The following is a 50,318-nucleotide window of genomic DNA, read 5'->3' as shown; positions in this document are numbered from 1 at the left end:
AGCAGCAAAGGGAAACTTCTAAGCCCTCGGCTCAGAGCCCATGGTGATTCAGGCTGCGCCGATGTCTGAATTTGATGTCACAGCGGCCATTGAATGCCGGAATGCGCGAGCGTCATCAGGTATCACCGTTCTCCATTCCGTACTGGCTTTATAGCCTGACCAGCATTCCATCTTTGGCCAACGCATAGATATGATCCGCACGTTTACGTAAAATCTCCTTGTCATGAGAGATCAGCAATACGGCGGCGTCATGTTCGGTCGCATAGTCGGTGATAATGTCGATGGCCAATCGCTGAATTGACATATCCAGACGTGATGAAGGTTCATCGCACACCAGAAAATGGGGCCGAGCCAGTATGGATCGGACAATGGCTAGCCTTTGCAACTCTCCACCGCTGACTTGGTCAGGCCTGCGATTGAGCAGCACATCTTCTAGTTTGAGGCGAGACATCAACTCGGACTTTAAGTGCCTTCCGTCGGCAACCGGGGTCAGCTTTTCAAACACATCGCCAAGGATCAAGTTGGGCGGGAACGAGCAGAGAGGGTTCTGGAATAGCTTTTGAAACTTGGGTCTGTGCTGGTGAATGAGTGCCCGTGTGACCGGAGCGCCAAACCATTCCACGGCCCCTTTTGTTGGCGAATGCAGGCCGAGGCACATGTCTGCCAATGTGGATTTACCCACTCCGCTAGGGCCGTAGAGCCCAACGATCTGGCCACCGCAGAAATCTATGCTGGCATTGTTGATTAGATCAGTATCTTTCGCGAACCTGAAACTTACGTCCTTTAGGCTTAGAATGGGTTTGGTTTTTTGCTCCCGTCTGTTGGGATGATCTGGCCAGTTTTCGGGTGCGTTTTGGATCAGCGTTTTAGCCTCCGCGTTTTGAGGTGTGCGAAGGATTTCATCAGGCATACCGCGCTCAACAACACTACCTTGATCAAAAACGATCACTTCATCTGCAAGTGCGCGCGCCACATCCAGATCATGGGTAATAACGATTAATCCACGTCCAGTTGCCTTGATCATTTTGAATAGATTGATGACGCGTGTTTTGTTATCGGTGTCGAGGCCTTTGGTCGGCTCATCTGCCACGACAAAGCTGGCCCGCGCCGCCAGAGCCATCGCAATCATCACCCGTTGTTGCATCCCGCCAGAAAGCTGTTCTGGGAATTTCGCAAGGTCTGGCTTGTTCAGACCAACCTGCTTGAAAAGGCAACCTGGGCTGGGACAAGAACAGGCTGGGTCACGCCGCCAGTACAGGATTTCATCCAATTGCTGTCCAACTTCCATCGTCGGATCAAGCGCAACGGCGGGTTCTTGCGGCAGAACGAAGACATGATCATGCCAAAGCGGCACTGGATGTCTTTGACCGTCCAAAAATATCTCTCCCGAGACGTTCAATTCGTGCATTTGCAGCCCTGACAAAGCCGCAGCAAACAGGGACTTTCCAGATCCAGATCGGCCAATGACACAACTGGTTTTGCCCTGCTCAAACTGCAGGTGGCTCACACTAACGGAAAGCTGCCCTGCCGTTCCGGTCAGGTTTTGAATTTCGATGCGATGGGTCATCCCAGCCCAACCTTCGCTTTGGGTATGGAGTGTGACAGGATAAGCAATGCCAGAACGATCCAGATGATCGCCAGAACAGGTGCTGCAAGCTGCACTGGGGCAAGTTGCCAATAGATGCGCAGGTCGTTGATCATCATGCCCCACTCGGCCTGCGGCGGGGAGATGCCGATGCCCAAAAAACCCAATGTAGCTATCGACAACACGATCCGCCCCACAGAGATAGCTCCCAACGACAGAAGATACGGCAACATGACAGGCAGGACCTGCAGTCGGAAAATCGTCAGGCCGCTGGCCCCGGCCAGCTTTGACGCGAGCACATGATCGCTGCGCATGAGTTGCGCACCGATCGCATAGGACAGACGAAAGTATTCAGGCCACGCAACCAGCCAAAGCAAAAAGACGATGACCAGCGCACCGCCGCCCAGCACATCGGCAAGCAGGATCGTCACCAGCAATCCGGGCAGCGCATAAACGGCGTCGGAAAACATCATCAGGCCTGTCGAAATCGCACCGCCAAACCACATGGCAATGCCCGCCAATGCGCAGCCCATCGTCAGGTTGAACAATATGACACTAATTGCGATCCCTGCCGAATATCGCGCGCCATGTAAAACCCGCGCAAGAACGTCCCGGCCCAATTGATCGGTTCCCAACCAGTGACCCTGAGAAGGTGCCTTGAGGGACATCAACAGGTTCTGAGCATCAGGATCGACAGTATACAGCAACGGCCCGAATGCCGCCGCCAGACAAAATGCCAACGTCAGCCCAATGCCCAATGGACATGCACCCGACCTTTGCATCAGTGTGCCTTTTGGCGATACACGCGCCACGTTATAAGATCGCTGAGCGTTGTGCAGCCCAGATAAAAAAGGACCAACGCAAGGACGAGCCCTTGCATAAGCGGAATATCCAGAGCTTTCACCGCGCTGATCAAAGCCCAGCCAAGGCCGTGATAGTTGAACACCGTTTCAATGACGATCACGTCGTAAATCAGAAACATAAAGACCACTGGCAGGTAATTTAGCATCGGTCTGAGCGCGTTTTTGACTCCGTGCCGCCAGAACAATTGGCGTTCGGGAACACCGCGCATCAAAGCGAATTGCATATAAGGCTGATTGCGTACATCAATGACAGCCGCGCGTATAACCCGGCTAAGTGATCCGGAGACTGATATAGATATGGTCAGGATCATCACCCAAAGGCGGGCCCAACCAGATGTGCCGCTGAGTGTTGCAAGCCCCAGCTCGACCACAAAAAACTGGATCATGACGATAGCCACGAGAAATGAAGGTATGGTGGTGACGGCAGCGCTAAAAATCGTCAGCGCCGTATCGAGCCTGCTGCCAGCAAAACGACCGCAGACATAGCCGATTGGAACCGCCAACCCAACACCCGCAATAAACCCCCAGAAGACAGTGCGCATGGAATTGATGCCGTGGTGGGCAATATCCTGAAGCACTTCGCGCCCCGTAGTAAGCGACCTGCCAAAATCGAAACGCAATGCACGCGCCAGCCAATCAACGTATTGTGCAATCACAGGCCGATCCAACCCATAAGATTGGCTGACTACATCGGCCAGTTGCTGATTGGGTTCTGCGCCGGAAAACCGAGCCGCCGCGATTTGCAGGGCAAGGTTTTCCGGCAAAAGATGCACTGCCCAAAACGAACAGGTTGCGACAAGCAACGTGATCGTCAAAATGAGCAGTGCTTTTCTTGCCAGGAGTTCAGCAAGGGTCATAGGGTGATTACTCGGCCCAGGTCAGACGGTTGAGGCCGAAATCGCGCTCGTAAACGTCGAACTTGAAGTTCGCCACCGCATCGGAAACCGCATAAACATCATCATACCATGTCACGGTCACCATTGGGTGTTCTTCGTGGATCATCCCAACCATATCGGTGCGAAGCTGCGCCAGTTGGTCTGGGTCAACGGCTCTTTGGTATGTTTCAACCAATGCGTCGAACTCAGCGTTGTTCCAGTTCATGGAGCCCCAGAAACCACCGCCCTGATAGAAGTTTTCAGCCAGCGCGCCGATCGGATCAGGGACATAAACGAAGCTGTCAGAGACCATACCGGCCTCCAACGTTCCATCTGTGTGGCCGTCTGAAATGAGCGTCCAGTCACCGGCGCGCATCGTGACTTCGATACCGACCACTTTTAGCATATCTTGAATCGCAACACCGATCACCGGCAGTTCTGGGCGTGAATCATAGGTGCGCATTTCAATCGAGAAACGCTCACCATTGCGGGTTAGAATGCCGTCTTCCCCTTTTTCGAAACCGGCTTCTGCCAGAAGCTCAGCCGCTCTCGCGGGGTCATAGGCAAACGGTGCGAGATCGGTATCGTGCCAAGCGGGCAAACTGGCTGGGAACAACTGGGTTGCGGCGGTATCAGGATTTCCAACAATGGATGCTGCAATCCCATTCCGATCAATCGCATAGCTGATAGCCTGACGCACGGCGACCTCATTCAGCGGCGCGATGCCGCCGTTCAGTTTCAGCGCACGCACCCGGGGGATGGCCTGAATATTCACATCCACATTCTCAGCCCCAGTAAGCATCTGGGTGGCTGTCACGGGCAGACTGAAAGCAAATTCGACCTCTCCCGCTTGTGCCATCGCCTGACGGGCCTGCGCATCTGGCACAAACAGGTATTCCACTTTGCTGATTGTGGCCTGAGTGCCCCAATAATCGGCATTGGCAGACAGTTTCAGCATTGTTGGGTCTGACGCATCTTTAACGGCAAAAGGCCCGGTGCCTGCTACGCTGTCTGACGGTTCATCGTTCAGGTTTTCAGCAGAAATGATGCCAGTATTCCAATCGGCAAGGATCGCAGGCAGGATGGAATATGGGCGCTCCAAAGTGATGATAACTTCGTCACCTTCTGACGCAATGCTCGCAACAGGCGCGATCCGCAAGGAACTCTGTTCGCGGAACTTTGTCAGGTTCGCGGCTACGGTTTCTGCCGTGAGTGGGCTGCCATCGTGGAAGGTGACGCCAGAGCGAATTTTGAAGCGCCACTCATCCAGGCTGTCGTTGGATGTCCAGCTTTCGGCAAGCAAGCCAACAATGTCGCCTTCCTCGGTGGGCATGGTCAGCGTTTCGACCACGCCGGTACGCGACAATGCGGTGCTTGCAGATGGGATCAGCGCGCCGATTTTCCACGGTGACGCGATGCGGATGGTATCATCCGCAGGGCTGGCAAGAACAGGTGCTGCGGACATTAGGGTCGTTCCGCTGGCCACGGCGGCAAGAATATGACGTTTCATCGAGTGATCTCCTCAGGCTTGTGTGACCAATTAACGAAACCGCCAAGCCTCAATCACCAGAACGGTGGCGTTGGCCAGCACGTACCTCGAGGGGAAGACGACGCATCGCGTCTTGATCGTTTTGTGATTGAGCTGGCACATCATCGAATGATAGCTGACGACACGCCATTACTTGATATTTTTAGTAAGGTAAATATGAATCCACCTATTACCACCTAAGCTGGCAACAGGGTCGAGACACTCTATGAAGGTCACCCAGACCCGGCATCGCTCAGCTCATCGTGCAATCCCTGCGATGATTGGGGCCGCAGCACTGATCGCAATGACATCTGTCACCGGCAAGTCTCTTGGCGTCGGAATTGGAGGAGCGAGTGCGCTGCATCCGTTACAAGTAAGCGCGGGTCGCTTCGTCTTTGCAGTGCTGGCTCTTGCCGCCTGTGTTGCTGTTGTGCCAAGAGCGCGCCCGGATTTTAAGGGAGCAAACTGGCGGCTACATTTCCTGCGTTCAGCCTGCGGCTGGTCCGGTGTAACGGCAACGTTTGCGGCGGTTGCCCAAATGCCCGTGGCAGAAGCAACAGCAATCAGTTTTCTCAGTCCAATTGTGGCTCTGGCCTTGGCTGCCTTGCTTTTGAACGAACATGTCGGGCTGCGTAAAATATTTGCGTCCTGTTTCGCACTGATCGTGCCTGCCTTGATCTTACGCACAGGCACAGAAGCCTTTCAGATCGCCGGTCTATTTGCACTTCTTGCTGCTGCCTTGATGGGGTTAGAAGCCATCTTTACCAAGAGTCTAACGGGCAGCGAACCTCCGATGCGCATCCTAATCGTAAATAATCTGCTCGGAAGCCTGATCGCTGTGACTGCCGCTGCGTTTGTCTGGGTGGCCCCTACAACTTTCAATGGGGGCTGCTGATCATACTTGGCGTCGTAATGGTTCTGGGCCAATCCCTATTCATTCAGGCGATGAAGCGAGGCGAGGCAAGCCTTGTCATGCCTGCATTCTACTTTGTTCTAGTGTTCGCCGCACTCTACGATTTCGCTCTCTTCGGGGTCTGGCCCAGCGATGATCATCTTCAGCGCAGTTTTTCTCAGCCGTGTGAAGCCATGACCCCCTAAGCAGACATTGGCGCAGCCGTAGCATTTTCAAAGTAGGGTGAAGATCCAGAAGCAGCCACCAGGACCTGCTTTAGAAGGCGATAGCGTGTCCCGATCAGAGATCTTAGATTGTGCAAGATACCAGACGATGTAGGGCAGGGGCCTTTGCAAAAACCCGCCTTGGTCTGAAATTTTCATTGGAAAGGTAAAGTAGTGGCCCAAAAGGCAACTTACTTGGCGATCAAAAGTAAGTGTGAGGCGACACATAGTTTTGCCATTCCGAGTTCCCTAAGTCCTTGATTGTGCGATATCGAGCTTTTGAGAAACGCACCAGATCCTCTTCCCGCAAGCGGACATTTGTGCCAGAGGCGCCTTTTTGTAATCTCGATTGTATGTTTCGCAGCCAGTGTTTTTCGCCGTGGTGAAAACTTGGCACTACCGCCCTGATTTCACCCTCTGCGCCCATTCAGAGACCGCGAGGGCCGCGACAATTATGACGCCCTTCACCATCAATTGCTGATCGACAGGAACATTCAGAATATTCAAACCATTGTTGATCACACCGAGCAGCAGAACGCCGAAGACCGTTCTTATAACCGAACCTTTGCCGCCCATCAGGCTGGTTCCGCCCAAAACCACCGCGGCAATGACATCAAGTTCGACGCCAAATTCTCCATAAGTTGCAGACGCCGTGTGGACCTGGCTTGACAACAACATACCAGCGACCGCCGCCCCCATGCCGCTTAGGACATAGACCATGCATACTGTTTTCGTGACCGACCGACCGGATAGGAAAACAGCACGCATGTTGTCACCGATCGAGGAGATCATAAGACCAAACGACGTTCGTTTTTCGACCGAAAACATCAATGCAGCCAAACCAAAGAAGATCCAGACGGACACCGGAAGCTCCAGTATTCGGCCATTGCCCAAGAATGTGTAAAATGGCTCATCGCGCACTTGGTGCAGGTCCGGCCCGCCCATCAGCAACGCAAACCCGCGCACGATCGATAACATTCCAAGTGTGACAATAATCGGGGGCAGCCCAAAGGCCGCAATCGCAAATCCATTGATCGTTCCGACAACCATACCGACACTGAGCCCGAACAAGATCGCAAAACCAACCGGAAGCCCTGTCCCGTAATACACCGCATAGGCCGCAAGCCCCGCCAACGCCATGACGGGTCCGACAGACAGGTCAATACCGCCCGTCATAATCACATAGGTCATGAAAATCGCCATAATCCCAGTCAGGGCGACTTGGCGTAAAATACCGCTGAGATTACCGAAGGACAGAAAGGCAGGCTCTGCGATTGTGAAAATGATACAAAGCAAAGCCATCGCAATCGGGAGCGCGAGGTCCGCAAGGTTTCTTTGAAGTTTAAGCATTATCATGCGCTTTCTCCCCCGCCAATCGCGTGAATGAGCAGGTCATTTGTGACCTCGCCCGCGTCGAATTCTGTCGTAATCTCCCCGTTGGAAAAGACCAGTATCCGGTCTGCGATTGTCATAACTTCCTCCAGATCGGACGAGACCACGATCACCGCGGCCCCCTCGTCGCGCAGCTTTCGGATGATGGCATAGATCTCGGCCTTGGCGCCCACGTCGACGCCCACTGTGGGCTCATCGAGGATCAGCACCTCGGGGTCTTTTTCGATCCATTTGCCCAGCAAAACCTTCTGCTGGTTGCCGCCGCTCATCTGGCCCACAACCTTGGCCGGATCCGGCGGCAGGATGTTGAGAGAGGTGATCTGCCGCGTGCACATGGCATCCATATCCTTGCGCATCAGAACACCACGATTGGTCACCTCGACAAGCGACGGGATGACGGTGTTTTCGAATGTTGTGTGCGACAGGCACAGCCCCTCGGTATGGCGGTCCTCGGGAACAAGGCAGATGCCATTGGCAATCGCCTCCGCGGGAGAGCCGAATGTCTTTACCCCGCCCTTGCTGATGATTGTACCCGACGTGGGTTTGTCATCTCCGAACAGGCATTTCACGACTTCGGACCGGCGTGACCCGATCAGCCCGGCAAAGCACAGGATCTCCCCTGCGTTCACCTCAAAGGTGACATCGTGGAAAACCCCCTGCTTGCTAAGCTTGTCGGTCGCTAGTTTGACTGTGCCGGTGCCGCGCGGGCGTCGCTCTGACGTGACCGCTGCGCGGCTCGCCTCGCCCAGTGCCTCACCGACCATCAGGTTCACCAGCTTGGGGCGGTCGATGTCGGCCTCGGGGCCGGTCCAAGCCATAGTGCCATCGCGCAAAATCGTGATGTCATCGCAAATCTGGAAAACCTCATCCAACACATGCGAGATATAGACCACACCCTTATTGGCCGCTGTTAGCTTGCGGATCGTGGTGTGCAAATTACTGACCTCAGACAGGCTCAGCCACGCGGTCGGCTCATCCATCAGGATTACATCGGCATTGGCGACCAGCGCCTTCAGGATCTCGACCTCTTTCTGTTTCACCGGCGTCAGGGTCGACACAAGCACGTCTGGGTCCACATGGATGCCAAAATCATCCATAATCTCTTGCAGCTGCACCCGCTGTGCCTTGTGGCTGACCAATCCCAACCGCCCGCGCATTTCGCGCCCCAAGAAGACGTTTTCGATCACCGACAAGGTCGCAACGAGGCTTGAGTGTTGGTAGATACACGCCACACCTAACGCGCGCATCAGCGCAGGATCGGCTTTGTGTACTTCTTTACCGCGCACATGCACCGATCCGCTCGACGGGGCGTGCGCACCGGTGATCACCTTGATCAACGTCGATTTCCCCGCACCGTTCGACCCAACAAAGCCGATGACCTTGCCGGCCGTCACGGCGATGGAGGCTGATTTCAGCGCAACAAAATTGCCGAATCTCTTGGAAACCTCGCGGGTTTCCAGCAAAATTTCACCGCTCATTGCCCTGCTCCCCTGCGAATCGCATCATAGCCGACCGCGGCCAATAGGATCGCTCCCGTCAGCATTTGTTGTACGAATTGCGAGATCCCCATCAGCGTCAATCCGATCAGGACCACACCAAGGAAGAACGCCCCAAGCACCGGGCCCAGCACATTCCCCTGCCCGCCCAAAAGGCGCGTGCCCCCGATGACGGCGGCCGCGATGGCCGTTAGCTCCATTCCGATGCCCAACGCCTCGGTCGAGGTCGTCAGTCGCGCCACCAAAAGCACCGCAGCAATCCCCGCCAGAAACCCTGACATGGCATAGGCCGACACTTCGATCATCCGCACCCGCAACCCGGCAAGGCGTGCGGCCTCTTTATTACCGCCCGTGGCCTTGAGGGCGGTGCCATAGGGCGTCTTGGCCAACAAAACATATAGGAACACCATCACCACCAGCAGGACCAAAAAGGATGCTGGTATCCACGGTGTGGTGATGAAGGCATCAAGGCCGAACCAAGCGCCTACGTCATAGTATTCGTTAAACCAGGCAAGGGACGGATCGCGCAGCGGCGTTGTCGCAAGTTCAGGGTACAACTGGCGCCCCGAAATCGCGTAAACCAACCCGCGATACCCCGCCAATGTCGCAAGCGTCGCCACGAATGGCTGTAAGCTGAGTATGACAATGAAAAGTCCGTTCAACGTCCCTGCAAGCGTTGCCGCAGCAATCGCCAGGATGATTGCAATCCAGCCCGGCAGTTCGAAAATCAAAATCGCGTCGAAAACGACCATGCCGGCCAGCGCTAGGATAGAGCCAATGCTCAGGTCGATCCCTCGCGCCATGATCGGGAACATCTGGCCCAATGCGACGATCGCAATAAAAGAATAACCGACGAGAATATTCTCAACATTTGTCGCCGTCGCAAAATTGCGCGCAAAGAAGCAAAAAAACAGTGTCATGACGACAAAGAAGGCGATCAGCCCACCGTTTGGAACACGCGCCGCAATTTTACTGATCATAGCCATTCACCCTTTTCATGCTTTTAGGACAGACAAGGTACAAAACCCCTGCCTGTCCAATTGTCTGCGCGCGCTTTACCAGCGCTGAGCTTCTTGGATACCGCCGACGTTCTCGGCTGTCGCAATGATGTATGGCATCAACAACGTCCCCTGCGACTGGAAGTCCCGTGCTGAGATACCGCCAGTGGCCATGACTGTCGCGGCAGAGGCAGCGAAGCGGCCCTGCTGATAGACGTCTGTGTACTGCGTGCCTGTCAGCTCGCCGGCTTCAATGGATTCAAGGGCGTCGCGTTCGCCATCGTTTCCGAAGATCGTCATCTGATCGAGGATGCCTTTTTGCTTGGCAACGTCCACAGCGCCCAAGGCCATGGAATCGTTTACGCCATAGACGCCCGTAACGTTCGGGTTAGAGGCAAGCACGGTATTCAACGCATCCTGCGCCTTTTGGCGGGACCATTCTGCGTTCACGTCTGCGACGATGCTGATCCCAGGGTGGTACTCCGCCATGCCCTCGACGAACCCATTTGTGCGCTGATCGCGAATGATGATGCCCGGAGGCGCGTTCATAATTGCGACCTCACCGGTTCCACCCATTTTCTCGCCCATGACACGTGCGATTTCTTTGGCACCGAAATAGTGGTTCATTTCCACGTGCGCGGCGTGTTCTTCGGTCGCGTCGATGTTCAAAGTGATCACCGAAATTCCGCGCCGCTTGGCGGATGCAATCGACGGTGCAAGAGCGACCGAGTCAATGGGCTGCAAGAAGATGACACTGGCCCCATCGTTGATCAATGTATCCATCAGGCTAACCTGCACCTCGACCTTGTTCTGACCGTCAAGCAGCTGGTAATCAAAGATTTCTTGTGCGTTCAAAACCTCCTCAATGCCTTTGCTCCACGCGTTTGGAACTGTGTGGGGCTGCCACTGGATAAAGGCCATCTTTTGTTTGGCGTGGCCATCGGCCTTCGCGGCGCCCGATGTTTTTGTCAACGGCAGCCCGGGCGCCACAGCGCTGGCTCCCATCACCGCACTTCCTAATGCCATCGATTTCAGAAAATGACGGCGGCTTTCGTCCGATTTGGTATCTTCAGTCATGTTGGTGTCCTCCCTAGGATCTTAGTTCATTTACGTGATATCAAGTAAATTCAGCCCCACGTACGGCTACATCGATCGCGTAAAGCGATGTTGTTGCGGTTATAAATAGACGTCGCCCATCGGGCCCGCCGAATGTCAGATTTGCGGTCACTTCAGGGACGGCGATATGCCCAAGATGTGTGCCGTCAGCTGCGATTATCTCAACACCGCGACCGGACGAGCACCAAAGGTTATCAAATTCATCGACACGCATTCCGTCAGGAACACGGTGTTCAATCACATGAAACACCCGTTGGTTTTCTAATCTCCGCCCATTCACAACATCGAAGGCGAGCACGTGATGATACCCGTCTTCAAAATGCGACTTGCTCGAATCTGCGACATAGAGCGTCTTCTCATCAACCGAAAAGGCCAGACCATTGGGCATCTTCATCGTGTCACAGACCATTTCACAGGCGCCGGTCACCGGATCAATCCGAAAGACATAGCAACCGTCCTGCTCTGACGGGCGGGCGCGCCCTTCATGATCGCTCAGAATGCCATAGGTCGGGTCGGTAAACCAAACCGCGCCGTCACTTGCGACAACGACATCATTGGGCGAATTCAACCGTTTGCCTTGGAACATCGACGCAAGAACCGTCTGCGTGCCGTCCTCTTCAACACGCACAACCGAATTGGTCAGATGCTGGCAAGAAACCCGCCGCCCATCAGGGGTGCGCGTATTGCCATTGGTATAGTTGCTGTCGGCGTCGATCACCGTGACCACCCCTTTGGCACCACAGGCAAGCAACCGGTGATTGGGGATGTCCGAGAAGATCAATGTGTCTGTCTTGGGGAAATAGACTGGGCCTTCGGTCCAGATCGCACCGGTGTAGAGCTGGCAAAGCTGCGCACCTTCAACGAACAGCTTCGCGACTGATGGGTGTGATGGCACACATGTTGATGCAACTAAACTCAAGATGCCCCTCCCAGAACATGTCCTTTCGACCTGTACGAGCGTAAAGAACATCCACTGCAGAGACATGTGACAAGTAACGTTCATTTTGCGGGAACCCGCAAAGTTTTTGCGCATACCTCTTTTTCGAAATCGCAAAAGGTATGCTACTGAGCTGTATGTCTGATCTCATTTCCAACTGTACGTTGACCGTAACCGAAATTTTAGGCGTTGCGACGGCCGTTGCTGGACGATGGGAGCTGGGTGAAGTCATTCAATCCGTGTCGGGTGATGTCGCGACGTTCCTCACCCACGATCATTTTGACGCGGCAATCTTGCTCGAGGATAAAAAATCTCTTTCGACTTATGAGACGGGCCTCGAAACCCAATGGGGCGGGACCACACGTTTGGTCGAGGCGAGCCCAATACGCGCGATTTTCAACAATGCCGCAGAGTACATCGTCTCTGAAGATGCGCAGACTGATCCTCAGTTTCAGCATCCCGGAATGTACACAGCCCCAATCTTTGAAGCGAACTTGCGCGCGCGCTTGCACGTCGCAATGGTTATTTCCGGAGAAGTGATCGGGGCCCTGTCATTTTCGCGGAACACCGCGACACCCTACACCAAGAACGACATCGCCAATTGCCTTGTCGTGAGCCGGATCATCAGCCCCTACGTGCACGGATTGCTGCAATCTGATCGTACTGACGACGCAAAACTGGATGCTGCGCGCCAAGCGGCCTTACGCGAAGGGCTACGCCGCGGCGCGCGCGAACTCACCGGCGAGCTGGAAAAAAGCCAGGCGCAAATGGGCATGAACCTACACGACCAAACGCTTGCAGACCTGTCCCGCATTTCGCGGACAATCGACGATCGGACGGAACTTAACGCGGAAGAATTGAACGTCCTACGGTCAGACGTATCATCCTGCCTGACGGAACTGCGCCGGATCGTGAACGAGCTGCGGCCGTCAGTGCTGGAACTTTTCGGCCTCGCCGAGGCCCTGCGCCAATTGGTTGAAAAGGAAAACGCCTTGCGCCCTGACATCGAAGTCACCTTCGTTGATCAACTGCCCGACAACGACGCGCACCATGATGAGGATGTTGAATTCGGATTCTTCCGGATCGCTCAAGAGGCCATTCACAACGCGTTCAAACACTCGAACGCAAGCCATATCGACGTCGAACTGACCTTCCATGATGACACGATGGTCGTATCCGTGCGCGACAACGGCTGTGGAATTGAAGAAATACATTCCAAAAATCGAGGAGGTATTTTCAACATGAAAACCCGTGCGGCGCTGTTCGGCGCGCAATTTGAAATCCGGCCGGTCAGCCCATCAGGCACGCTTATCTATCTCGCCTCGCCACTCAAAATCAGCGCTGATGAAAAGGTGTCCGCATGACCAGCCATATCTTAATCGTTGAAGATGACGAACTTCACCGTCGGTTCCTGCGCGACATGCTCCCTGAAAGTGACCTTGGCGAGGTGGATGTCACTGAAGCGCAATCTGGTGAAGAGGCGATCAATCTTATCAAAAGCCGACACTTCGATAACGTCGTACTTGATTTGCAGATGCCAGGGAAAAGCGGTGTTGATGTCGCGCGGGCTGTTTGGGCCAAGAACTCAACGACACCCATCCTATTCTGGTCAAACCACGCAGACGAAGCCTATGCACGCGGCATCTACCGTGTTGCACCAAAAGAAGCGAACTATGGCTACTTGCTGAAGTCGACCTCAAGTCAGCGGCTGAAAAGCACAATTTCCGGCGTCTTTCGTGACGGGCAAACAATCGTGGACCGCGCGGTCAACTTCACGCAGCATTACCCAGCCAACAGCGCAGAACTGACCATCGCGGAATATGAAACTCTCGTCGATATCGCGATCGGATTAACGGATCACGCTGTCGCCGAATACCGCAGTATGTCGGTACGTTCTGTGCAAGGACGGATCAAGGGGATCTACGAGAAACTGACGCTCTCGGATGTAAGTACGCTTGACGGAGGTGCCGCAGCTGTGAACCGGCGCACACGGGCCATCGCGCTTGCGCTGATCGGGCGCAAGATCAACTCAAAAATCCTTGAAATGGCCGAGAAAGACCTTCGGGCCCGCGGCAAGGGTCACTACCTTGATTAACACGGCCGCACTTGACCCTTAAATTAACTGATCACACGATCCGTCAGGGAGACACCAATGACCCAAATGGATGCCCACTCTGCCGGGCAACTTACATTTGGTGCCTAAGAACGGCCGAGCAAATCGGTCGACCTGTACGGATCAAAATCGGGCAAATCGGCATTTGCGGAATCGATTATCACATCTACGGTGGCCAGCAGCCGTTCCTGGCCTACCCGCGGGTGATGGGCCACGAACTGTCGGGGATTTGGTCGTGGTCAATCCGTATCTCTCATGCGGGACGTGTCATGCTTGCACGCAAGGAAAGCCCAACTGCTGTGAAAACATCGCAGTGCTGGGGGGCCATACGGATGGGGGTATGTGCGAAGAAATCTCTGTCCCTCAAGGCAATCTTTATCCGGCCGACGGCCTTTCAGAGACAGCGGCAGCAATGGTCGAATTTCTGGCGATTGGGGCCCATGGCGTGCGGAGGGCGAAACTGTGCAAGGGATCAGACGTGCTTGTGGTTGGGGCCGGACCTATCGGGATCGGCGCGGCGCTTTTTGCGTCTATCGACGGGGCGAACGTCACGTTGCGCGACAGCGCACAAGATCGTCTAGATCTGGCCAAAACCATTCTGTCAAACGCCCGCGTTGAGCTGCTGGGCTCAGAAGAACAACGCGGTTACGAAACGGCCTTTGACGCCACGGGCAACATCACTGCCATGAATGCGAGGCTGAATTGGTTGGCGCAGCGGCACCCACGTCTTGTTGTCCGTCGCCAAAGACGATTTGCGATTTGCCGATCCCGAATTTCACAAACGAGAAACCACATTGATCGCCAGTCGCAACGCATTGGTCGATGACTTCGAACATATCATGGCACAGATGCGCGCAGGGGCGGTGCCCATCGATGCTCTCATCACCCATGAAACCACACTGGCGGGCGCAGCAACCGATCTACCCAAATGGGCCGCGGACCGCGTAACACATTGATAAAGGCGATGATCCGAGTCTAATCCCCAACACCCATTTTACAGTTCGGCACCTCGCGGTCTCTTCAGACCCATGCGGATCTGTTATTCGCCCAAGCCGAGCCAGCGCGAAGCGTGACAGTAGTCCAGTCTTCCGGCGATCCGGTCCGCGCCTAACGGCTCCGCGCACTTGCAGACCCCGACGGCTATCCGGTGCGCTAGCGGCTTCAGGAGAGGCAAACCATCGACATCGAGCTGCGTTGCAAGTCCGGAAGACGCATGCTCTTCACGGCCACCGATTGGGACGAGATCGTGTGGACCGGCACCACCCAGGCCGAGATCATCCTGTCCAGCGCCGGTGACAGCGGCTTTGCCCCCAAACGGTGGACACGACCTTGCGCGCGCGCCATCGTGTCAGTTGATGGCAAGGCAATACAGGAGTATTTCAGTTCATTTTGTCATCCAGATTCCAACTGTCAAGTTGACTTGGCTCGCTGTAGTGCGCTTGCAGCGAATGGCCGCAAAGCGTGCTGCAGTCGCAGCATCTTGAAAGATCGATGAATGGCAGGTTTGGGCCGTCTGCCACGGACGGCGCAGCCCCCGGATACGAGATGCTGCGCTGCCTCCGAGGTCGGCAGTGAGTCCGTTTACCCGTTGCTGCACAACGTATGAACGGCCTGTTTAGAGATATCGCTTCAAGGCGCATTCAATCACCTTTATGGGTTATGGTTCGGTGGTCTTTGTGTTGGCAGAGGCTTGACTGGCAAGCCATTGGCTTGGATTTTTGCCTGAAACACGCAGGAATTCTCGGTTGAAGTTCGATTTAGTGTTGAAGCCAGACGACAACATCGCGTTGGTAATATTTTTCCCAGCCAGAAGGCGATCTTGGGCTGCTTTGATGCGTGCCACGTTGATGTAGCGTGAGACGTTTCCCCCAGTGCTCTGGTTGATCGCAGAGGACAATTGTTTAGCGGGAACAAGAAATCTACGTGATAGCAAAGGCAGGGTCAGATCTGGGTTTAGATAAAGTTGTTGGGTTGTCATCAAAGCATCTAGCTTACCTATGATTTCAATGTCCTGATCTGACACGGGCAACTCTGTTGTGTCGTCAGTTTGGGTTGTTTCATTCTCAAGTGCGGTGGGCAGGCTAAGCCGGCCTACAATCAATAGCATTGTGCTTGAATAGATACTGATAATCCATGGCTGCAGGTATGATGCATCCATCATTTGTGCCGCGACAATGAGAGCATCACTGAGTGCTGCAGCGATCAACGCAGCTCCGATGACTTTCCAGATATGGCTGGGAATATCCCCTGCACCCAAGCGCATGCGCGGCATCGCGTCCGTAGCTTGCAGGCTGACCAAAGCACAAACTGGGCCTAATATATTTAGGTAATCTACTTTGATAAAATACCGTACAGCGGTCGTTTGGAATGCGACCCACGCCATTGGGGGAACCAAGGTCGCCGTAACCGGCTGGATAACCATGAACCCTGGCGCGCGTTAATGTTGCGCGAGCGAAATGATGACCCCCTGAACCGCACGGATGCCCAAAAGCACAACCAAAGACCCATAGGCGCTGACGTCAGACACTGCAGCATTAGACTCCGTCTCTGGATGTCGGCTTTGGGCCGAAGTTTTCACAATCCACGCGATCTGTTTCCGGTCCAACTATGACGGTTGGGTCAGTTTCGTGTGACGTTCGACAATAAGGTGTGGAACGTCACAAACCTTTGTCTCTTTTGATAGCCATATCTTCAAGAAAGTAGAAAATCACGTCATGCAATTCTGGCCCAAACGTCAAGCATTTCTGACCCAAATTGAAAAGCGGCTGTTCGCAAAGGCTGTGGCGAAGTTCCGGAGCGAGCCCAAAGTGACGGATGTTGTGCGTTGCGCGGATGTCGCCTCTGGGCAAACGCCTCGTCAACTGACTGCTGCTCAAAACAACTTATTTGATTTTTCCCGCGCGATAAGAAATTGTAAACTTCAGGTAAGTTTGAGGTGCATTGGATGAGCGGTCGGAAGATTAGGAACATGGAAGAGTTTGCTGCGGTCAGTGGCATCTCGCGACCGACTGTATCGAAATACTTCAATGATCCCGAAAGCGTGCGAGCATCCACGCGTGAGAAAATCGAACGGGCCCTGAAAGAGCACGACTATCGCCCAAACATCTTTGCGATGAACCAAAATAGAAAGCTGACCAAAAATCTGGGGATCGTGGTGCCATATCTGGCCGATCCGTTTTTTGCCGAAATCGCCCGACGGATTGAGGATATGGTCATTTCGGCAGGTTTCCGTCCGATCCTTCTAAGCTCTCATGGTGACGCAAAGCTTGAGGTTGAGAATCTGGACTCGTTGTTGTCGATTAAACCGGCGGGCGTACTTCTGGCGCCTCTTGGGCGGATTTCTGATACCGCTGCAATCGAACGGTTTTGCCGCGAAGTGCCCACGGTAAACTTTGACGCAAATATCGACGGGGCAGGCGAAGCTTTTGTTGGACACAACAATACTCAGGCCACCGAGATGATGTTGAAGTACCTCACAAGAACAGGTGAACCCCCTGCGTTCTTCGAGATGAAGTCGCCACCAAACCCCAACGCCAACAAGCGGCGAACGGCATATTTGGAAACCATGGAGCGCATGGGCCACACACCGCATGTGATACAAGCTGCCGGCGAAGGGTGGGAAATCGAAGAAATCGGATATCGTGAAGGCACGCGCGTCTTGTCTGAAGGTTCGCTTCCGTCGCGTACTGTCTTCTGCAGCAACGACCGATTGGCCATAGGGTTCCTCGCGGCGGCTTACGAAGCGGGGTTCAAGGTTGGCTTAGGAGATGATTGCACCCTGCGTGTGGCGGGCCATGATAACCACCCGTTTTCCAGATACACCTGCCCGACACTGACGACGGTTTCCCATAACTATTCGGCGATCGCGACAAAAAGCGTCGAGACAATACTGGCGATGATCGAATCGGGCGTGCGTGCGCCGGAGCGCAAATCGACGCTGTTTGACGGAGAACTGATAATGCGTGCGTCGGCATAAGTAATTGTTTTTGCGCGATACCAACAATAAAATTTACGCGCGTAAAATTTAAGATTGACGAAGCGGAAGTCTGGACTCTATGCTCGTGGCATAATTTACATTCCGTGGGAGGAACCAATGAAACTTTCTAACGCACTGCGTGCGGCTACGGCGTTGTCTGTGATGACCACAGGTGCCGCCTTTGCTGACACGATTACGATCGCCACAGTTAATAACGGCGATATGATCCGAATGCAGGGTTATACCGACGATTTCACCGCCAAGACCGGTCACGACGTTGAATGGGTGACGCTTGAAGAAAACGTTCTTCGTCAGCGTGTGACGACCGACATCACCACCAAAGGCGGCGCGTTCGACATCATGACCATCGGGATGTACGAAACGCCGATCTGGGGTGCCAATGGCTGGCTAGTTCCGCTTGATAACCTGTCGGCTGAATACGACGCCGGTGACATTCTTCCTGCGATGGCCGGTGGCCTTTCACATGAAGGCACTTTGTATGCTGCACCGTTTTATGGTGAAAGCTCGATGATCATGTATCGCACCGACCTGATGGAAAAGGCAGGCATGCAGATGCCGGACGCACCGACTTGGGACTTCATTCGTGAAGCCGCAGCTGCCATGACCGACCGCGACAACGAAATCAACGGGATTTGCCTGCGCGGCAAGGCCGGTTGGGGTGAAGGCGGTGCTTTCATCACAGCTATGTCGAACTCGTTCGGTGCACGCTGGTTCGATATGGAATGGAACGCACAGTTCGACACTGATGCTTGGGCCAACACCCTGAATTTCTACAAAGGAATGATGGATGAAAGCGGTCCGGCTGGCTACGCGACCAACGGTTTCAACGAAAACCTGTCGCTGTTCCAGCAAGGCAAGTGTGGCATGTGGATCGACGCGACTGTTGCAGCATCGTTCGTGACCAACCCCAGTGACTCGACCGTTGCCGACAGCGTTGGTTTCGCGCTGGCACCGGATACCGGGCTGGGCAAACGCTCGAACTGGCTGTGGGCATGGGCCCTTGCCATTCCGGCGGGCACGCAGAAACAAGATGCAGCTACTCAGTTCATCGAGTGGGCGACGTCTAAAGACTATATCGAGCTGGTTGCCGCCAAAGAAGGCTGGGCAAATGTACCTCCGGGCGCGCGCACCTCGCTGTACGAGAACGAAAACTACAAGTCGGTTCCTTTCGCTCAAATGACCTTGGACTCAATCCTGTCGGCTGATCCGAATAACTCGACCGTCGAACCGTCGCCCTATGTGGGCATTCAGTTCGCCGCCATCCCTGAATTCGCTGGCATTGCCACTGAAGTGAGCCAGGAATTCTCGGCCGCCTATGCAGGCCAGCAGAGCGTCGAAGAGGCTCTGGCCAAAGCACAGGCGATCACAAACGACGCCATGGAGGCTGCGGGATACCGCTAGGCCCAATTGGCAAGACTGCGAGGGGCGGCTGACTGCGCCGCCCCTCGACCCCTAACCCAAACCAAAATAGCTTTACCTCGTTAAAGGCGGCTTGCCCGTCAACGAAGGAGATGTGTCATGGCGACCCAGCACTCACGATCAGCAGCCAGACTTATGATGGCACCTGCAGTGATCCTGCTTCTAGGATGGATGCTTGTACCACTGACGATGACGCTGTTTTTTTCATTCAAGAAATACCTGCCACTGCGCGGGGATTCAGTAGCCAATGGTTTGGAGTGGGTGGGCTTTGCGAACTATGCCCGTTTTCTAAGCTCAAGTTCCTTTTGGCCAAGTGTCCAAGCGACGTTGATCATTGTCGGGGGCGTCTTGGTGATCACCATCGTCTTCGGGATCTTGCTGGCGATTCTTCTGGATCAGCCGATGTGGGGTCAGGGCGTTGTGCGCATTATGGTGATTGCACCATTTTTCGTAATGCCCACGGTTTCGGCGCTGGTCTGGAAAAACATGTTCATGGATCCGACAAACGGCATCCTTGCACACCTTTGGAAGGCCTTTGGCGCAGAGCCCGTGCAATGGCTAAGCCAAGCGTCCCTTCCGTCGCTTATCCTGATCGTATCATGGCAATGGCTGCCATTCGCGACGCTTATCCTACTGACCGCCATCCAATCGCTGGACAGCGAACAGCTTGAAGCCGCCGAGATGGACGGCGCACCGGTTCTAAAGCGCTTTTGGTTCATCATTCTGCCGCATCTGTCGCGCGCCATCACAATTGTGATCCTGATCCAAACGATCTTTCTTTTGGCCATCTTCGCCGAAATCTTCGTGACGACCGGCGGTGCATTCGGCACCAAGACACTCTCTTACCTGATCTTCCAGCGTGTGTTGGAAAGCCAGAACGTGGGCCTTGGGTCCGCAGGGGGCGTCTACGCAATCATTCTCGCCAATATCCTCGCCGTCTTGTTGATGCGCGTCGTTGGCAAAAACCTGGACGCATAGGAGGGGCACATCATGGCACGCGCAGCGACAACACAACGCAAAGCTCTGAACACGGCCCTGGCTTGGCTGATCGGTTTCCTAATTTTCTTCCCGATCCTCTGGACGATCCTGACCAGCTTCAAAACTGAAGCTCAGGCCATCGCAAGCCCGCCGATCTTTTTGAACTTCGATTGGACCTTAGAGAACTATTCAGTGGTTCAGGAGCGGTCGGACTATATGCGGTTCCTGTGGAACTCGATCATCCTTGCTGGCGGTTCGACCATTCTTGGAACGATGATCGCGATCCCCGCGGCTTGGTCCATGGCCTTCGTACCGTCGAAACGCACCAAGGACATTCTGCTGTGGATGCTGTCGACGAAAATGCTTCCGGCGGTTGGCGTTCTGTACCCCATCTACCTCTTGTTCATTCAGCTGGGGCTGCTGGATAGCCGCGCGGGTTTGGTCATCGTGCTGATGCTGATCAACCTGCCGATCATTGTCTGGATGCTTTACACCTATTTCCGCGAAATTCCGGGTGAAATTCTGGAAGCCGCGCGGATGGATGGGGCAACGTTGAAAGAAGAAATCCTCTATGTGCTTACGCCAATGGCAATACCCGGCATCGCCTCGACGCTTCTGCTGAATTTCATCCTCGCATGGAATGAAGCGTTCTGGACGCTGAACTTGACGGCCGTCGACGCCGCCCCGCTGACCGCGTTCATCGCCAGCTATTCCAGCCCCGAGGGCCTGTTCTTTGCGAAACTCAGCGCGGCCTCGACGATGGCCATCGCTCCAATCCTGATCCTTGGCTGGTTCAGTCAGAAACAACTTGTCCGCGGCTTGACCTTCGGCGCAGTGAAATAAGGAAAGATCATGGGACGTATTGTACTCGATCAAGTATCCAAAAGCTTCGGCGATGTGGAGGTCATTCCACCGCTGGACCTGACCATCGATGATGGTGAATTCACGGTATTCGTCGGCCCATCTGGCTGCGGTAAGTCCACGCTGCTTCGGCTGATCGCAGGGCTTGAGGACACCACAAGCGGGCACATCCGGATTGATGGAGAGGATGCTACCAATGTGCCACCTGCCAAACGCGGCCTTGCCATGGTGTTCCAGTCCTACGCGCTCTACCCGCATATGTCGGTGCGCAAGAACATCGCGTTTCCCATGCGCATGGCGAAGATGAGCCAAGAGGAACAGGACAAGCGCATCGAGGCGGCTGCCAAAGCGCTGAACCTGACCGACTATCTTGATCGGCGCCCCGGCCAGCTGTCAGGCGGCCAGCGTCAGCGCGTGGCAATTGGTCGGGCCATTGTGCGCGAGCCGTCTGCCTTCCTGTTTGACGAGCCGCTTTCGAACCTCGACGCCGCGTTGCGGGTTGGTATGCGCATGGAGATCTCGGAGCTTCACAAGAAGCTTGATACGACGATGATCTACGTGACCCACGATCAGGTCGAGGCCATGACCATGGCAGACAAGATTGTTGTGCTGCAGGCGGGTGTGATCGAACAAGTCGGAACACCGCTCGAGCTTTATCGCGCGCCACGCAATGTCTTTGTTGCAGGCTTCATTGGCAGCCCGAAGATGAACCTGATTGAAGGTGCCGAAGCTGCGAAACATGACGCGCATACGATTGGCATCCGCCCCGAGCATATCGATGTCTCGACAACGGAAGGTCTTTGGCAGGGCACCGTTGGTGTTGCTGAACATTTGGGATCTGACACCTTCATTCACATTCACGGCGTGCCTGGGTGCGAACCTATGACAGTCCGCACAGATGGCGAGTTCGGCGTGAAACATGGCGACACAGTTTACCTGACGCCGAACCTTGCACATCTGCACCGCTTTGACGCTGAGGGGCTGCGACTGGAATGAAACGACTTGCGGGCAAAACAGCGATGATTACGGGCGCTGCGCGCGGCATAGGGCTTGAATTTGCGAAGGCCTATGTTGCGGAAGGTGCTCAGGTTGCGATTGCCGATATCGACATGGCGCGCGCGCAAGCGGCTGCACAGGAACTGGGCAGCGCTGCGATTGCCATCGAAATGGATGTGACCCAGCAAGGCAGTATCGACACCGCAGTCGCACAGACAGCAGATCAGTTTGGCGGGATCGACATCTTGGTCAACAACGCAGCCATCTTTACAGCCGCCCCGATCGACGAGATCACCCGTGACGACTTCGACGCTGTTTTTGCCATCAACGTGTCCGGTGTGCTGTTCACCATGCAAGCCGTTGCCCGTCACATGATTGCCCGCGGCGAAGGCGGCAAGATCATCAACATGGCCAGCCAAGCGGGTCGGCGTGGTGAAGCACTGGTGGGCGTTTATTGCGCTTCGAAAGCCGCCGTCATCAGCCTGACCCAATCTGCGGGTCTCAACCTTATTCAGCACGGTATCAACGTAAATGCCATTGCGCCCGGCGTGGTCGATGGCGCGCATTGGGACGGTGTCGATGCCTTCTTCGCGAAGTACGAACGCAAGCCGCTTGGTCAGAAGAAGAAAGAGGTGGGTGACGCTGTGCCATTCGGGCGAATGGGCACCGCTCAGGATCTAACCGGAATGGCTGTTTTCCTCGCGACCAAAGAAGCTGACTACATCGTGGCCCAGACCATCGGTGTAGATGGTGGGAATTGGATGAGTTGAAGATGGCACATGCACTTGATCCAGCCCTCGTTCAGTTGAGCGACGAAAACCTGGCGGATCTGCCGCCTTCGGTGTCTTGCCCGGCCTACGACCGTGCAGGCCTTTCGGCCGGAATTGTCCATATCGGGCTTGGAAACTTTCATCGCGCCCATCAAGCTTGGTACTTGCATCGTTTGATGCAAAACGGAGAAGCGCTTGATTGGGCCATCGTCGGGGCGGGTGTCCGTCCAAATGATGAAAGGCAACGCCAAAAACTGGCCGAACAGGACTATCTGACAACTCTGGTCGAGCTGGATCCGGCCGGTACATCGGCAGAAGTCATCGGACCGATGATCGACTTCGTCCCTGTTCAGCCGAGCAATCAGCAACTGATCGAACGGATGGCGCAGCCCGATATCCGTATTGTATCTCTGACCGTGACCGAGGGCGGATACTATGTCGACCCGGTCTCCAAGACGTTTGACGCAACACATCCAGACATCGCGCATGACGTCGCACATCCGGAAAGCCCGACTACGGCGTTCGGCGCCATAGTGGCGGCACTTAAGATGCGAAAAGATCGCGGGATAGGGCCGTTCACCGGCCTCAGTTGTGACAACCTTCAAGGCAACGGCGCTGTCCTTCGGCAGACCGTCGTCTCGTTGGCACGATTGATCGATCCCGAGCTTGCTAATTGGATCGACAAGAACTGCTCGTTCCCGAACTCAATGGTGGACTGCATTGTCCCAGCAACGGGATTGAAAGAGATTGAGCTGGTCCGCTCGCTGGGCATTTCTGATGCATCACCTGTGACCCATGAAAACTACCGCCAGTGGGTGATCGAGGATGACTTCTGTTCCGGTCGCCCGGATTTGGACAAGGTTGGCGCCACGTTCACCGACCATGTCCATGACTATGAAGCGATGAAAATTCGTATCCTGAATGGCGGACATCAGATCATCGCAGGGGTTGGTGAAATCTTGTCGGTCGCGACCATTTCTGACTGCATGGCGAACGCGAAAATCCGAAGTCTTTTCCGAAGCATCGCGTTGAACGAGATTGCACTGCACGTGAAGCCAGTTCCGGACACCACGCCAAAGGATTATGTCGACCTGATCGACCGCCGCTTTTCGAACCCGCGCATTATTGACACGACCCGCCGTGTGGCCTTTGACGGTTCGTCACGGCACCCTGGATTCGTCATCCCTACAATCCGCGAAGGCATCGCAGCAGGCGCACCGATCGAAGGTCTTGCTTTGGTCGAAGCCGCGTGGGCGCGGATGTGCGAAGGTACACGCGAAGATGGCAGCCGGATTGAGCCGAACGACCCGTTTTGGGACGACCTTCAGGAAACTGCTGTTTTGGCCAAAGCAGACCCGTTGGTTTGGCTCAGGCAACGGCAGTATTATGGGGACCTCGCGGACCAACCCCTGTTTGCGAACGCATTTTCAAACTGGCTCAATATAATCTGGTCCAAGGGTGTCGAGACCTCCATCGATCAATTCCTGAAAGACTAAGAGATGGCTTTCTTGGGTATCGACCTGGGCACTTCTGGTCTACGCGCGTTGCTTGTCGACGCCGAAGGATGTCCAATTGGATCGGCTGAACGCGCCTATGCGACCCATCATCCCCATCCGGGCTGGTCCGAACAAAACCCCAAAGATTGGATTGATGCGCTGACTTCTGCAGCGCGAGAATTGCGCGTTGCTCACCCAGAGTTCGCTGACCTTAAAGGCCTTGGGGTGTCGGGCCATATGCACGGCGCTGTCTTGGTGGATGAAAGCGGCGATCCGATACGTCCCTGCATTATGTGGAACGACACCCGAAGCCATGAAGAAGCCGCACGGTTGGACGCAATACCCGAGATGCGCGCTATTTCAGGCAATGTAGCCTTTCCCGGTTTCACGGCTCCGAAGCTGGAATGGGTGCGGGCGCATGAGCCGGAAAACCATGCTCGAGTTTCCAAAGTGCTGTTACCAGCCGCATATGTGAATTGGTATCTGACTGGCGACTATGTCTCTGATGTTTCTGATTGCTCGGGTACAGGGTGGCTGGATTTACGGGCGCGAAGGTGGTCTGCAACGCTGCTCGATGCAGGCAACATGCGGTCTGACCAGATGCCCCGCCTCGTCGAGGGGTGTACCCCAGCAGGGCAACTCAAAACAGAACTCCTTTCGGAATGGCGGATCAATCACCCGGTGATCGTGGCGGGTGGCGCTGGGGACAATGCAGCGGCAGCCTGCGGCATTGGTGCTCTTTCTGAAGGGCAGGGGTTTGTGTCCCTTGGGACGTCTGGTGTTTTGCTGCTGGCACGGGATGGCTGTGATCCTGCACCGGAAACCGCGCTGCATAGCTTCTGCCACGCAATCCCAGGCCGGTGGTACCAAATGGGCGTTATGCTTTCGGCGACCAATTCTTTGAACTGGTTATCCCGCATCAGCGGACAATCTCCTGCAGCACTGACCAAGGCGCTTGGAGCCGACATTAAACCACCCAGCAACGAGCTGTTCCTGCCTTATCTGTCCGGTGAGCGCACCCCGCATAACGACGCACAGATCCGGGCCGCGTTCCTTGGTCTTGATACCCAGACGTCCCTTGACGATATGACGCGCGCAGTCCTTGAGGGGGTTGCCTTCGCACTGCGCGACAGTGCTGAGGCGATGAAAGCGACGGGTGCAGAAATCAAAGTGCTTTACGCGGTTGGTGGTGGCGCTGCATCAAGATACTGGGTGGAGCTTATTGCGACGATACTTGGAACGTGCATTTCATTACCAAAGGGGGGCGAATTCGGTGCGGCCCTTGGTGCCGCAAGGCTGGCGATTGTTGCGGCAACTGATGCACGTCCAGAAGACGTGATGCGTTCTCCAGATTATTGCGACAGGATCACCCCAAGGGCCGATTTGCTTTCGGCCTATGATGATGCTTATGAACGGTTCAAAGACGCCTATCCTGCAATCCGGTCAGTGCAATGACACTGCACTGTCTTCGAGCAACAACAAGAAGGTAAACCCAGATGATCCTTTGCTGTGGCGAAGCTTTGATTGACATGATCCCGGAAGCGACCCAATCAGGCCGCGACGGATTTGTATCCCATTGTGGCGGAGCCGTTTTCAACACGGCCATCGCTTTGGGGCGCTTGGGCACACGCACGGGCATGCTGACGGGGCTTTCAAGCGATATGTTTGGCCGTCAACTGGCAGAGGCATTGGGCGCAAGCCGTGTCGATACACGCCACGTCGTTACCAGTGATCGACCCACCACATTGGCCTTTGTGAAACTGGTCGATGGTCACGCAAGTTACACGTTCTATGATGAAAATTCAGCTGGTCGAATGCTGATGCCAGACGATATGCCGCCAAAGCTGACAGACGTCTCTGCGCTGTATTTCGGAGGCATCAGTTTGGCCTGTGAGCCGGGGGCAGATGCGTATTTGGCATTCGCCAAACGTCACGCCTCCAGTCGCGCAGTTATGCTTGATCCGAACATACGCGCGGGGTTCATCACGGATGAAGAACGGTATCGTTCACGGTCGGACGCCCTTATTTCACTGGCGGATGTGGTCAAGGTTTCGGATGAGGATTTGAACTGGATCAACCAGACCCCAATGCCGCTGGAAGAGAAGGCGCGGGCGTTGCTGGAACATGGTCCCGCATTCGTTATTGTCACGCGCGGCGGTGAAGGTGCGAGCGGGTTTTTGAAAGATGGCGCACAAATCGACGTTCCCGCGCAACGCGTTCAGATTGTGGATACGGTCGGCGCAGGCGACACCTTCAATGCAGGCGTCATGGCCAAGCTGTCTGAACGGGGGCAACTGACGAAAGAAGCGCTTTCGACCCTTACGCCAGATATCGCATTTGAGGCCCTTGCCTTTGGTGCCAACGTGGCCGCCATCACTGTTTCGCGCGCCGGAGCAAACCCGCCGTGGGGGGATGAGCTGTAATGGAAAAATTGGCCACTTTCGAGATGCTGCTTGATGAGGTCAAATCTCGAGCAGATGGTGGCAAGCGTCTTCTCGTTGCCATCGCGGGGCCGCCCGGTTCAGGCAAGTCCACGCTTGCAGAACGCCTTGCCAGTTGCATCGGCCCATCCGCGGCTGTTTTGCCTATGGATGGTTTCCACCTTGATAACGCAATACTGCGGCAGAAAGGTCTTTTGGACTGCAAAGGCGCGCCGGAAACTTTTGACGCCGACGGTTTTGTCGAACTGGTCCGCCTGTTGACGCACCAATCAGATCTAACTTACCCCACCTTTGATCGCGAAGAAGACAGAACGGTTCCTGACAGAGGGCGCATCGATGCTGGTTCGGATATTGTCTTGGTTGAAGGGAACTATCTGCTTCTAGACAATCCGCCTTGGTCCGAGCTCGCCGAGGTGTTTGAAATGACCGTAAAACTCACTGTTGACCGATCAGAGCTGGAAAGACGTCTGATTGAACGCTGGCTCAACCACGGGCTATCTGCATCTGCCGCTAAAACACGTGCTCAGGAAAATGACGTGCGCAACGCAGAGTTGGTTTTGACACGTTCACGGCCATCGGACTTTATCTACGAGGCCGACTAGTCGTTGGTCTCGTTCAAAAAGAAGCGACCTGACCAAAATTGATCGCACTTGTTCACTGATATTGGCCTGCTTCCCAATTTGGTCGATCTATGCGTAGAATTTTTTCTTCAGTTGATTGGGCTGATGTCGAGTCCTGCTGAGCTGAGTCATTGCGGAACTCAAGCGAAGCAGGCTTGATACTACGGCGAAGACTAACGTCGACGGTTGGAGCCAGTCGGCCAAGTGATGTGTGTGGTCTTAGTGTTTTGCACAATACTCCAAAACTCATGTGTTTTTGAAATATGCAAAATAGACTATTTTTGAGTAATCCCTCCAAAATCCGACACTGATCTCGCCGCAGAAAATGCTCATTTTGTCCCGCGTTGCAGTTGTTTGATGGTCTTACATCGAATAGCAGCTAGCCAGAAACCTGTAGTGAAGGTGATAGCGCGGGGCCAATATGCTAGCCGGGGTTATGACATGAACGTTTTCCATCAAGCTGCATCCAACACGGACATTTCCGTGACCCTTGAGGTGCGCGCATGAAAGGAAAACACATGAAACTCCCAGACCTTCCCTCGATCCAGAGCAAACGCTTCAATACAATGCTATCAGCCTGATGAAACAGGCCGATAAGGGGCCGACCTTTCTGCGGCATGCAGGCCGCGTCACCCATGTCGTCATGACCGAGGAACTGTTCGACAAGCTTTGGCCAGACTCGCGACGGGCATGGAGTGTTGACGAGATGCCTCATCGTATGAAGCAATTCTTCTTGGAGGCCTTGGAGCGAGCACCTGCGGAGTCTGAAAAGAGTGACGACTGATAAAACGCGGTGCCAATCTGGGCGCCGTGTATCCTGCACCACGCCCAGATTTTCACAACCCGTGGATGTTTGGCGACGTGGAACAAAGAGCGAACGTCGCCTAACTGGTTTTATGTGAAACACCCACAGGTTGAGTTGAGCTCATACTCCCAAGCTTATCATCTCCCGCACGCACCTACGGAGTAGGGAACCTTAATTACTGTTCAGCGGGGACCACCTTCGTACTAAAAACAAGTTCCGTGCCGACCTCTCGGTATTCCGGCGAGAGATCTGCCCGGCGGTAAATCTTGCTCAACCCGACCTTATCGATCACGGGTCTCATTTCCATCTGGCTCATCTTCACATACTGGGGCCCTCCGATTGCGTGTTCGGCCTCAGCTATGATTCCGAGTGCGACTGTCTGACGTCAGGGTTTTTGGAAAACACATAGCGAACGGAATACCGTTTTTCCCCAAAGACTGCCAAAGGCAGCTTTTTCTTGGTGCAACGCAGCATTCCAGGGATGTACCAGTGACCGGTCAGGGCCGAAGTTTTCACAATCCATGCGATCTGTTTCTGGTCCAACTATGACGGTTGGGTCAGTTTCGTATGACATTCAACATAAGGAAAGTGGCGCTCTGGGGAGGATTCGAACCCCCGACCCCCTGATTCGTAGTCAGGTACTCTATCCAGCTGAGCTACCAGAGCGCGGTAGGCGGGGATGTAACTGGAGCGCCGGGGGTTTGCAAGGGCGAAAGGGGAAGTTTTTTCGACTTTTTGGCGCAGTATCGTCAATCGCGCACGTTGTGCCTTATTTTACTGAACCGGTCCAACGGTTCAGCACTGCGGACACATCTTGGGGCGTCTGTTCGTCCCCGGGGTCGGCAGAAAGTGTTGCGCCTGAGATATGCGGGGCTGGGGCGGGTTGGGCAATGCCACCACATGTCGCAAAGCTGCCGCGCGCGACGTTATGGGGATGGGATGGCGCTTCGGCCAATGACAGGACGGGCGCGCAACATGCATCCGTGCCTTCAAAGATGTCCGCCCAGTCGTCGCGCGTCTTTTCCTTGAAGCGCGCGGCGAAAGCGGCGCGCAGTGTGGGCCAGCCTTCAACATCTTGTTGGGCTGGAAGACCGGTCCCCGCCAATCCAATCCCTTCCAAGAACTCGGCATAGAACTTCGGCTCCAACGCGCCCACAGTCATGTGCCCACCGCAGGCGCATTCATAGACCGCATAGAAAGGCGCGCCGCCGTCCAACAAATTGGCCTCGCGCGTATCCACCCAGATGCCCGATCCATACAATGAATAGATCATCGCCATCAGGTGCGCAGTGCCGTCAGAGATTGCCGCATCCACCACCCGTCCGCGGCCGGTTGTTTTTGCTGCGTGCAGTGCCGCCAGCATCCCGGCCACCAGATACATGCCGCCGCCACCAAAATCGCCCAATAGGTTCAAAGGCGGAACAGGATGATTCCCACCAATCGCATGAAGGGCTCCTGAAATGGCGATATAGTTGATGTCATGACCCGCCGTATGTGCCAGTGGACCGCTTTGCCCCCAACCTGTCATGCGTCCATAGACCAACGCGGGATTGTCGGGGAAATCCTCTGGTCCAAGACCCAGACGCTCCATCACACCGGGGCGCATGCCTTCGATCAGCATATCTGCACGGTTGATCAGATCATGTGCAGTGGCGCAGTCAGCTTTAGCCTTCAAATCAAGTTCAACAAAGCCGCGCGCTCGGTTCAGTACGTCCACCTTCTGCGGGATCAAAGGTTTCAGGTTTGGACGTTGAATGCGCACTACATCCGCGCCCATATCGGCCAACCACATGGCTGCAAAGGGTGTTGGGCCAAGGCCCTGAATTTCAATAACTTTCAACCCCGTAAGGGGTGCCTCTTCGCGCATGCCTTGTTTCATCAAATGCCTGTTTTTCTTGTTGGAAATATCCCGGGGTGAGCCCGGTCCGGGCGAGGGGCAGAGCCCCTTCAGGCTCACGAAGTGAGCCACCGAAAGCGCGCCCAACGCGGTGCGATGGGCGCCACGACCTTATTGATCAATCGACCGGGCAATCAGCTCCTTCATGATCTCGTTCGTCCCACCATAGATCATTTGAACGCGCGCATCTGCATAAAGCCGCGCAATTGGGTACTCGGTCATATATCCATAGCCGCCAAACAGCTGCAGGCATTCGTGCATGATCTCGTTTTGCACTTCGCTGCCCCAGTATTTCGCCATCGAGGCCGTAGGCGCATCCAACGTCCCGGCGATCAGCTGTGCGATGCAATCATTCACAAAGCTGCGCAGAACTTCGGCCTTTGTCTTGCATTCGGCCAGCTTGAAGCGCGTATTCTGGAAATCCATCACGCGCTGCCCAAAGGCCTTGCGTTCTTGTGTGTATGCAATCGTTTGCTCCAACGCGAAGTCAATCGCACCCAGGGCTTGGATGGCAATAAGCAACCGTTCCCACGGAAGCTGACGCATCAGTTGGTAAAAGCCCTGACCCTCTTCCGACCCCAGAAGGTTGGTCAGCGGTACTTTCACATCTTCATAGAACAGCTCGGACGTGTCGTTGGCTTTCATACCCAGCTTTTTCAAGTTTTTGCCACGCTGGAAGCCTTCGCACTGGTCGGGTTCAACCACGATCAGCGAGACACCTTTGGATCCCGCGGCGGGATCCGTCTTGCAGACCGTGATGATCAGATCAGCGGCTTGACCATTGGTGATAAAGATCTTCGATCCGTTGATCTTGTATTGATTCCCGTCTTTTTCGGCCCGCGTTTTCACGGCCTGAAGGTCCGACCCGGTACCTGGTTCAGTCATCGCAATCGCGCCTACGATTTCGCCCGAGGCAAGACCCGGCAACCAGCGCGCCTTCTGATCGTCGGTGCCATAGGCGGTGATATAGTGGGTGACAATCGACTGAATGCCATAACCCCAGCCGCAATCACCGGTGCGGGTCTGTTCATAGATCACGACGCTTTCAAATCCCATATCGCCGCCGGCGCCGCCATGCTCTTCCGGGATTGCGCCGCCCATGATGCCCGCTTGACCCGCTGTGTGCCAGAAATCGCGGTCAACAATACCCTGATCGACCCAGCGTTCGATATTGGGGCTAAGCTCGTCCGCGAAGAAGCGGTTGGTCATGTCCGCAAACATGCGATGTTCGTCGCTGATCCAGTTGGCCGAGGGGGAAAACAGGCTCATGATGTGCTCCGATGTGACGTTGTTTGCGCAACTATACGTCGGGTATGGTGCAATCGGACTGGTAACGTGGCGTTACAGGCAGTAAGCGGACGCAAGGGAAGTTGTGCAATTGCGCGACAATGCCCGACAAACCGCCGATGCGGGTATGTTTTGCGTGCGTTCCAAGTGTGGATCACGTAATGAGATTGAAAAAAGACGTTAGACGGAGACTGCGGTGATTACTGCACGGGTGGATTATATCAAATACGCAGCACTTGGCCTGATGGCGGCAGCTGCCACGCCTGCAAACGCTCAGGTTGGGACCGAGACGACAAGCTACACGCTGTTTGGTGCACCGGGTCTGATCCTGATGCCCACGGCCGAGGTCGCCGCGGACAGCGAATTGGCGTTCTCGTATTCGCAGTTCGGCCCAAATGCCAACGGCACGCTGACCTTCCAGATCCTGCCGCGCCTGTCCGGCAGTTTTCGCTATACGAAGCTTGCAAATTTTTGGAATGTTGGCCCCCTGACAGGGCAAGATTTCTTTGATCGTAGTTTTGATCTTGAATACCGCGTTCTGAACGAAACAAAGTACCTGCCGGCGGTTTCGGTGGGGATCCGCGATTTCATCGGAACCGGAGTGTATTCCGGCGAGTATGTTGTCGCAACCAAGGGTTTTGGAGACAAGCTTCGGGTCCATGGCGGTTTGGGGTGGGGGCGGCTGGCGTCACATAACCCCATTGGCCAGATCGGTGGCCCGCGCCCGGCATTTGATGTCGGACAAGGGGGTAATCTGAATTTCAGTCAGTGGTTCCGTGGCGATTTCGCACCCTTTGCTGGCGTGAGCTATAAGGTCAACGACAAGCTGACTTTCAAGGCCGAGTATTCGTCCGACGCGTTTGTGGAAGAAGTTGCGCGCGGGACAATGGAGTACAACTCGCCCTTTAACTTCGGAATTGATTATCAGATTTCTCCAGCCTTCCACCTGAATGCGTCATATGTGGCAGGCAGCATGTTTGGTGCGGGTTTGACCATTCGCCTGAACCCCCGCCAACCGCAGGCCCGTTCGGGTAATGAAAAAGCTCCTTTGCCGGTCAAGCCGCGCCCGTCGCGCGCAGATTCTGCCGCATGGGGTTCCGATTGGGTCACGTCCTCTGAGAACCACAACGACATTCGCAAAGTTGTGTCAGATGCTTTAGGCAAGCAGGGCATTCGTTTGAAGGCGCTGGGTCTTGGGGCCACACAGGCCGCGATACGGATCGACAACAAGCGCTTTAATTCGCAGCCACAGGCCGTCGGGCGTACAGCTCGTATTCTGACTCATGCGTTGCCGCCTTCGATCGAAATTTTCAAAATCACGATCACACAGAACGGCATTCCTTTGTCGACTGTCACTATGCGCCGTAGCGACATCGAGGATCTGGAACATGCACCCGCACTTGATATCTACAATCGTGTCACCATCGGTGAGGCCGCGCCGACTGCCGTGAAGAACGCTGAGCTGCCCAACTTTGATCAGCGGTTCTCGTGGGCGCTTACACCTTATATGGCGATCAGTTTCTTTGATCCGTCCAGCCCGGTGCGTGGCGATGTTGGCTTGCGATTCAGTGCTAAATACGAGATTGCGCCGAATATCATCTTGTCTGGTGCTGTTCAGAAAAGCATCTGGGGCAACCTTGATGATGATACGCACCTGAATACCTCCGACCTGCCACATGTGCGAACCGACGGAGCGCTTTATGCCCAGCAGGGCGACCCCGCGATCGAGCATCTGACCGCATCGTGGTATGAGCGCCCCGGGAAGAACCTGTATAGCCGAGTGACCGTTGGTTATTTGGAAAAGATGTTTGGTGGTGTGTCGGCCGAGCTGCTGTGGAAACCCGTGGACAGCCCGCTTGCCATTGGAGCCGAAGTTGCTTGGGTTAAGCAGCGCGACTATGATCAGCTCTTTGGATTCCGCGACTATGATGTCGTGACGGGTCATGTTTCGGCATATTACGACTTCGGAAATGGTTTCTCGACGCGCGTGGATGCGGGGCGCTATCTGGCCGGTGACTACGGAGCAACTTTCTCGGTTGACCGCACCTTTGCAAATGGCTGGAAGGTTGGTGGCTATTTCACCAAGACGAATGTTTCGGCGGAAGAATTTGGCGAAGGGTCGTTCGACAAAGGGATCCGAATTTCGATCCCGTTCGAGTGGGCGATGGGAACACCTTCTAAAAGCGAGTCCGGAGCCGAGCTGCGTTCGCTTGAACGTGATGGTGGCGCACGCCTGCAGGTCGACGGTCGTTTGTTTGACTGGGTCGAAGATGGTCATGGCGATGCCTATGCCGACCGTTGGGGCAAGTTCTGGAGATAACAAGTGTTTGGAATTAGTGTGACAAGACCGCTGCGTGCCGCAGGTTTTTCTTTGTGCGCCTGCGTTGCTCTGACCGCTTGCGGTTCGGATAGGCAGGAAACCGAGATGTCCTTGGCGACTGCTGGATTTCTGAAGCAGACAGGCAAAAACCTCAAGTCCAAGGTCATTGGAGGTAAGTCAAAGGGCACGACGGCGCAACCCGCTGCTGCCCCTGATCCCAATGCACTTATTTCTAAGGCACTGTCTGCTACGAAGGGGCCGATTTCCATCGTAGTGCGGCTGGATACCAATGCCGTGCTTGCGATGAGCCCTGTTGGGCGCAATGGAAGCTATGTGACTTGGGGCAGTGCGCCGGGGCAAGGTGTTACCTATCAGCGTGGTGTGTTGGCGAATACACGCGGGTTGGGAAGCGATCTGATGGCCTCGCGCATTGATCGGGCGGTTATGGCTATTACATCGGGTAGCGATGCTGATTACACTCGCAAGCACTATTATCTGGGTGATCTGGGGCAGACGACTGAGCTCACTTTGCGTTGCTCTCTGCGCCGTTCCGGGTCCGAGAAGGTCATCGTGGGCGAGATCAATGCTGATGCGGTGATCATGAAAGAGAAATGCCGTAAGGGCCAGATCTCCTTCACCAATGTCTACTGGGTGGATAGCTCTGGCAATATCCTGAAATCCAGCCAGTGGGTTGGGCAGCGTATTGGCAGTTTGGCAATTCAGAGTTTGCGCCTGTAACCAGACGTTTCTTTGGGCTGCCTTAAGGCTGAATTGATCATGAAGCGCGGGTGTCTTATGCGGTACCGCGCCACCGGCGGAGCACCTTGTGGTGAGGCATTGGATGATCTTAGGGCTTTTGTTACGCAGGCCTTGACGTTTCTGAACAGCCGAACAGATCGCGACCTGCGATTGGCTGCCATTCTGAAGGTGTGTCGTGGTGTGCTTCTGTTCAGGGAAGTACCACAGCAGTTTGGAATACGATGCAAGGATCTGCATATACCAGCATGCTCAAACGAAAAACGGCAAGCCCGAAGACTTGCCGTTTCAACCGAAAGCTTCTTTCGAAGCAGTCGCTATTATTGGCTCGACGAATCCGAAGCAGCGATGATGCCTGCAACCAGGGCCAGGCCCAGCAGAGCGATGCCGGTGTTGCCCAGCGAGCTTGCAGCTTCTTCAACTACTACGATTTCTTCTTCAACAACCGGGTCGCTGTAGCCGCCAGCAAAAGCAGGTGCGGTCAGGGCGATCATGCCAGCAGCGGCAAGGGTCATGACTTTTTTCATGTCTCATACTCCATAATTAATAAGCGGGCAGCGCTAACTTAGCGAGCCGTCCATGTTTGTTTTGCATACAAGAAGCCGTATTGGAAGTCTGATCTTCTTATCTAGGCTGATATGCCTGCTAAGTTTTGACCTCTGTGGCAGTGTTGCAATACCGCTATTAGCCCAGAAATATCTGGGTAAGGAATACCGCACCGCAGTGCCGGGATTTCGGCTGAATTCCGCCGCCAGAGCCCATGTGAGTGGCTTTTCGGAGCATGATATTCTTTCGGTGGCCTGGAGATTCCATCCATTCTTTAACCGCCAGTTGGGCGAGGCTACGATAACTGTGGCGCCCTAATGGCTGACCCGATCGCGTGGTGAATTGGCATTTGCTTGCGGACCGAATCATGAAGTGACGCCCATCGATGTTGTACAAGCGCATCACACCGATATTTTCAGCACCCGTCTTAAACCTTAAGCCCGAGGACTTTAGTCGTCTCGTCAATGTGCGTGATGACCCACTTGTGGCCCTGTGACTCAGCTTGCCTGTTTTGGCCATCCACTTGGAATGCTTACTGGCCTGACGGCGCAACCCCCCGGCAGCAGCCAGCTTTGATCGCCCGTGTTTGCAACGATAATAGTTCACTTGCGCACGAATGGTTGCATCAAGTAGGGCTTGGTTTAACTTGTTGGGTGAAATGACTTTTTCTTCACCCTTGATGCGCTGAATCGCGCATTTTGCTTGGGCGTAGCTTGGGGTAAGAAAGACGGCAACGCACACCGTCAAAAATACTGACAGAAAACTGCGAGTCATTGGAGGCTCCGGTCTGAGTGGTTCCATAGGTTTAGCATGGTTTTTGTGAAGAAGTCATTGAGGAATGCGGGGCAATATCCGGGCGTTTCTGTGGCGTCGTCCATTGACTTGGCGTTGCGTTTCCAGCACCAAAGTTTCACTGAATTTTTAGTCATATGAGAGTAAAGACCGATGAAAATCGCAATGATTGGCACGGGCTATGTTGGGCTTGTATCGGGCGTTTGTTTTTCTGATTTTGGACATGAAGTCGTTTGCGTCGACAAAGACCCGCGCAAAATCAAGATGCTTGAAGCCGGCAAGGTCCCAATTTACGAGCCCGGGCTGGAAGAATTGATGGCCAAGAATGTCCAAGCGGGACGTCTGACCTTCACTGAAAACTTGAAAGAAGCTGTCACAGATGCCGAAGCTGTATTTATTGCTGTCGGCACGCCGACTCGGCGCGGAGACGGTCATGCAGACCTGACTTATGTGTTTGCGGCGGCCGAAGAAATTGCTGATTCGCTAGACCACTACGCCGTCGTGGTCACAAAATCGACCGTGCCGGTCGGGACCAACCGTCGCGTAGCAGAGGTCATTGCGAAGACCAAACCGGATCTGGAATTTGACGTGGCCTCGAACCCAGAATTCCTGCGGGAAGGGGCGGCAATTGATGACTTCATGCGGCCCGATCGCGTGGTGGTCGGTGTCGAAAGTGACCGTGCGGCGCAGGTGATGGCTGACATCTATCGCCCTCTTTTCCTGCGTGACTTCCCAATCGTCACGACCGATTTGGAAAGCGCCGAGATGATCAAATACGCCGCCAACGCATTCCTTGCGACTAAGATCACCTTTATGAACGAGATCGCTGCACTGTGTGAACGCGTCGACGCGGATGTGAAACAAGTGTCAAAAGGCATCGGGCTGGATGGTCGCATTGGGAACAAGTTCCTTCATGCGGGCCCCGGATATGGCGGCAGCTGTTTTCCAAAAGACACCAAAGCACTGGCCCGGATTGGTCAGGAAAACGGCATGGCGATGCAAATCACCGAGACCGTGATCAATGTGAATGAGGACACCAAGCGACGGATGATCGACAAAGTTGTCGACATGTGCGGTGGATCTGTATCAGGCAAGACAATTGCCGTTTTGGGGGTGACGTTCAAACCCAATACCGACGATATGCGTGATGCACCCAGTCTTACTATTGTTCCGGCCCTGATCGGCGGTGGCGCAAAGGTGCATGTGGTCGACCCGCAGGGCCTGTCTGAAGGCGAAGCACTTTTGCCGGGTGCACATTGGTTCGAAGATGCGTATAAGGCTGCCGAGAATGCGGATGCGGTTGTGCTTTTGACCGAATGGAACGAGTTCCGAGCGCTGGACTTGAAACGTCTGGCCGGGTGTATGAACACGGCAGTCATGGCCGATCTGCGCAACATATATTCGCCGGCGGATGCAGAGCGTGCGGGGTTCTCGGCCTATTGTGCTGTTGGGCGTCGCGGATATGGCGCCGGGGACTGGCATGACTGAGACAACCTTCCAGAATTGGGAGGCGGCAGGCAAGAAACGGAACGGGCAAAGGTTGAAACGACTATTCGACATCGTGTTGGCGCTTGTGCTTTTGGTGCCGGTGATTCCCGCGCTTGCGGTTCTTTATGTCGTGGTGTTGGTGAAGGATGGGCGTCCGTTCATCTATCGCTCGCGCCGCAATACGGCTTTCAATCAGGAATTCGACTTGATGAAAATCCGCACTATGCGGACTGTGCCGGAGCATGAAAATGTGGGCATTACTGGGGGACACAAAAAGGGACGGATTACCGCCTTGGGCCGCTTTTTACGTGACCATCGTTTGGACGAACTTCCGCAGCTTTGGAACGTCCTGAAGGGTGAGATGAGTTTTGTTGGTCCTCGCCCGCCCGAGCCACGCTATGTCGCGACCAGCCCCGAAATTTATCAGCAGGTGCTTTTGGATCGTCCTGGGATCACGGGTCTGGCCTCGATCATCTTTCATGCTCATGAAGAGAAGATGCTGGCAGAATGCTCGTCACAAAAAGAATCGGAAGAGGTCTATATCCGTCGTTGCATTCCCCGAAAGGCGCATCTGGATTTGATCTATCACCGGAACAAATCTTTGATGTTGGATCTGTATGTGTTGTACCTGACGGCGGCAAAGTTGCTGCCGCTGCCAGGTCGTCGTGCTGCCCGCATCCGCGGTCAGTAATCGGTCGCCCGCTGTGATTTACAGCGCGGTTCCGTTCGCAACTTTCTTCCATATCGAGCCATCACAATAGGCTAGTTGCGCCCCTCCGCTGGCGTCTGAAACGAAAGCGATCGCGCCAGCGCCGACCGAAAATGAGCTGGGTAAATCGGCTAGTAAAACCGGAGTTAGCTTCATAATGCCGTCGACATCCAGCTTGGTGTCGGGTGTCTTGCCGATCCCAACATTGCCGTCACCTGTCGCAACGACGGTGTCGTTCCAGCTGGAGCCATCTGCGCTGGTCTTGATCGAGAAGTCGTCATTGCCGGCCAATCCCATCTCGGCGCGCCCTGACCAGTTGTCTTGAAACAAAAGGGTGCTCGTATCGCTATTGCTAGCCTTATTGATCTTCAATTGATGCGAAGTGCCGGCATGGGTGAGTAGCGTTGCATCCGATGCGACGGACAGCCGGTTGGTAGCATCCGCGCTGGTATTGATGCCAACCTGACTCAGGTTGTTGGTGTCAACGGTGACATCAACCCAGGTGCTGCCGTCAAAACGCATCTCGATCGCCGTCGCCGTGACATCCGCGCGCCAGCCTTCTAGAGGTGTGAAAAACTGCCAGCTACTATTTTCCATCACCGCGATCATGTGGTCCTGACCGGCCCAATCACCGGTCGCGCCACTGGCCACGATATGGCGATCACCATCTGCTGGGCTTGCGGGTGGGGCGGTATTGTCGGCGCTCTGGACGACCAGTTGCACCAGAACGTCCAACAGACGCAGCGCTTCGTTGTGGGTGACATGTTTTTGCGCCTGCGAGGGTTGGATAAGTGGCAGGGACAGGACAGGTGACTGGCTCATGTGGTTCTCCGCGAAAAGGTTCTCTTGATCGAGTGATTGATGAAAATCATTAACGCTGTCGCACCAGGGCGTGCGTTGCCTTCGCAAGAAAACGCTGCAAGCAGACTGTGGTTTTGTACGCAGCCAAGAAGGTTTGAAGCGCACTTCTACACGCCGGAAAAGGCGGCATGGCGGCGTTTGGATTGATTGCAGCGCGCGCGCACTCAAGACCACGTTGGAGCTGCTAAGAGTTTTTGGCAACATTCAATCACCCATAAAGTGCTGCCTGCGCCTCAATGAGGCGATGGCGCTATGGGCAAGCTACCGCGCTGGTCAGGGGGCGACGGCGAATGTTGGCATTTGCCGTCGTGCTGATAGGCTCGTGCGGAACATGTTGGCGGCGTCCAGTGCCTCGCGGATGGTGACGTCCATATCGAGGTAACGGTAAGTGCCCAATCGACCAACGAAAGTTACGCTCGAAGTGGTCTTTGCCAACTCGACATAGTCGGCCAGCAAGGCTTTCTCATCCACCTGACGGATCGGATAATACGGAATGTCGTCCGGCCCACAGGCGCGCGAAAACTCGCGATAACAGACCGAGCCTTCGTGTTCTTCCCACGGGCTGAAATACTTATGTTCGGTGATGCGGGTGAAGGGTACGTCCTCTTCACCGTAGTTCATCACAGCGCAGCCCTGATAGTCGCCAGCGTATGTGAAGCGTTCGAAATCGAGCGTGCGATAGCCCAGTCGACCCAGTTCGAAATCGAAGAACCCATCCAGTGGGCCAGAATAGAATACGTGGTCGTATTGATCAGCCTGATCACGGGTAAACCGGGTGTTCAGATGAACCGTGATCGACGGGTGATCCAGGATCTTTTCAACCATCTTGGTATAGCCGTCCTCGGGCATCCCTTGGAACTTATGGAAGAAATAGTTGTCGTCGTAGTTGAAGCGCACCGGCAGGCGTTTCAGGATGCTGGCAGGCAGTTCGGACGGCTGCATGCCCCATTGCTTGATCGTGTAGCCCTTGAAGAAGGCCTCATACAGATCCTTACCGACAAAGCGTAGGGCTTGCTCTTCGAAGGTTTCAGGATCCTCGATCGACGTGTCGGCCTGTTCAGATGTAATGAACTCAAGCGCTTCATCCGGGCGCATCGAACGGCCGAAAAACTGGTTGATCGTATGCAGGTTGATCGGAAGCGAAAACACCGTGCCTTTGGAAGTTGTCTTAACGCGGTTCTTGAAAGGCATAAAATTCGCGTAGTGATTCACATAATTCCAGACCTGTTCGTCATCGGTATGGAAGATATGCGGCCCATAGACATGGACCATGATCCCGGTCTCGTCGTCCCGTTCGGTGTGGCAGTTGCCCGCGACGTGATCACGGCTTTCAACGATGGTAACCTGATGCCCGTCTTCCGCCAGCTCGCGCCCAATAACGGCGCCGCTCAGACCTGCTCCGACAAGTAAAATGTTCATCGCAATCTCCAACCAGAATACAGGTTGGGTTGTTCCACATCACATTTGGCTTGGCAAATAGGAATGATTGAGGATGGGAATCGAGACGTGCAAGTCGTCTACTCTTCGCCCTCCTGCTTGGGTAATGATTTGCTAAGATTCAATTGCTTACAATTCCTAAACAAATCCCTGATGGCAGATAAGTAGTTATTAACCCCCGGCCAACACACTCTACTGGCGTTGTAGTGCGCGAGGGTGAAATCGAGGGTGGTTGGGGTGACCAAATTGATTTTCGCTGGTACCAGTTTTGGTGCCAGCCAACAGTACGATTCTGGAATTTCGGATCTTCAGATAGTCCTAGATGGCGGCCAAGCCTATCTGGCGACGATCAGCGCTTCGGCGCAGGGATCCATGATATATTCGGTCGGCTCTGATGGGACGCTAACGCTGTCCGATCAGGTTTCGACGGGGGGTGGCGCGGTTGTGTCTTCAACCCCGGTATTGGAAACGGTCACACATAATGGCGCAACCGTGTTGATGGCGTTCGGCCAAAGCGACTGGTCCATTAGCGGTTTGACACTGAGCGTTGGCGGGCAGCTATCGAACCCATCCACATATCAGTGGGGACCTGATGGGGTGGGTTTGCTGACGGCGATGCACGCAACCATTATCGACGGCGTCACACATGTCTACGGAGCCAGCAAAGCAGGTACAGGGTTCAAGCACTATACCTTGGAGGCGGATAATGAGTTTATCTTGCAGGGAGACTATAGCCAGCAGGGATATCAAGTTGAGCCTGACCTAATTGACCTTGAAACTGTGAATTTTGGCTCTCATCAGGTATTGATCGCCGCGTCCTCGTCGGGTGACGGGATTGCCAGTTATCTGCTGGATGAGAACGGCGTCCCAACCTTGGTGACCGAGCACTCGGCCGAAACGGTCTTGCCAGTCGGAACGCCCACCGCATTGGTGACTGGATCTATTGGCGCGCAAAATTTTGTAGTTATGTCCAGTGCTGGAAGTGCCTCTCTGACCGTATTCAAAATCGCATCGTCTGGCGAGTTGGTCCCAGTGGATCATGTCATCGACAACAAATTCACGCGGTTCTCGGACGTGAGTGAACTCGCCATGGTCGAGCATCAAGGCAGATTGTACGTCATTGCGGGCGGATCGGACGATGGGTTGTCACTGTTTACGCTTTTGCCAGATGGATCGCTGGTTCATCTAGACACAATTGCGGACACTCAGGCGACGGCGCTTCAGAATATCGCATCGCTTGAAGCGACAGTTGTGGACGGAAAAATCGTTGTTTTTGCTACAAGCGAAACTGAAAGGGGCATTAGCCGATTCACCATCGACCCTGATCAGGCGGGCAATACGCTGTCGGGGGGAATTTCAAGCGACGTTCTAACCGGCGGTTCAAACAGTGATACGATTCTTGGCGGATATGGCGATGACACGCTTTCAGGCGGTGAGGGCAGCGATATCCTTTGTGATGGTGCAGGCGTCGATACGCTTTCCGGTGGCGAAGGCGCGGACGTGTTCGTCATGAAAGCTGATGGTGCTTCGGACACGATTACTGACTTCGATCCCACACAAGATAGGTTGGATCTAAGCGGCTATCACATGCTTTATGACGCAAGTCAGATTCAGATTACCTCGGCCAGTTGGGGCGCGACATTGAGCTATCTCGATGAGATATTGCACATTAGAAGCGTGCATGGTGGGGCGCTGAGCACATGGCACTTTCTGACTGAGAATGTCTTGACGCTAGACAGGCCTCCAAGCGGCTTCAACTACTTTCCGAAAACCGTAAGCGGGACCTCCGGGAACGACACCCTTGAGGGCAACGACGGGCGCGATACGTTGAAGGGGTTGGACGGGGACGACACGCTCATGTGGTCGGGCGGTGGCGACCTGTTTTCAGGTGGCACAGGAGCAGATACAGTTTCATACGCCAACGCAATTTCAGGAGTTTTGGTCAACCTTCAAACGGGAGAAACTGATCTGGCGGCCTTTGGTGACCAATTCAGTTCGGTCGAGAACCTGGTTGGGTCAAATTTCAACGACACTTTGGTGGGCGACGCTGGCGATAACCACCTCAGTGGTGGGGGCGGGGATGACATCCTGCGCGGCGGCGATGGAGCGGATGTGCTTGCGGGTGGTGCGGGTCTGGATCGTGTGAGCTACGCCACTAGTACCCAGGGAGTCGCAATTTCTTTGCTGGATGGCACCGGGGCAGACGGTGACACATTCGTGAGCATCGAAGGGGTGATTGGCAGCAGCTATGCCGATGATCTGGTCGGGAATAATGATCGAAACCACCTTAACGGAGGTGGGGGCAGTGACACCTTGCGCGGGTTGGCGGGAAATGACGTTTTGTTTGGCGAGCGCGGCGACGACATGCTTCTCGGGGGGGCTGGGGATGACAGTCTTATTGGTGGCGAAGGCAATGACACGCTGATTGGTGGTGACGGGGCGGATGAATTCATAGGCGGGGCAGGGATCGATACAGTTGACTATTCTGCCATGGGATCAATGTTGGTTTTGAATCTGAAGACTGGCCTGCGTGCAGGGTGGTCAATTGGGGATAGTTTCGCGTCGATCGAAGTCATCCGGGCGACAGAGTTTGATGACAAAATTGGGGGCTCGGATCAACGGGAAACACTTTTCGGACAAGGCGGAAATGACGTAATTTATGCCTATAGCGGGGACGATACGGTGTGGGGCGGTGACGGAGATGACGGCATCTCGGGTGGTGACGGAAATGATGTGATTTCGGGCGACGGCGGCGATGACCAGCTATACGGAGACAATGGAAATGACAGGCTGAGTGGCGGCGCTGGAGATGACATTCTGATCGGCGGCTACGGTGATGACGTGCTCGTGGCAGGTGCTGGTGCCGATTTTTTTGACGGTTCATCAGGATACGACACCGTTGACATGAGCAATAACAGTGCGCGCGCAGCGGTGAACCTTTCGCTTGGAGTGGGAGGCGGTAGTATGGTGGGGGACCAGTTTAGGCGCATTGAAGGCCTGATAGGGACTCGCTTTGGGGATAGATTTGTCGGAGATGCGTCGGAAAACAAATTCTTTGGTCAAGAAGGCGATGATGTCTTGTTGGGGGGAGAGGGCAGCGACAAGCTGTACGGCGGAGCGCAGAATGACCATCTGAACGGGGGAGACGGAAACGATTTTTTGTGGGGTGGGCTCGGTTGGGACAAACTGTTCGGCGAGTCAGGTAATGATATGCTCTACGGCGAGTCTGGCGATGATATGCTTTTCGGCGGCTGGGGCAATGATAGGCTGGATGGTGGGTTAGGGAATGACCTCGTGCGCGGTGGTCCCGGCAATGACATCGTTTTTGGAGGACCCGGCCAGGATAAGGTGATTGGAGATCACGGGAATGACCTGCTGTCAGGAGGGGCAGAAAATGACATTCTTTGGGGTAATAATGGAAATGATCGCCTGTTTGGAAACCTAGGCCATGACAAGCTGTACGGCGGAGCGCAGAATGACCATCTGAACGGGGGTAGTGGAAACGACATTCTGTCGGGTGGGCACGGACAGGATAAATTGTTTGGTGAATCTGGCAATGATGTGCTCTACGGAAATTTGGGTGACGATATTCTAATTGGGGGGGCGGGCAACGATCGTCTGTCTGGAAATCTGGGCAACGATTCCATGTATGGTGGCCTTGGACGCGATACCTTCATCTTCAATGATGGCAAGGATCGCATTCACGATTTCAATCGCTCTGAGGACAAGATTCTTTTCGACGGCGCGTTGCTGAAGGGGGGAGTTAAAACACCTCAAGGCATTCTGAAATTTGCAAAGCTATCGGGGAAGACAGCCGTTTTTGATTTCGGTGATGGCGATACACTGACAATTGATGGCATTGGCTCGCTAGAGCACTTGAAGGGGTGCATTGACCTTTATTAAGGGCATTGAGAAAGGCAGTTTTCCCTTGCGCCGGCACATGCTTGAGATTTTGAGCTTGCCCGATGTTGTCTACGCCATGAGCGACTTTTCATTTTGCGTGTTTCACTAGCGTATAGCCCTGCTGACAATGAACCGAAGCTCTTTACGCTGGCGGTTTAGGTATGGGTCAAGACTGATGGTGCCACGGTCCCACACACCCAACCGGGTGCACTTGGGAAAGTGGACACGGCGAAATGTTCAACGCCTATTCCCACGACTGGTAGTTAATCTAGCAGGTTCTTTTCGCCTGAGAGGAGAGAAATTTGGGCGAACATGGGGGGAATATCAGTATCAATCGCCCCAGTATTGTTCCAAGTTGCTGCCCGTCAGCTTGGAAAAACAATCTTCCAGGCGGGCATGCGTTATTCTTGAAGCAACAACTCGTCCGGATCATTTATGCGGGCTGACGTTTGTCACGCCTACCCCACCAGCGAAGACAAATATCAGAACCAGACTACAGACGCACGATATTCACGATTTGAGTGAGGGCCATAGGGCAAAGGTGGCGTTCGCTTTGAAATCTATTTGGTAGTGCAAGGTGCTTGGTTAGCGCTTTGCTAGCTGCACAACCTCGGCATGGCTGCGCAATGTCCGGTGGCGCAGCCCATCAGATATTGCCGCTTTGCGCAAACGTTCATAGGCTTCTCTGTTGTCGCCATAGCGTTTTGCGGCTTGTCTCCACGCTAGCAGCAGCAACGGCAAAAGGGGCCAGAAGAGCATGCCTGCAGCTTTGTGGTACATGATCAGGCCGTTGCGATACGCGTAGTAGACTTTCCACAGCGGTTCATAAGTCCTCTTCTTGTTATCCTGAAAGGTCGAGCAATCGTGGGTGAACCGTATCAATGGGTTGAACTCGATCTTAAACCCCTGTTTTCGTAAGCCCAGCGTATAGATCACGTCATCGCCATAGATGAACAGTCCTGGATCGGGCAGCCCGGCCGTCGTTAACATCCGTTTTGAGATGAACAACCCCACGAAAGAAGTCAGGTCGATCGGCGTCGGCTGCTTGGCAGTATAGGCGCTGGGCGGAATGTGATAGCCCTCGCGGCGTTTGACCAATGTGCTAAGGAAGGTGCTTGGCGACCAGAATGGATTTTTGGATGGGCGGTTCATTTCACAAATCCGGCCATCTGGATAATACACCGCCGCCGCTACGGCAGTATCGTTGGGTCGATGATGTTCCATGAAGCGGTCCAACATGCCCGGCTCCGGCCACGCGTCGTCATCCATGACCACATACCAATCGGCCTTGTGCCGGGACAGCGCCCGTTGCAAACCCTGCTCGAACCCGCCCGCACCTCCGCGATTGGTTGCGCTTGTCAAGACGTCCAGTCGCGGGTCATTATGCGCGGCCAGCCACTCCGCTGTCCCATCGGTGCTGGCATTGTTTACAACAACGATGTGTGCCAATCCACTTGGGCTGTTCGCGAGCAGATTGGTCAGCGCTAGCTTAAGCTTATCCAGCCGATTGAAGGTCACGACAACGGCAACCAGTCTGCCATTGGGGCTGGCGTTGTTGTGCATATTCGAAACCTTGATCTGACCTGAGCGTGCGCATTGCTTGGTAGCGTTCTCCCCTTAGTATGTTAGGCTTGTCAATGCCGTTGATATAGATGGGAGTTGGCGGTTGATGTCAGTGCATTCCTTAGCCGCTGTGAAAAGATTAGAGTAGGCTTGGAAACCCGATACTCTATCAGGCACCATCTCCTTTCAGTAGAAGCCCCAGATGTTTGGCCCTGGTGGTGATGAGCGCGTCAAGATGCGCAGTTTTTACATGACCCAGTTCATTTTGTGCACAGTCGGAAATTAACCGCGAATTGCGCTCGTCAGAGCTTGAGATATTCTGGCCGCGTTACTAAGGTGCGCAGCAGTTGGTTTGCTGCTTTAAGCCAAAAGACACCTTGGGGGTTTCGTGTATGCGTTTTGTTTTAGTTGCGGTTTGGGCCCTTTTGTTGGTTGGCTGTGGTGCGCCGCGGGGCGCAGCAATTCAGTCAGAGATCATAGGGGGGGGGAGCCCTGAAACTAGATCTGATTTGGCTATTTACAATGTGACCAAGGCAAATTTGCCAGCGATTTCGCGTTGGCCTGCTCCAAACAGCGACGGAAATTACTCTTGGCCATCGCGTGGTTCGGCGCCTGTGGAAAAGCCTATCAGAGAATTTGATCGCGTTGATGTCATTGTCTGGGACAGCGAAGAATCCTCACTTCTGTCTACGCCGGACCAAAACACCGTTCAGATGCGGGACATGCAGGTGTCGGCTGGTGGTACCATCTTCTTGCCCTTCGTAGGGAGCGTACATATTGCAGGCATGCCCCATTCAGCGGCCCGTGCCCGTATTCAGAGGAAATATTCCGAGGTCATTCCATCGGCTCAAGTGCAGTTGAATATCAAACAGGGCACTCGTGGCACAGTTTCAGTCGTGTCCGGTGTCACACGCCCTGGCCCTATTACTTTGGATGATCCAAGCTTTTCTGTTCTGAATGCCATTGCGGCGTCAGGTGGACCGGACAAGAACCTCAAAAATCCCAGCGTGAAGCTGATCCGCGGTAACCGTACCTATTTGCGTCCACTCGATCAGGTCATGTCGAGCGCTTCATATGACACGTTCCTGCGTCCGGGCGACAAGCTGGCCGTCGAAGACGATCGTCGATATTTCCGTTCTTTGGGGGCGGCCTCGAAAGAAGCAATAATCCCGTTCACGAAGTCTGAGATTTCTGCGTTGGATGCAATGTCACTCATCGGCGGCCTTTCGGATGCGCGCGCTAACCCCAAAGGGATCCTGATTTTGCGTGAATATCCGCAGTCTGCCGTGAGGCAGGATGATAAGGGGCCAGATAACGCGCGCAGCGTATTCGTCATTGATCTGACGACTGCTGATGGCCTGTTCAGCGCGGGCAAGCTCCAGATTCACAGCAAGGACACAGTTCTTGTGACCGAAAGCTCGGTTGCCGCTGGCAGAACGCTGCTGTTGTTGCTACGTCAACTGACTGGCGCAGCTTTCGACGTAAGCCGTCTCTGATTGTCCTGTTCGGAATCCTTCTGAAAACGCAGCAAGAAGGTCGGTCACTTGACCATGCTGCGCGCTGTCCTTACCCATTGAGTTTCAAGGAGGACCGCCCATGCGCAATGCAGATGAAGCCCTGATCGTGATCGACGTGCAGAACGATTTCTGCCCCGACGGCGCACTTGCTGTTTCTGAGGGCGATCGAATCGTCCCCTTGATCAACGCCATGCTGCCCGACTACGCGGTTAAAGTCTTCACGCAGGATTGGCACCCGGCAGGCCATTCGTCTTTCGCCACGTCCCACGATGGCAAAGCCCCGTTCGAGACGACCGAGATGCCATATGGCACCCAAGTCCTCTGGCCTGATCACTGCGTGCAGGGCACCGACGGCGCGGCCTTCCACAAGGACCTTCTGACCGACCCCGCCGACATGGTAATCCGCAAGGGCTTCCGTCCGCAGATCGACAGCTATTCCGCTTTCTTCGAGAATGACCGGACCACCCCCACCGGGTTAGAAGGCTACCTGCGCACCCGTGGCGTCACCAAACTGACCATGGTTGGCCTCGCCACTGATTTCTGCGTTGCGTACTCGGCCATCGACGGGGCTAAACTCGGTTTCGACGTTACCGTGTTAGGGGCCGCCTGCCGCGCCATCGACCTTGATGGATCCCTCGCCGCAGCCCGTGACAACATGCGCGCCGCAGGCGTGAAATTGGAGGCTTAACATGGTTGACATTGCCACCCGCGTCTACAATCACAGCTTCAAGATCGACCCGATCGTCCGTTCGCTGATCGACACGGATTTCTACAAGCTTCTGATGTGCCAGTCGGTCTTCCGCAACAAGCCCGACGCCCAGGTCACCTTCAGCCTGATCAACCGCTCGAAACACGTGCCCTTGGCCGACCTAATCGACGAAGGTGAACTGCGCGAGCAATTGGACCACATCCGCTCGCTCACCCTGTCGCGCGGCGAAAGCACATGGCTGCGCGGCAACACCTTCTACGGCAAACGCCAGATGTTTCGCTCGGACTTCATGGAGTGGTTCGAGAACATGCACCTTCCCGCCTACCACCTTGAACGCGTGGGCGACCAATACGAACTCACCTTCGAAGGCTCCTGGCCCGAGGTCATGCTGTGGGAAATCCCCGCGCTCTCCGTCCTCATGGAGCTACGCTCGCGCGCCGTCCTGCGCGGCATGGGCAAGTTCGAACTGCAAGTGCTTTACGCCCGCGCCATGACCCGCGCGTGGGAGAAGATCGCACGCCTCCGCACCCTCGACGGCCTGCGCCTTGCCGATTTTGGCACCCGCCGCCGCCACTCTTACCTCTGGCAGGACTGGTGCGTGCAGGCCGCGATGGAGGGGCTGCCGGGCAGCTTCGTTGGCACCTCAAACTGCCACATCGCCATGAAGCGCGACATCGAAGCCATCGGCACCAACGCCCACGAACTGCCCATGGTCTATGCGGCCCTTGCGCAGGGCGACGCCGAGCTTGCGCAGGCCCCCTATGACGTACTTGCCGATTGGCACGAGGAACACGATGGAAACCTGCGCATCATCTTGCCCGACACCTATGGCACGCAGGGCTTTTTGGACAACGCGCCCGATTGGCTGGCCGGCTGGACCGGCATCCGCATCGACAGCGGAGACCCCGCGACGGGCGCCGAGACCGCCATCAACTGGTGGAAATCCCGGGGCGAGGATCCGACCCAGAAAATGGTCATCTTCTCGGACGGTCTGGACACTGACAAAATCATCGAACTGCACCAACAATTCGCAGGCCGCGTCCGCACCAGCTTCGGCTGGGGAACCCTGCTGACGAACGATTTCCGAGATCTCGTCCCCGACAATGCCCTCGCCCCGTTCTCGCTGGTCTGCAAAGCGGTGAAAGCGAATGGGAGGGCGACGGTGAAGCTCTCCGACAATCCCAACAAGGCGATGGGGCCCAAGGATGAGATCGCGCGCTATAAGCGTGTGTTTGGGGTTGGCGAACAGGTGGGAATGGAGGTTGTTGTTTAGACCCACCTTAGGGTTGCATTTCTATTGCCATCGTTAAATCATTCATGGATGTTTGTTGCATTGTGATATGGTTGATATTGAGTAATTACCAATGGCAAATGAATGGCACGTGAAATGGCTTGCGGAAGGTGTAAGCAAATGGAACCTCCGGCGTAAGCGAATTGATTTCAGGCCAGACTTATCAGGAATCCGGTTTTTCCAACACCTTCCTCACGACTTTCGAGATCAGCCTAAAACATCAAGAACTTTTGAGAGAATTGACCTATCGGGCGCTGATCTGAAGGATGCAGATCTCTCGGATATGAATTTTGCCAGAGCGAACTTCTCCGACGCAAAACTGTGCGGTGCCGACTTATCTAAATCCAACTTTGAGAATGCAAAATTCATACGCGCTGATCTGACAGCAATTGATGGAACTAGGGCTCTCTTCGGTAACGCAGTTTTCCAAGAAACCGATTTAACTGAGGCACGGCTTTACGAAGCTGAAGTCATTGGGACCGAATTTGTTGAAACCGCGCTTTCCGAGAGCCAGAGGGAAGCCATTGGTGACCAGAGCTTTCGCGAATATGCGACAGTTGCAACGTATAACGAAGCAAAGATAGCTAAGCTGCCGGAGCGGGCCGGTGATATCCAACGAAGTGCGGTAGAAGATGATCGGACCCGGAAAGCGAAGTATGATGTCTACTATGGGACAACACGCCGCCCGATCTATGAACGTGGCGAATTAGTGGGATACGACAGCCATAAGGCCACAACCACAAGCCTTGGTCTCTGCGAGGTTATACTGCCGGAGGAAAAGAGCCTTGGCTTTATTGGCTCTCGGCTCTGGAAGCGTTTGTTTAACAAAAAAGACGCAAG

The 50,318-nt window shown here is 54.7% G+C and carries 43 protein-coding genes, 1 tRNA gene and 1 pseudogene (1 of these 45 only partly in view); 26 read left to right on the top strand and 19 right to left on the bottom strand.

Annotation, left to right across the window (positions count from 1 at the left end; genetic code table 11):
• Positions 1–148: 148 nt before the first annotated feature.
• The 4 genes from FIL88_RS14000 to FIL88_RS13985 are packed head-to-tail and all read right to left on the bottom strand — an operon-like array spanning position 149 to position 4,833.
• A complete protein-coding gene (locus FIL88_RS14000; protein WP_142854499.1) occupies positions 149–1,567 on the bottom strand; it encodes an ABC transporter ATP-binding protein in 1,419 nt (472 codons plus the stop codon).
• Positions 1,564–2,367 (bottom strand): ABC transporter permease, encoded by an 804-nt coding sequence (locus tag FIL88_RS13995; RefSeq protein ID WP_142854498.1) that lies wholly within the window; start codon positions 2,365–2,367, stop codon positions 1,564–1,566. The genes FIL88_RS14000 and FIL88_RS13995 overlap by 4 nt, the downstream gene beginning before the upstream one ends.
• Entirely contained in the window at positions 2,367–3,305 is a 939-nt protein-coding gene (locus FIL88_RS13990; protein WP_142854497.1) for an ABC transporter permease, read from the bottom strand. Before FIL88_RS13990 ends, FIL88_RS13995 begins: the two co-directional genes overlap by 1 nt.
• A 7-nt stretch (positions 3,306–3,312) precedes the next feature.
• On the bottom strand, positions 3,313–4,833 hold the full coding sequence (locus FIL88_RS13985) for an ABC transporter substrate-binding protein (protein WP_142854496.1): 1,521 nt from the start codon (positions 4,831–4,833) through the stop codon (positions 3,313–3,315).
• Positions 4,834–5,077: 244 nt separating this feature from the next.
• Here FIL88_RS13985 and FIL88_RS13980 point away from each other — a divergent pair, with 244 nt between their 5' ends.
• The gene (locus FIL88_RS13980) at positions 5,078–5,746 is read left to right on the top strand and encodes an EamA family transporter (protein ID WP_142854495.1); all 669 of its coding nucleotides are present in this window, start codon (positions 5,078–5,080) and stop codon (positions 5,744–5,746) included.
• A 17-nt stretch (positions 5,747–5,763) separates the two neighbouring features.
• A complete protein-coding gene (locus tag FIL88_RS17135) occupies positions 5,764–5,949 on the top strand; it encodes a hypothetical protein (protein ID WP_142854494.1) in 186 nt (61 codons plus the stop codon).
• 414 nt (positions 5,950–6,363) lie between these two features.
• Here FIL88_RS17135 and FIL88_RS13970 read toward each other — a convergent pair whose 3' ends face one another.
• From FIL88_RS13970 to FIL88_RS13950, 5 genes are all read right to left on the bottom strand, one after another.
• On the bottom strand, positions 6,364–7,269 hold the full coding sequence (locus FIL88_RS13970; RefSeq protein ID WP_185960958.1) for an ABC transporter permease: 906 nt from the start codon (positions 7,267–7,269) through the stop codon (positions 6,364–6,366).
• A gap of 50 nt (positions 7,270–7,319) precedes the next feature.
• Complete coding sequence (locus FIL88_RS13965) at positions 7,320–8,837, bottom strand: sugar ABC transporter ATP-binding protein (protein ID WP_142854492.1); 1,518 nt, start codon at positions 8,835–8,837, stop codon at positions 7,320–7,322.
• On the bottom strand, positions 8,834–9,835 hold the full coding sequence (locus FIL88_RS13960; protein ID WP_185960957.1) for an ABC transporter permease: 1,002 nt from the start codon (positions 9,833–9,835) through the stop codon (positions 8,834–8,836). The genes FIL88_RS13965 and FIL88_RS13960 overlap by 4 nt, the downstream gene beginning before the upstream one ends.
• A 75-nt stretch (positions 9,836–9,910) precedes the next feature.
• A complete protein-coding gene (locus tag FIL88_RS13955) occupies positions 9,911–10,930 on the bottom strand; it encodes a sugar ABC transporter substrate-binding protein (RefSeq protein WP_142854490.1) in 1,020 nt (339 codons plus the stop codon).
• A 40-nt stretch (positions 10,931–10,970) separates the two neighbouring features.
• Positions 10,971–11,864: an SMP-30/gluconolactonase/LRE family protein gene (locus FIL88_RS13950; protein ID WP_221931159.1), complete on the bottom strand. Its 894-nt coding sequence runs from the start codon at positions 11,862–11,864 to the stop codon at positions 10,971–10,973.
• A gap of 179 nt (positions 11,865–12,043) precedes the next feature.
• On the opposite strand from FIL88_RS13950, the gene FIL88_RS13945 reads away from it, so the two are divergent.
• The 4 genes and pseudogenes from FIL88_RS13945 to FIL88_RS16980 all read left to right on the top strand — a co-directional run bounded on the left by FIL88_RS13945 (position 12,044) and on the right by FIL88_RS16980 (position 14,845).
• On the top strand, positions 12,044–13,270 hold the full coding sequence (locus FIL88_RS13945) for a sensor histidine kinase (protein WP_185960956.1): 1,227 nt from the start codon (positions 12,044–12,046) through the stop codon (positions 13,268–13,270).
• On the top strand, positions 13,267–14,001 hold the full coding sequence (locus FIL88_RS13940) for a response regulator transcription factor (RefSeq protein ID WP_142854488.1): 735 nt from the start codon (positions 13,267–13,269) through the stop codon (positions 13,999–14,001). Before FIL88_RS13945 ends, FIL88_RS13940 begins: the two co-directional genes overlap by 4 nt.
• Positions 14,002–14,012: 11 nt before the next feature.
• Positions 14,013–14,344 (top strand): annotated as a pseudogene (locus FIL88_RS16985) (alcohol dehydrogenase catalytic domain-containing protein); the annotation flags it as partial.
• A gap of 15 nt (positions 14,345–14,359) precedes the next feature.
• The gene (locus FIL88_RS16980; RefSeq protein ID WP_246066730.1) at positions 14,360–14,845 is read left to right on the top strand and encodes an FAD-dependent monooxygenase; all 486 of its coding nucleotides are present in this window, start codon (positions 14,360–14,362) and stop codon (positions 14,843–14,845) included.
• A gap of 335 nt (positions 14,846–15,180) precedes the next feature.
• On the opposite strand, the gene FIL88_RS16745 is transcribed toward FIL88_RS16980, so the two are convergent.
• Both FIL88_RS16745 and FIL88_RS13930 read right to left on the bottom strand, forming a co-directional pair.
• Positions 15,181–15,381, bottom strand: a complete 201-nt coding sequence (locus FIL88_RS16745) for a hypothetical protein (RefSeq protein WP_185960955.1) — start codon at positions 15,379–15,381, stop codon at positions 15,181–15,183.
• 295 nt (positions 15,382–15,676) lie between these two features.
• The gene (locus FIL88_RS13930; protein WP_142854487.1) at positions 15,677–16,441 is read right to left on the bottom strand and encodes a helix-turn-helix domain-containing protein; all 765 of its coding nucleotides are present in this window, start codon (positions 16,439–16,441) and stop codon (positions 15,677–15,679) included.
• Between the two features lie 522 nt (positions 16,442–16,963).
• Between FIL88_RS13930 and FIL88_RS13925 the strand changes: the two genes are divergently transcribed.
• The 11 genes from FIL88_RS13925 (at position 16,964) to FIL88_RS16740 (ending at position 28,381) form a co-directional block, all read left to right on the top strand.
• Positions 16,964–17,995 carry a LacI family DNA-binding transcriptional regulator gene (locus tag FIL88_RS13925; RefSeq protein ID WP_142854486.1) on the top strand — a complete coding sequence of 344 codons (1,032 nt, stop codon included), beginning with the start codon at positions 16,964–16,966 and terminating at the stop codon, positions 17,993–17,995.
• A gap of 117 nt (positions 17,996–18,112) precedes the next feature.
• Positions 18,113–19,417 carry an ABC transporter substrate-binding protein gene (locus tag FIL88_RS13920; RefSeq protein WP_142854485.1) on the top strand — a complete coding sequence of 435 codons (1,305 nt, stop codon included), beginning with the start codon at positions 18,113–18,115 and terminating at the stop codon, positions 19,415–19,417.
• A 117-nt stretch (positions 19,418–19,534) separates the two neighbouring features.
• Positions 19,535–20,413, top strand: a complete 879-nt coding sequence (locus tag FIL88_RS13915; RefSeq protein ID WP_142854484.1) for a carbohydrate ABC transporter permease — start codon at positions 19,535–19,537, stop codon at positions 20,411–20,413.
• A 12-nt stretch (positions 20,414–20,425) separates the two neighbouring features.
• Complete coding sequence (locus FIL88_RS13910; RefSeq protein WP_142854483.1) at positions 20,426–21,256, top strand: carbohydrate ABC transporter permease; 831 nt, start codon at positions 20,426–20,428, stop codon at positions 21,254–21,256.
• A gap of 9 nt (positions 21,257–21,265) precedes the next feature.
• On the top strand, positions 21,266–22,270 hold the full coding sequence (locus tag FIL88_RS13905) for an ABC transporter ATP-binding protein (RefSeq protein WP_142854482.1): 1,005 nt from the start codon (positions 21,266–21,268) through the stop codon (positions 22,268–22,270).
• Positions 22,267–23,040 carry an L-iditol 2-dehydrogenase gene (locus FIL88_RS13900; protein ID WP_142854481.1) on the top strand — a complete coding sequence of 258 codons (774 nt, stop codon included), beginning with the start codon at positions 22,267–22,269 and terminating at the stop codon, positions 23,038–23,040. The genes FIL88_RS13905 and FIL88_RS13900 overlap by 4 nt, the downstream gene beginning before the upstream one ends.
• Before the next feature lie 2 nt (positions 23,041–23,042).
• Positions 23,043–24,536, top strand: a complete 1,494-nt coding sequence (locus tag FIL88_RS13895) for a mannitol dehydrogenase family protein (RefSeq protein ID WP_142854480.1) — start codon at positions 23,043–23,045, stop codon at positions 24,534–24,536.
• 3 nt (positions 24,537–24,539) lie between these two features.
• Positions 24,540–25,991: a xylulokinase gene (gene xylB, locus FIL88_RS13890; RefSeq protein ID WP_142854479.1), complete on the top strand. Its 1,452-nt coding sequence runs from the start codon at positions 24,540–24,542 to the stop codon at positions 25,989–25,991.
• Positions 25,992–26,032: 41 nt separating this feature from the next.
• A complete protein-coding gene (locus tag FIL88_RS13885) occupies positions 26,033–26,959 on the top strand; it encodes a carbohydrate kinase family protein (RefSeq protein WP_142854478.1) in 927 nt (308 codons plus the stop codon).
• Entirely contained in the window at positions 26,959–27,579 is a 621-nt protein-coding gene (locus FIL88_RS13880; protein WP_142854477.1) for a nucleoside/nucleotide kinase family protein, read from the top strand. The genes FIL88_RS13885 and FIL88_RS13880 overlap by 1 nt, the downstream gene beginning before the upstream one ends.
• A gap of 598 nt (positions 27,580–28,177) precedes the next feature.
• Positions 28,178–28,381 carry a hypothetical protein gene (locus FIL88_RS16740; RefSeq protein ID WP_185960954.1) on the top strand — a complete coding sequence of 68 codons (204 nt, stop codon included), beginning with the start codon at positions 28,178–28,180 and terminating at the stop codon, positions 28,379–28,381.
• Positions 28,382–28,991: 610 nt separating this feature from the next.
• Here the strand turns inward: FIL88_RS16740 and FIL88_RS13875 are convergent.
• From FIL88_RS13875 to FIL88_RS13865, 3 genes are all read right to left on the bottom strand, one after another.
• Positions 28,992–29,068 (bottom strand) — tRNA-Arg (locus FIL88_RS13875).
• Positions 29,069–29,171: 103 nt separating this feature from the next.
• Entirely contained in the window at positions 29,172–30,281 is a 1,110-nt protein-coding gene (locus FIL88_RS13870) for a CaiB/BaiF CoA transferase family protein (RefSeq protein WP_246066726.1), read from the bottom strand.
• Between the two features lie 129 nt (positions 30,282–30,410).
• The gene (locus FIL88_RS13865) at positions 30,411–31,568 is read right to left on the bottom strand and encodes an acyl-CoA dehydrogenase family protein (protein ID WP_185960953.1); all 1,158 of its coding nucleotides are present in this window, start codon (positions 31,566–31,568) and stop codon (positions 30,411–30,413) included.
• A 214-nt stretch (positions 31,569–31,782) separates the two neighbouring features.
• On the opposite strand from FIL88_RS13865, the gene FIL88_RS13860 reads away from it, so the two are divergent.
• Complete coding sequence (locus tag FIL88_RS13860) at positions 31,783–33,906, top strand: YjbH domain-containing protein (protein WP_246066725.1); 2,124 nt, start codon at positions 31,783–31,785, stop codon at positions 33,904–33,906.
• Positions 33,907–34,011: 105 nt separating this feature from the next.
• Entirely contained in the window at positions 34,012–34,644 is a 633-nt protein-coding gene (locus tag FIL88_RS13855) for a YjbF family lipoprotein (RefSeq protein WP_142854476.1), read from the top strand.
• A gap of 338 nt (positions 34,645–34,982) precedes the next feature.
• Here the strand turns inward: FIL88_RS13855 and FIL88_RS13850 are convergent, their stop codons facing one another.
• Positions 34,983–35,189, bottom strand: a complete 207-nt coding sequence (locus FIL88_RS13850; RefSeq protein ID WP_142854475.1) for a hypothetical protein — start codon at positions 35,187–35,189, stop codon at positions 34,983–34,985.
• Positions 35,190–35,346: 157 nt separating this feature from the next.
• Complete coding sequence (locus tag FIL88_RS13845; RefSeq protein WP_185960952.1) at positions 35,347–35,982, bottom strand: CAP domain-containing protein; 636 nt, start codon at positions 35,980–35,982, stop codon at positions 35,347–35,349.
• A 171-nt stretch (positions 35,983–36,153) separates the two neighbouring features.
• Here FIL88_RS13845 and FIL88_RS13840 point away from each other — a divergent pair, with 171 nt between their 5' ends.
• Entirely contained in the window at positions 36,154–37,488 is a 1,335-nt protein-coding gene (locus FIL88_RS13840; protein ID WP_142854473.1) for a UDP-glucose dehydrogenase family protein, read from the top strand.
• Positions 37,481–38,179 carry a sugar transferase gene (locus tag FIL88_RS13835; RefSeq protein ID WP_142854472.1) on the top strand — a complete coding sequence of 233 codons (699 nt, stop codon included), beginning with the start codon at positions 37,481–37,483 and terminating at the stop codon, positions 38,177–38,179. Before FIL88_RS13840 ends, FIL88_RS13835 begins: the two co-directional genes overlap by 8 nt.
• Positions 38,180–38,197: 18 nt before the next feature.
• Here the strand turns inward: FIL88_RS13835 and FIL88_RS13830 are convergent, their stop codons facing one another.
• Together FIL88_RS13830 and glf are read right to left on the bottom strand one after the other, a co-directional pair.
• Entirely contained in the window at positions 38,198–39,262 is a 1,065-nt protein-coding gene (locus FIL88_RS13830; RefSeq protein WP_246066724.1) for a DUF2793 domain-containing protein, read from the bottom strand.
• Positions 39,263–39,331: 69 nt separating this feature from the next.
• Entirely contained in the window at positions 39,332–40,477 is a 1,146-nt protein-coding gene (gene glf / locus FIL88_RS13825; protein WP_142854470.1) for a UDP-galactopyranose mutase, read from the bottom strand.
• Between the two features lie 255 nt (positions 40,478–40,732).
• On the opposite strand from glf, the gene FIL88_RS13820 reads away from it, so the two are divergent.
• Complete coding sequence (locus FIL88_RS13820) at positions 40,733–44,398, top strand: calcium-binding protein (RefSeq protein ID WP_142854469.1); 3,666 nt, start codon at positions 40,733–40,735, stop codon at positions 44,396–44,398.
• Between the two features lie 585 nt (positions 44,399–44,983).
• On the opposite strand, the gene FIL88_RS13815 is transcribed toward FIL88_RS13820, so the two are convergent.
• Complete coding sequence (locus FIL88_RS13815) at positions 44,984–45,961, bottom strand: glycosyltransferase (protein ID WP_142854468.1); 978 nt, start codon at positions 45,959–45,961, stop codon at positions 44,984–44,986.
• A 614-nt stretch (positions 45,962–46,575) separates the two neighbouring features.
• Between FIL88_RS13815 and FIL88_RS13810 the strand changes: the two genes are divergently transcribed.
• The 4 genes from FIL88_RS13810 to FIL88_RS13795 form a co-directional block, all read left to right on the top strand.
• Positions 46,576–47,457 carry a polysaccharide biosynthesis/export family protein gene (locus FIL88_RS13810; protein ID WP_185960951.1) on the top strand — a complete coding sequence of 294 codons (882 nt, stop codon included), beginning with the start codon at positions 46,576–46,578 and terminating at the stop codon, positions 47,455–47,457.
• Positions 47,458–47,557: 100 nt separating this feature from the next.
• The gene (gene pncA / locus FIL88_RS13805; RefSeq protein WP_142854466.1) at positions 47,558–48,166 is read left to right on the top strand and encodes a bifunctional nicotinamidase/pyrazinamidase; all 609 of its coding nucleotides are present in this window, start codon (positions 47,558–47,560) and stop codon (positions 48,164–48,166) included.
• A gap of 1 nt (position 48,167) precedes the next feature.
• Positions 48,168–49,460, top strand: coding sequence for a nicotinate phosphoribosyltransferase (pncB, locus tag FIL88_RS13800; RefSeq protein ID WP_142854465.1), 1,293 nt, complete (start codon positions 48,168–48,170; stop codon positions 49,458–49,460).
• Positions 49,461–49,551: 91 nt separating this feature from the next.
• On the top strand, positions 49,552–50,318 hold the 5' end (the start) of the coding sequence (locus FIL88_RS13795) for an alpha/beta hydrolase (protein WP_142854464.1). It continues 778 nt past the right edge of the window; 767 of the gene's 1,545 nt are visible here — the first part of the coding sequence; the start codon lies at positions 49,552–49,554; the stop codon falls past the right edge of the window.

Source organism: Aliiroseovarius halocynthiae (assembly GCF_007004645.1).
Taxonomy (GTDB): domain Bacteria; phylum Pseudomonadota; class Alphaproteobacteria; order Rhodobacterales; family Rhodobacteraceae; genus Aliiroseovarius; species Aliiroseovarius halocynthiae.
The sequence above is the reverse complement of the archived record's forward strand: the minus strand, read 5'-3'. Positions and strand labels throughout refer to the sequence as shown.

What these genes read in the sequence shown, in the direction of transcription:
- FIL88_RS14000 (WP_142854499.1), bottom strand. Translation starts at nt 1,567, where the DNA reads ATGACCCATCGCATCGAAATTCAAAACCTGACCGGAACGGCAGGGCAG.
- FIL88_RS13995 (WP_142854498.1), bottom strand. Translation starts at nt 2,367, where the DNA reads ATGCAAAGGTCGGGTGCATGTCCATTGGGCATTGGGCTGACGTTGGCA.
- FIL88_RS13990 (WP_142854497.1), bottom strand. Translation starts at nt 3,305, where the DNA reads ATGACCCTTGCTGAACTCCTGGCAAGAAAAGCACTGCTCATTTTGACG.
- FIL88_RS13985 (WP_142854496.1), bottom strand. Translation starts at nt 4,833, where the DNA reads ATGAAACGTCATATTCTTGCCGCCGTGGCCAGCGGAACGACCCTAATG.
- FIL88_RS13980 (WP_142854495.1), top strand. Translation starts at nt 5,078, where the DNA reads ATGAAGGTCACCCAGACCCGGCATCGCTCAGCTCATCGTGCAATCCCT.
- FIL88_RS17135 (WP_142854494.1), top strand. Translation starts at nt 5,764, where the DNA reads ATGGTTCTGGGCCAATCCCTATTCATTCAGGCGATGAAGCGAGGCGAG.
- FIL88_RS13970 (WP_185960958.1), bottom strand. Translation starts at nt 7,269, where the DNA reads ATGGCTTTGCTTTGTATCATTTTCACAATCGCAGAGCCTGCCTTTCTG.
- FIL88_RS13965 (WP_142854492.1), bottom strand. Translation starts at nt 8,837, where the DNA reads ATGAGCGGTGAAATTTTGCTGGAAACCCGCGAGGTTTCCAAGAGATTC.
- FIL88_RS13960 (WP_185960957.1), bottom strand. Translation starts at nt 9,835, where the DNA reads ATGATCAGTAAAATTGCGGCGCGTGTTCCAAACGGTGGGCTGATCGCC.
- FIL88_RS13955 (WP_142854490.1), bottom strand. Translation starts at nt 10,930, where the DNA reads ATGACTGAAGATACCAAATCGGACGAAAGCCGCCGTCATTTTCTGAAA.
- FIL88_RS13945 (WP_185960956.1), top strand. Translation starts at nt 12,044, where the DNA reads ATGTCTGATCTCATTTCCAACTGTACGTTGACCGTAACCGAAATTTTA.
- FIL88_RS13940 (WP_142854488.1), top strand. Translation starts at nt 13,267, where the DNA reads ATGACCAGCCATATCTTAATCGTTGAAGATGACGAACTTCACCGTCGG.
- FIL88_RS16980 (WP_246066730.1), top strand. Translation starts at nt 14,360, where the DNA reads ATGTGCGAAGAAATCTCTGTCCCTCAAGGCAATCTTTATCCGGCCGAC.
- FIL88_RS13930 (WP_142854487.1), bottom strand. Translation starts at nt 16,441, where the DNA reads ATGGTTATCCAGCCGGTTACGGCGACCTTGGTTCCCCCAATGGCGTGG.
- FIL88_RS13925 (WP_142854486.1), top strand. Translation starts at nt 16,964, where the DNA reads ATGAGCGGTCGGAAGATTAGGAACATGGAAGAGTTTGCTGCGGTCAGT.
- FIL88_RS13920 (WP_142854485.1), top strand. Translation starts at nt 18,113, where the DNA reads ATGAAACTTTCTAACGCACTGCGTGCGGCTACGGCGTTGTCTGTGATG.
- FIL88_RS13915 (WP_142854484.1), top strand. Translation starts at nt 19,535, where the DNA reads ATGGCGACCCAGCACTCACGATCAGCAGCCAGACTTATGATGGCACCT.
- FIL88_RS13910 (WP_142854483.1), top strand. Translation starts at nt 20,426, where the DNA reads ATGGCACGCGCAGCGACAACACAACGCAAAGCTCTGAACACGGCCCTG.
- FIL88_RS13905 (WP_142854482.1), top strand. Translation starts at nt 21,266, where the DNA reads ATGGGACGTATTGTACTCGATCAAGTATCCAAAAGCTTCGGCGATGTG.
- FIL88_RS13900 (WP_142854481.1), top strand. Translation starts at nt 22,267, where the DNA reads ATGAAACGACTTGCGGGCAAAACAGCGATGATTACGGGCGCTGCGCGC.
- FIL88_RS13895 (WP_142854480.1), top strand. Translation starts at nt 23,043, where the DNA reads ATGGCACATGCACTTGATCCAGCCCTCGTTCAGTTGAGCGACGAAAAC.
- xylB (WP_142854479.1), top strand. Translation starts at nt 24,540, where the DNA reads ATGGCTTTCTTGGGTATCGACCTGGGCACTTCTGGTCTACGCGCGTTG.
- FIL88_RS13885 (WP_142854478.1), top strand. Translation starts at nt 26,033, where the DNA reads ATGATCCTTTGCTGTGGCGAAGCTTTGATTGACATGATCCCGGAAGCG.
- FIL88_RS13880 (WP_142854477.1), top strand. Translation starts at nt 26,959, where the DNA reads ATGGAAAAATTGGCCACTTTCGAGATGCTGCTTGATGAGGTCAAATCT.
- FIL88_RS16740 (WP_185960954.1), top strand. Translation starts at nt 28,178, where the DNA reads ATGAAACAGGCCGATAAGGGGCCGACCTTTCTGCGGCATGCAGGCCGC.
- FIL88_RS13870 (WP_246066726.1), bottom strand. Translation starts at nt 30,281, where the DNA reads ATGAAACAAGGCATGCGCGAAGAGGCACCCCTTACGGGGTTGAAAGTT.
- FIL88_RS13865 (WP_185960953.1), bottom strand. Translation starts at nt 31,568, where the DNA reads ATGAGCCTGTTTTCCCCCTCGGCCAACTGGATCAGCGACGAACATCGC.
- FIL88_RS13855 (WP_142854476.1), top strand. Translation starts at nt 34,012, where the DNA reads ATGTCCTTGGCGACTGCTGGATTTCTGAAGCAGACAGGCAAAAACCTC.
- FIL88_RS13850 (WP_142854475.1), bottom strand. Translation starts at nt 35,189, where the DNA reads ATGAAAAAAGTCATGACCCTTGCCGCTGCTGGCATGATCGCCCTGACC.
- FIL88_RS13845 (WP_185960952.1), bottom strand. Translation starts at nt 35,982, where the DNA reads ATGACTCGCAGTTTTCTGTCAGTATTTTTGACGGTGTGCGTTGCCGTC.
- FIL88_RS13840 (WP_142854473.1), top strand. Translation starts at nt 36,154, where the DNA reads ATGAAAATCGCAATGATTGGCACGGGCTATGTTGGGCTTGTATCGGGC.
- FIL88_RS13835 (WP_142854472.1), top strand. Translation starts at nt 37,481, where the DNA reads ATGACTGAGACAACCTTCCAGAATTGGGAGGCGGCAGGCAAGAAACGG.
- FIL88_RS13830 (WP_246066724.1), bottom strand. Translation starts at nt 39,262, where the DNA reads ATGTTGCCAAAAACTCTTAGCAGCTCCAACGTGGTCTTGAGTGCGCGC.
- glf (WP_142854470.1), bottom strand. Translation starts at nt 40,477, where the DNA reads ATGAACATTTTACTTGTCGGAGCAGGTCTGAGCGGCGCCGTTATTGGG.
- FIL88_RS13815 (WP_142854468.1), bottom strand. Translation starts at nt 45,961, where the DNA reads ATGCACAACAACGCCAGCCCCAATGGCAGACTGGTTGCCGTTGTCGTG.
- pncA (WP_142854466.1), top strand. Translation starts at nt 47,558, where the DNA reads ATGCGCAATGCAGATGAAGCCCTGATCGTGATCGACGTGCAGAACGAT.
- pncB (WP_142854465.1), top strand. Translation starts at nt 48,168, where the DNA reads ATGGTTGACATTGCCACCCGCGTCTACAATCACAGCTTCAAGATCGAC.